Here is a 56,869-nt window from a genome sequence, read left to right as displayed (position 1 = left end):
GATAGTACAACAATCTTAGGTTGTGGTGAATCTATGATATGACGCACAGACACCATATTTTCTATAGATCCTACTGAGGTTCCTCCAAATTTTAATACTTGCATAGGTTACATTTTTATACAAATGTATTTCTGTAACTCATTCTAACCGCATAAATGAAGAAAATAGACTAATTTTGAACAAAATGTTAATTATATAACGATTTGAATACAATATCAGATTGCGTAGCGGCTATTATTGCAAAGCAGCCCTACCTAGAAGAAGCATTATCTCAAAAGATAATAAACTATGCCGCACTGGCCGAAAACTTAAATCCGCTAGTGTCTAAGATGCTTAAAAAGCCTGTAAAAGACGGCGCTATACTTATGGCATTGAGACGATATGCTTCTCCTACAGATACTCAAAAATCATTACGACTCAAGGAGGTCCTTAATGGACTAGGTGATATCACGGTGCGATCAAAACTAATCGTTTTTACATTTCAAAACTCTGGAACTCTTATCCAAAATCACGCTCAGATACTTAGTACCATCGCTACAAACCAGCAAGTTTTTTACACGTTTACACGTGGTATACACGAGAGCACACTCATAAGCTCTGCTAGTGAGGAGGCGCACATAAGAGATCACTTTAAAACAGAAAACATACTCAATTTTCAAGGCAACCTTTCGGCTATAAGTATACGATTACCTCAAGGTAACACAGCTGTTGCTGGCTTATATTATCAAATTTTTAAACGCCTTGCTTGGGAAGGTATATCGCTTCAAGAGGTAATTTCAACTACAAATGAATTTATAATTCTAGTAGAAGATGAGCTTGTAGACAGAGCATTTTCTGCCATTAAAAAATTACAATCTTAAGTAGTACGCTTTCGCGAAAGCGTAAAAACATTTACCGCAATAAGTGTTATCACAGCAGGCAATAACCAGCCTAAGCTTACCGTGCCTAGAGGTATAAATTCTTGTATACCCTTCATTTGCTCACTAAAACCTAATGACGCCCAGAAATCTGGCGCGCTAAATAAAATAGTCGCAATCACTACAGACCTAAATACAAGTACCGTTGTCCATTTATCTGGTAAGGAATTGAGTATAATCAACACAATGGTTATAGGATAAATAAACATAAGTGCAGGTACGGCTACGGCAATAATAGACATTACATCTAGCTGTCCCATTACCACGCCCAGCACACAACCTAGTACTGCAGTTATGTTATATGCAAGTTGCGAATTATTAAAAATCCCTTTTACAAAGTCTGAGGTACCTGTGACAATACCTACTGCCGTTGTAAAACAGGCAAGACTAACTAATACTGCAAGTACTCTACTACCCACGGCTCCTAGTGTGTCTACACTAAGCATAGATAATAAAGCCGTGCGATCTGTCACTTCTGCACCTCCGCTACGCAAAGCACCTAGATAGATAAGGCCACCATAAATAAATAACAATCCTAAGCCAGCAATGATTCCTCCTTGTGTGATGATTCTCTTATTTTCGGTCGGGGTGCTGTTTTTAAAACCTAATGATATGACAATTACACCTCCTACTACAACACCTCCTATAGCATCAAAAGTTTGATAACCCTCAAGTATACCGCTCGTAATAGTATTGTCAAAAATAGAAGCGCGCATAGGCTCATATTCTCCAAAAAGCCCTACACCTATTACAATAGCTAGAATAATTAATATCGCTGGAGTGAGGTACTTACCCACAATGTCCATCATTTTTGATCTATTGAGCACAAAAACTAAAACAAGAATAAAATAGAGGCTACTTAAGGTTAAACTAGAGATATCAAAATATGGTTGTATGGCCATCTCATAGGTCACAGATGCGGTGCGAGGCGCTGGCAGTGCAATAGAGATGGCATAAACAATTACACCATATAATAAAGCAAATAGTGGCGATACCTTTTTTGCAAAGTCTAGCATTGTACCTTGCAATCTAGCGTGCCCATAGATGGCGAGTATAGGTATCACAACTGCAGATACAATAAAACCTAAAAGTACTAACCACCACGAGCTGCCGGCGTTATAACCTAAAAATGGTGGTAAGATTAAATTACCCGCGCCAAAAAAAAGAGAGAACAGTGCAAAGGCTGTAATGAAGGTTTGTTTGGTCATTCTCATAGGTTGCTTGATATTTGCCCTCCAATATAGAACTAATGACCATTAACCACAAAGGTGCTTCCATTTTTTATACAGATACAGGATCTGGTACACCTATTATTTTGCTTCACGGTTTTCTTGAAAACCATACTATGTGGGAAGCTATACAAAGTAAACTTGCATCTCGACATAGAGTCATTTGCATTGACCTTTTGGGACACGGTGCTTCTGGTAATACTGGGTATGTACACACTATGGACGATATGGCGGCCGCTGTACAAACAGTGGTTGACTCTCTAGCAATCACAAAAATGCATCTAGTAGGCCACTCTATGGGCGGTTATGTGGGTCTCGCTTTCGCGAAAGCGCAACCAGAACGTATCGCATCACTTTGTTTACTTAACTCAACACCACTACCAGATGACGATGAGCGCGTAGCATTGCGCACAAGGGCAAATAAGATGGCAAAAACACAGTACGAGCAGCTAGTACGTATGTCTTTTACAAATCTCTTTGACCCCAAGACAAAAGCAAACCACCGCAATCAAATAAGTGAAGCTCTAGATCACGCATTAAAAACTCCTGTACAAGGATACATCGCAGCAAATAGTGGAATGCAAGTACGTGAGGACCTCAGCGCTTTTTGGAAAAAAGCTCCCTTTGCACAAGGGATGATACTAGGAACTAAAGACTGGATTATAAATGCAGAAACTCATAAAGACCACTTTGAGAAAGACATAGCATTTTTTAAAATCATAGATAGCGGCCATATGTCTCATATCTCACACACAGAGCTAGTGGCTAAGCTTCTGGAAGAATTTGTGACCAGCACAAGTCATTGAGACTGGTAAATATTATTTATTTAAGTTCTAATAGACATAAAAAGATGGTTTGATGTCTAATCTTTTATGTTTTTGGCCCTATAAATCGTTAAAACACTTTAACATATAAATTAATTTTAGTGCTTTTAGTCGATATATTTGTGTATTTCATAGATATTTATTTACTTTGATATCCCAAATCATAAGAAATGAAATCCCTAGAACTCAAACCCCAACAACCTAAAAGAAATCAAATAGCCGCTGTTGCGTGTAAAATATTTGGACACAAGTATCGTATTACGAAGCGTTACCAGTCACATTTAAAAGAATTTGAATGTACACAATGTAAAAAACAATACACACTAGATGGTTATGGTCACTACACCCCTCTTACCCCAAAAATGCGTCGCATTAATGAGGTATACGAAAATTTTTACATCACTAAAATGTCACGTACTTCCTAGTCTTCACTAGAAAGTGCGTTCCAACCACGAGCTATAAGAGGTATCTTAGTATTTGCTCTTGTAATAAGGTGAGCTCCTTCTTTTTCTTCGGTCATATGGCCTATGATTGAAAAATTAGGGTTTGCCTTAATTTTTGGAAAGTCTTCCTGTTTAATAGTAAACAGCAACTCATAATCTTCACCACCACTTAATGCGATGGTTGTGCTATCAAGTTCAAACTCTTCACAACTACTTATCACTTGAGGATCTAGCGGAATTTTATCCTCATACAGATTACATCCAACACCTGAATTTTTACAGACGTGTAATATCTCTGATGACAAGCCATCACTCACATCTATCATAGATGTAGGCTGTACTTCTAGGGATTGTAAGATAGATTTTACATCCTTACGTGCTTCAGGCTTAAGTTGTCTTTCTATAAGATAACTATATTGCTCAAGGTCTGGCTGGCTACTTGGGTTTACTTTAAAAACAGCTTTCTCTCTTTCTAAGATTTGTAGCCCCATATATGCTGCTCCTACATCTCCAGATACTACAAGTAAATCACCAGCCTTTGCTGTAGATCTTTTAGTTAATTCTTCTGGAGCTGCTTTACCTATTGCTGTAACGCTTATAACAAGACCAACATTAGACGAAGTTGTATCTCCTCCCACTAAGTCTACCTTATAATTATTACACGCAGTTTGTATACCCGCATATAACTCCTCTATTGCCTCTAGGGGAAACCTATTAGAAACTGCTATTGATACGGTTATCTGTGTAGCCTCTGCATTCATCGCATAAACATCAGATAGATTTACCATTACTGCTTTGTACCCAAGGTGTTTTAAAGGCATATAACTTAGATCAAAATGCACCCCTTCTACAAGCAAATCTGTAGTAACCACAACCTGCTCATCTGGAAAATTGAGAATTGCAGCATCATCACCCACACCTTTTACAGTAGATGTATGGTGTATTTTAAAGTGTTTTGTAAGGTGATCTATAAGTCCAAACTCACCTAATTCTGATAATGATGTGCGCTCTTGATTTTTATCTTCTAACATAGCCGCAAAGATAATCAAACCTAATTCTAAAGATCAATAAAAACTAATATGACAGCTAGGTAAGTGTTAAATAGAGTAATCCTTTGTAGGGAATTACTCATCTCACTTGTTGCATTAGTATATTTATCTATTCTAATCCTCTACCTATGAGATTACAAATTACTCTAAACATTCTACTTGCAATTCTTTTTACACTTTTTCAGGTAACGCTATTACCTAGTCAAACACCTTGTGAGAATGGTATGGCGGGTGAGTTTCCTTGTTTTGGTTTTGATCTTCAAGACAGACTTACTGAGGCAGACCTCAACACTACATTTGTAAATGACAGCTGGGGATGGACTAATCCTGATGATGGTAAAGAGTACGCCATAATAGGCTTACGCAATGGTACTGCTTTTGTAGACATATCAAATCCAAATGAAATTGTTCTTATAGGCACTTTACCTACTCATACAACAGAGAGTGTATGGAGAGACATTAAGGTTTATGAAAATCACGCTTATATAGTAAGTGAAGCAAATGGCCACGGTATGCAAGTTTTTGACCTCACAAGACTTACAGATATAACTGCTACTCCTGTAACTTTTACAGAAGACGCTCACTATGATGGCTTTGGTAATGCACATAATATTGTAATTAACCCTGAGAGCGGATATGCATATGCAGTGGGTACACAAACCTTTAACGGAGGTCCTCATTTTATAGATATTTCTGACCCCACGAACCCTACAGCAGCTGGAGGTTATGGGCTCAATAATTACAGTCACGATGCACAAGTAGTAACTTATAGCGGTCCAGACACAGATTATACTGGTAGAGAAATACTTATAGGAAGCAATGCAAACATTGTTGCACTTGTAGACATAACAGATAAAGCAAATCCTGTTGAGATTTCAACAATTACCTACCCTACCATAGGCTATACACATCAAGGCTGGTTTACAGAAGACCAGCGCTACTTCTTACTAGGTGATGAAACAGATGAGATAGACTTTGGTTTTAATACCAGAACCATCGTTTTTGACTTTAATGATCTTGACAACCCTGTATTGTCTTTTGAGTATGAAGGACCCACAGAAGCGATAGATCATAATGGCTACGTACTAGGTGATCTCTTTTATTTATCAAACTACCGCGCAGGGATGCGCCTCATCAATATTTCGGGTATAGAAAATGGTAGTATAGAAGAGATGGGATTCTTTGACACCTATCCTGCAGATGATTCGGCGGGATTTGGTGGCGGCCTTTGGAATGTCTATCCATATTTTGAAAGTGGCAACATCGTACTAAGTGGAGGCGGAGGTTTTTTTCTTGTAAAACAAAACAGCTCTCTAGGCGTTAATGATATAGATAACCAAGATATTTCGGTAGCCATATACCCAAATCCTGCGATAGATGAAGTACATCTTTCTAGTAAAGAACCTATAGGCGATGTAAAGATTTACAATGTTCTGGGACAAAAAGTTATTGAAAAGACACTCCTTGAGAATGGTACTATATCTGTTAGAGAATTAAATAAAGGTGTTTACTTTGTAAAAACAGACCACAGTACTACACGACTAATTATACAATGAAGATAACCTCTTACATACTCATTCTAGCACTTCTCATCCTCTCTTGTAAAGATGATGATGCTACTGGGTTACCAGAACCCGAAGAGCCTACAGCACCAGAACAAGTAGTTACAGATATACTTGTACGTACACCTTGTACTAATGGATTTGCGGACATCTATCCCTGTGCAAATTATGATCTTATGTCCCATCTATCACAAGAGACTATAGGAGAACCGGGCTTTAATGATATCTGGGGCTGGACAGATGCTACAACATCACGTGAATATGCTATTCTAGGAGGCCAGGCAAGCACCATCTTTATAGATATAACAAATGCCCAAAACCCATCTATTATAGGTAAACTCCCTACGGCATCTATAAACTCAAGATGGAGAGATATAAAGGTGTATAACAACCACGCGTTTATTGTGAGTGAAGCCGCAAACCACGGGATGCAAGTTTTTGACCTCACAAGATTACGTGATGCACAAAACACACCCATAACCTTTGATGCAGATGCATTATATACAGACATAGGCAACGCCCATAATATTGTAATAAATGAAGATTCTGGATTTGCTTATGTTGTAGGTACAGAAACATTTTTAGGAGGTCCTCATTTTATAGATATAAGTACACCCACGACTCCTACTTCAGCCGGCGGTTATGGAGGATCTGGTTATACCCACGACGCACAAGTAGTGACTTACAACGGTCCAGATATGGATTATGTAGGACGAGAGATTTTACTCGCAAGCAATGAAGATGTTGTAGTCATAGCAGATGTGACAGATAAAGAAAATCCGCAACTTATAGCTACCGTAAGTCAAGATAATGTAGGCTACATACATCAAGGCTGGTTTGATGAAAATCATACAATTTACTATGCAAATGATGAGTTTGATGAAACCGAATTTGGATTCAACTCAAGAACACTCGTCTTTGATCTTACAGACCTAGACAACCCTGTTTACACCGGTCCTTATTTTGGACCTACACAAGCTATAGACCACAATCTCTATGTAAAAGATTTTGATTTATACCTAACAAATTACACCGCAGGGTTACGCGTTGCAGATATAAGCGGCAATAGCCTTGATAACATAACAGACATAGGTTCTTTTGACACACACCCAGAAAATAATGATACAGAGTTTAATGGAGCCTGGAGCGTGTACCCGTATTTTGATAGCGGCAATATTATTATTTCAGACATCACACGTGGCTTATTTGTCATTCGTAAATCTGGTACTTAAAAATGAAAAAATATAACTTTATAAATATGATGTGGTTTACGCTTTCGCGAAAGCGTACCTACTCCCTTTATATACTTCTCATCATCGCCATTGCTTGTAAAGATGACGAAGAGCTTCTTACAGACGATGTCACGATAACAGATGATGTTGTAAACACAGACGACACTGTGATTCCAGAAGAAGGCTTTACTGTGCAATACACAAGCATTTATGGAGGAAGCCAAGTAGACACTTTTCAAGCCGTAGCGGCGACTCAAGATGGAGGATTTGCTGCTCTAGGACATACACAAAGTGTAGACGGTGACGTGACAGATAATGATAGCCAGATTAATAAACTATGGCTTGTTAAAGCAGATCAAGATGGTGCCATTCAATGGTCAAAAACTTATGGCGGAAGTGAGGATAGCCGAGGCACAAAAGTAATTACAACCACAGATGGAGGATATGCCATACTAGGCTACAGCGAGAGCAGCGATGGTGATATGACAGAAAATGCAGGCTTTTATGATCACTGGATTGCAAAACTTGATGCACAAGGCAATATACTCTGGCAGAAGAGCTATGGCTTTTCGGGTTCAGATCAGGCATATGGACTCATACAGACTACAGATGGTGGCTTCTTTACCTCAGGATTTCTAGACGTAACAGCATCTCAAGGAGAAGGTAATGACGGCATTCAAGACCCTAATAACACAAACGATAATACGCGTGCTACACTACACGGTGTAGGAGAGTTTTGGGGTCATAAACTGGATGCAAACGGTAACCTAGTGTGGAGAAGGTATTATGGAGGCACCAATAACGATAGATCATATGAGGCTTTACAAGCACCAGATGGCGGGATACTTATGGTAGGTAACTCAGAGAGTAACGACTTTGACATATCAGACTCGCAAGGAAGTTATGACTTCTGGGCAGTAAGACTTAGCGCTAGCGGAGATTTACTCTGGGAGCAATCGCTAGGAGGTAGCCAGATAGAAATTGCATATACAGCCACCACCACTCCAGATGGAGCCTACTTACTAGCCGGCGATACGAGAAGTAGTGATGGAGATGTAACAAACTTTCGCGGAAGCGCAGATATATGGCTCGTAAAACTAAGCGACCAGGGAGAACTACTCTGGCAGAAAACACTAGGTGGGTCCAATTTTGAAACCACTCGCAGCATCACACAAACGCCAGATGGGTATGCTATAACGGGTGCCTCGCGTAGCCTAGATGGACAGGTAACGACTAACAATGGCCAGAACGATATCTGGGTAGTCTCTATAGATCAAGACGGCGAGTTGCTCAAGCAACAATCCTTTGGCGGTAATGGTCAAGATTTTGGCTATGGCATCACCGCCACTACAGATGGAACTTTAATTATCGCTGGAGACACAGATAGTATAAGTGGCCCCCTAGTTGCCTCAAAAGGAGCAACAGATGCCGTAATTATAAAACTTAACTAAATAGTACTATGAAACAGATAATCGCTTTATGTACAATCGCACTCCTCTTGCTATCGTGCAATGAAGATAATGATGATATGGATACGGCTTATGGATCATTAAACCTAGTCTTTGAGAACACCGTTGCGTCATCTCCACTGACACTCAACACGCAAACCTATGCAAACCTAAGTGGTGAAGGGTACAGCGTTTCAGAACTAAAATATATTATCTCAAACATACAGCTTACAAGGTCAGATAACACCGTTCATACGATACCGGTAGATAAAAGTTACTTTGTCATAAACGAGGCAGGTATAAAAACGGCGCTACTAGATAGCATTCCCGTAGGTGATTATACGGGTATAAACTTTGGTTTTGGTGTAGACCCTACACGTTACCCTATTGAGTCTGGCTCTGTAAATTTTATTCCTACTGCAGAGGAGGCTGGTATGTTATGGACGTGGTCTGCAGGATATAAATTTTTGAAATTTGAAGGTACCTATTCAACCACAGTAGATACAGATGATGCAAACCCATTTACCTATCACGTAGGGAGTCACGGTGCAAATCTGGATAATTATAAAGAGATTAATCTCGCTTTCGCGAAAGCGGTAACCGCATCAACAACCACAACTCAAACTATTAATTTTGATGTGGCTAAGATTTTTGACAGCACAAATACAATGTCTCTTGTAACCAAAGATGATATACAAGTAGACCCAGAAAATGCTCCAAAAATTGCCGAAAACGTACGCACAGCATTTAGTATAGAATAAATGAAACAACTATTATACATACTGCTTTTCATCTCAATCTCCTGCTCTACAGAAGGCACAGATGACACTAGCGCAATGACAGATGATGGCTACACGCCGTTACCAAATCCTGCGCTTAATTTTGAGATCCCTTCTAATTTTCCGGAGAGCACATATGACGTTACCCAAAACCCACCTACAGAGCAAGGCTTTGAGCTAGGTAAGCGGCTTTTCTTTGATGGCAGGCTCGCTTCAGATGGAGTCGTTTCTTGTGGTTTTTGTCACATCCAAGAGTTTGCATTTACCCATCATACACATATCACCAGTCACGGTGTAGATGGGCAAATAGGTAGTCGCAATGCACAGCCGTTACATAACTTAGCCTTTATGGCAGACTTTACTTGGGATGGTGCCGCAACGTTTTTAGACTCGCAATTTATTATCCCTATTACGGCAGAAAAGGAAATGAACGAAACCATCTCTAATGTGCTTAATAAACTGCGTGATGATGACAACTATCCGCAGTTATATGCAAATGCTTTTGGTGACCAAGAGATTACTACAGAGCGCACATTTAAGGCATTATCACAATTTATAGTGATGATGATAAGTGCAAACTCAAAATATGACAAGTGGGAACGTGGTGAGGCCGTCACACTTACCCCAGATGAAGATGCGGGTCGCATTCTCTTTAATGCTAAGTGTGCTAGCTGTCACGCAGGCACCTTGCAAACAGACCAGACATATCGCAATAATGGACTAGCCATAGACCCAGCATTTAATGATATAGGCAGGGAGCGCGTTACTGGGTTGCCAGAAGATAATAGAAAGTTTAAAGTGCCCAGTCTACGTAATATAGAGATCACCTTTCCATATATGCACGATGGTAGATTACAGTCACTACAAGATGTACTAGACTTTTATACAGATGGTGTAACCGCTAGTGATAATCTAGACCCACTTCTTGTGCGCCCAGATGGCACACTAGGCCTAGATATTACTCAAGATGAAAAAGAAAAAATCATTGCTTTTCTTAAAACACTTACAGATAACGACTTCTTGCTAGACAACAGGTTTAAAGAATTTTAACAATGCTTTTGGTTTGACCTGGATATAAGGCTTTTAAATCATAAAATAATCATAAATGCCATTAATTTCTAGCTAAATAAACAATGTTTAATTAATTTAACCAAAAATTAAACAAATTAGTTATGGACCTCTTACAACAAGCTGAAGTTTATGAAAATAGAACAATGAGTCATATGTCTACAAGCGACAGAGTTGCCGCTTCTAGAGAAGGAAAGAAACTCATTCTTGCCATAAACGAGATTTACAAAAAAACAAAAGATAGCCACCTTATGGAGGTTATGAAACGTCTTACTGTAAAAAAGAAAAAAATAGAAAAACGTATTAAGGGTAGACTTGCTGCTTAATTACATTTTTATAAAGGATTATAAGAGCGCATTTTTGCGCTCTTTTTTGTTGGAAAATCTTTTGGAACCTCCTGGGCTACCTTCCCTGTAGCTGCCCACTCTGCTCCTCTTTGTAGTGTTGTAATAAACCCAACACCCTCCATAGAGTAATCCATATGTCCTAGCGCTGTATGAAACACGCGACCCTCCTCGTAGTTTATAGCCATAAGTAATGGCTCTGTACGCCCAGACCCCTTATTTTCTGGTGCCCAGGGTTGTGCATTACCTTCTACATCTGAGTATGCAGTGGCTAGTACTGTAACATTTTCGGCAGGACCACGCAGGCGGTCATATAATTCGTCTTTAGTATGTAACCACTCTGCAGGTAGATCTTTCATAATAGGATGCTCTGGCGCTCTGGTCGTAATTAAAAACTCAACCTCTGGGCCGTGAGAAGATTCCTCACCGTTTGCAGGAGCGATAACTTGCTCATCATTTTCATTGTAATAGATCTGATTTCCTTTGGTAAGGTCGCGATGACCCCAGCCACCTACACCTATCATCTTGTTATATGCCTCCCAGTTTCCAAAAGAATTATTTGCCGCGTGTACAACTACCAGTCCTCCACCGTTTTTCATATACTGCTCAAAATTAGATTTTACCTCATCTGTCCACTCGCTTGAGTCCATCCCAAAATTTGAAATAACCACATCGTACTTATTAAATTGTGGATTAAAACTAGGGTCTGGCGTAATGGTGTCTGTAGAGGTATGTACTCTATAATCTTCCCATCTATATAGATCTACCAGCTTTGTTATACTATCGTGATTAATACCATCTACAGTGCCGTGGTGTGGCCCTTGATATAGGTATTTTGCACGATGAAGGTCTACTATAAATAGGCCTGTTTCTTCAAGGTAAGATTTCATCATCACTGAAGTTTTAGGCCATACTCCGTGATTATTCTGACCATCTATTACGAGTGCACGCAACTTTTTGGGTTGCACCTCTTCTTGCTTTTCTGTTTGACCTTGCTCTCCACATCCTATGACCATAAGTGACATAAGAGTGAGTGTTGCTAGATAGAGATGTTTCATATAAAGAGTTTTTTTGATAATGTGAGTAGGTATCACGCTTTCGCGAAAGCGGACACTTAAAATAAAAATAATTTTGCAATAGCTGCTATGAGCACTACTATTAAAACATAGTAGGCCACCTTATCTGCTCCCTTATACTTTGTGGCAAAGCGAGCGGTGAGAAAACCTCCTATGGTTTGCCCCACAGCCATAATAAACCCTAGTTTCCAGTCAATAAGACCTTGATAATGAAAGAGTCCTATCACTAGTAACGTATAGAGACCTATGACAAACCCTTTAAGCGCATTACTTTCTATGATATTCATACGCATACCCAGCACCATAATAATAAGAAAGAATACTCCCATCCCCATCTGTATAAACCCGCCATAAAAGCCAAGTGCAAATAATAGAGGAATGTAGATATACCACTTAGGTCTAAACTCAAGATCTGTCTCTCTTAACCAGCGTTTAGGTCTTACGAGTACAGCAACAAGCATAAAGAGCATCATAAATTTAAACACAGCTCTAAACTGCTCATTACTTACATTTATAGCAAGCAGGCCTCCCGCAACCGCGCCTATAAAAATGGGAATGATATATTTTTTATGACGAGCGATGTTAAGCCTCCCGTTTTTATGAAACACCCACGAGGTTGCTGCACACTGTGTAAAGATGCCTATTCTGTTTGTGCCGTTTGCTACATTAGGAGGTAAGCCTAGCACCTCGGTTAGTATGGTGAGTGTTATGGCGCTACCGTTACCTGCAAGGGTGTTAATCCCTCCAGCTATTAAGGCTCCTATGATGGCGATAGCATATGTTTGTAATTCTGTCACTTTTTAAAAATTTAAGATCACCCCTCCATACATTGTAAATCCAGGTGCTGGCTCATAAAATCTATTGCCAAAAGCATTGATACGCACATTATCTGTGTACTGTTGATCGAGTGCATTATTGATCCCAAGATACGGCTTGATTTGTATTTTTCTAAAAAGTGTCTGGTAACTAAGCTGCACGTTTACCAGCTCGTAGCCGTCTACCTCTGTCTCATTACTATCTTGTGCAAACTGTGACCCTATAAAGTTTGCACTCACCCGTGCACTAAAACCTGCATCTGTATCATATAATAATCCCAAAGTAGACATATGCTTTGCAATACCAGGCAACGCATTACCCGCATAATCTGTATCTCCCACAGTAAACTCATCATAAGTAAAATCTGAGTAGGTATATGATGCTGTGGCTTGCAGTTTTTTTGAAAAGGCATATTGCCCCTCTACCTCAACACCTAGCCTGCTAGTTTTACCTGCATTTCTATAAAACTCGCGATCTGGAAAAGCTTCTAGTTCAAAAGGGACAAGGTCGTCACGTGTGTTGATTCTAAAAGTGGTTACTTGATAAAGCAGCTTGTTACTTAAGGCTCCCTTAACCCCCACCTCAACGCTTGTTGCTTTTTGAGGGGCTAAATTTTCATTAAAGCCTGAAAGACCATCTGGACTCGTAGACACCTCAGATAATGATGGAGTTTCAAAACTGGTTGACACATTTATAAAGGGTATAAACGCTTTCGCGAAAGCGTAACTAACACCCACACTTGGATTAAAAGAATTTAAAGTCACACTCCCAGAATCATCTCCATCACTAAGAAAATCATCATCTGCCGAAAGTTTATTGTAATCAAATCTAGCCCCGGCGGTAAAAAGCCATTTATCAATATTGAAGTGATCTGTGAGGTAAACTCCAAGGTTTGTAAACTTTTCCTTTTGACTAAGGGAAAGATCTCCTTGCTCGCCTTCAAGGTTTTGAAACCTGCGGCGCCTGTCATTTTGAAAAGCAAAATCATACCCTACTTGTAAGGTGTTATGACCCTTAGTATATCTATAAGCTGCTCCCTGACCCATATAATTACGATTGAGGTCTACTATACCACCATTTTCAAAAGGAAGTAGCCCATCAAAAAGCCTATTGCTATAAAATCCATAGGTGGTGAAGCTGCTCTTTTTATTTATTAACCACTCTAAACTCGCTCCCACTTGAAGCTGTGAGATAGCTTCTCCTGTTTTAAAAAGCTGGTTGCGATCGCGGGCTTGTCTTCTATTTGTATTTACCTCTTCTAGTGTTAACCCTCCTGGGTCATCTGCCTGCGGTGCATCTGTGTAATTAAGTATAGTAGTTAGGTAAAGGCTGTCTGCAAGTGCAAATCTTCCTTTAAAATTAGTATTAATTTGCTCAAAATCACTTTGATCTCTGTATCCATCAGACTGCATATAATTTGCGTGAAAGATATAACTCGCTAGTGAGTCTCCTATAGCTGCTGTGGCTTGATAATTTTGAAAACCGAAAGCACCAGCGCCCACCTTTATTTCAGTACCTAGATTTTCTGAATCATAAGACCTCGTTTTTATATCAATAACTCCTCCAGAGGCATTTCCGTAAAGACTCGAGCTAGGTCCTTTTATAACCTCTATACGATCTATAATTCCTAAAGTGAGGTTATCTAATTGCCCTTGACCATCTGGCGTAGTTTCTGGTATGCCGTCTACAATAAGTTTTATCCCTCGTATCCCAAAACTAGACCGCGCTCCAAAGCCACGTATTGAGACTCTTAAATCTTGGGCAAAGTTTGTCACATTCTGAGTAAAAACTCCAGGAACTCCCTGTACATATTCTTGTAGTGATAATTGTTGTCGCGTTGCATCTTGTGGTACTGTTTTAATTACAGTAACAGCGGCAGGAATTCTATCTAGGGTACTTTGTATTCTAGTAGATTGTATGATTACAGTATCTATAGTTTGTTCAGGTATTGCCCCGTCTGACTGTAACAAATTGATGCAAAAGCTAACAAATTGATAAGCGTTACGATGCGTGTCTTTTTCAATGGCTTAATTTTTACCGAAAAGTACTGCCTACCAGAAGAACATCAAAATAAAGCTACCTTTACTTATACCAATCATACAATTAAGATGAAAAAACTCAAGCAGTTAAAAAAGTGGTTTTATAAGATTCTCGCAAAAGTAACTCCAGGCAAAACAAGCACGCGAGGAGCAGCGATTGCCTTGCTCGTAGTAAGTGCCATTTTATTTACTATAGCAGCTATCACTTCTGTTACAAAATCAAAAGACCCTTGGTTTTTACTCTTCTTTGCGGTCTTTGTGATAATCATAGTGCTTAGCGCATATTTCTTTTTATGGATTCTAAAGAAATACAACCGTATGCCTAAAATATTGAAGCTAGCGCTGCTTATTGCAATCCCTCTATTATTTGTAGCACTCGCCTTTGAGGGTATTTATGTGTTTTTTGCTTTTTGTATTATCTCCTTAATAGGTGGAGTTATCGCACTATTTACCACAAATGTATTTTCATCCTTATCTAAGGTTAAAAAAGGAATTGCGCTTCTATGCCTGCTAGTTGGCATTATAGGTTTGATAAGTGTTATTAATGGATTACTCCCACGCGGTTTTGATATAAAACCAGTACTCAATGCTGCTGCACTCCATAAAAGTACAGTACAAAAAATAGAAGCTCCGTCACCTGCAGCACGAGGAGATTATACTGTAAAAAAGATAACATACGGTAGTGGTAAGGACAAACATAGACCAGAATTTGGTGAAGATGTAACCCTCACTACAAATGCAGTAAATGGTGTTTCTTTCTTAGATAATTGGGAGGGTCTCAGTGGCTGGTATAGGGAACACTTTTGGGGTTTTGATGATAAAGAGTTACCGCTTAATGGGTATGTATGGTATCCAGAAGGAGAAGGGCCATTCCCACTCGCGCTCATTGTACACGGTAATCACTTAATGTCAGACTTCTCAGATGTAGGTTATGAGTATCTTGGGGAGCTACTCGCTTCTAGAGGTATTATTACTGTATCTGTAGATCAAAACTTTCTTAATGGCTCTTGGGCAGATATTACGGGCGGACTTGATGAGGAAAACGATGCCAGGGGCTGGATGCTATTAGAACACCTGCGTGTATGGCACGAGTGGAACAAAACTGAGGATCATCCTTTTTATCATAAAATAGACACGACTAGTGTTGCTCTTATGGGACACTCTAGGGGTGGAGAAGCTGTGGGTCACGCCGCTTTTATGAATACCCTACCCTACTACGCTGATGATGCGTCTATACCCTTAGACTATAATTTTAATATCAAATCTATAGTTGCTATTGCACCGGTAGATGGGCAGTATCAACCTGGCAATGCGCCTAACAAATTAAAAGATGTGAGCTACCTTACCATACACGGTTCTCAAGATGGTGATGTGACTTCCTTTGCTGGATCAAAACAATATGAGCGAATCACCTTCTCAGACAGCACATCACATTTTAAATCTGCGGTGTATGTGCAAGGAGCAAATCACGGCCAGTTTAACACCAGCTGGGGAGAAAATGACACCTCAGATGCCAGCACTTATTTTCTTAATAACAAGCAGCTTCTATCTGGAGAGGAGCAACGCGAGATTGCCCGCGTTTACATAAGTGCTTTTTTAGAAACAACACTTACAGATAATATGAGCTATAAACCGCTATTTGTAGATGCTCGAACAGGCGCAGACTGGCTTCCAGAAACAATCTATTTAAGTCAATATGAAGATAGCTCTTTTACTCCGCTAGCAACATATGATGAAGATTTTAATGTAACCACAGGTACAAAAGACAGCACTACAATTAAGAGTGCAAATGTCACTGTATGGCGAGAGCAAGAAATTAGTCTCAAATGGGGAGAAAAAGGTTCTCGAGCGGGTTACGTGGGCTGGCATTATAAAGATATAGAGGAAGGTGACCCTATACCAGACTCACTAGTGGCAACCTATGAGTATACTTTTAAGCCAGAGCCGTTAGATAGCACAATGGCACTCACTTTTACCCTCTCTGAGTCTACAGAAAATACAAATCCTAAATCTAGCGGAAAATGGAAGGATAATGAAGATGAAGATGACCTTGAGTCTGAAAATGAAGATGCTACAGAAAACGAGCTCGAAAAAGAAATAGAAAATGAAGATGAAACAGATGATGAAAATCTTGAGGACGACATACCAGACGCACCTATAGATTTTAGTATCATCATTTCAAACAGCGATGGTCAAAAAGTCACCTTTTGTCTTAGTGATTTTTCTGCATTGCAACGCGAAATAGAAGTACGCATATGGAAGTCACAGTTTATCACAGATGATAGCGACTCAGAAAACATTTTTCAAACCTTTATGTTTCCATTTGCAGAGATTCAAGAAAGGAACCCTGACTTTGACATCTCCTCCATAAATCATCTAGTATTTCTGTTTGACAAAACTCCAGAAGGAGTAATCATTATAGATAACCTAGGCTTTATGAAAACCCTATAAATGACCTATGTACAACGCATAAAATAACATATACACCACAACTATAGAAAACACCTATCTCGCCATCTGTTAGTTATATGTTAGGATGTCTTGAAAAACGCGACTTAAGCCGTATATTTGCAAACTATTTGTACCCATTATGATTAAAGTAGATTCAGCAGCAAAAATTAAGATCGCCAGCCTTATGCAGGAGGACGGTTTTGATGTAACCACAGACTATGTGCGCGTAGGTGTAAAAAGTGGTGGTTGCAGTGGCTTGTCATATGACCTTCATTTTGACAAAGCTCATAAAGAAGATGATAAAGTTTTTGAAGACAACGATGTAAAACTAATCGTAGACAAAAAAAGTTTTCTCTACCTCATAGGTACTACGCTAGAGTATAGCGGAGGACTTAATGGTAAAGGTTTTGTGTTTAACAATCCCAACGCACAACGTACTTGTGGTTGCGGAGAAAGTTTCTCACTATAAATAAAAAATGTTAGTACGCTTTCGCGAAAGCGTACCCTAGCTAGAAAAAGATACAATGGCATATACTGAAGACGATTTAAGGGAAGAGTTAAAAACCAAAGAATATGAGTATGGTTTTTTTACAGACATCGAGACTGAGACATTTCCTGTAGGATTAAATGAAGACATCATTCGTGCAATTTCTAAGAAAAAGGAAGAACCACAATGGATGACAGACTGGAGGCTTGAAGCTTACAAAGTTTGGCAGTCTATGGAAGAACCAGACTGGGCAAATGTAAATTATGAAAAGCCAGATTTTCAATCTATCGCATATTACTCTGCACCAAAATCTGTAGATCCAAACAAAACTCTAGATGATGTAGATCCAGATTTACTGGCGATGTACAAAAAACTAGGTATCTCTATAGATGAGCAAAAGAGAATGAACAATGTCGCGATGGATATTGTAGTAGACTCTGTATCTGTAGCAACTACATTTAAGAAAACACTTGCCGAAAAAGGGATCATCTTTATGAGTATCTCTGAGGCAATAAAGGAACATCCAGAACTAGTGCGTAAGCACCTAGGCACCATTGTTCCTGTAAAAGACAACTACTATGCAGCTCTTAACAGCGCTGTGTTTTCTGACGGATCTTTCTGTTACATTCCTAAAGGAGTGCGTTGTCCTATGGAGCTCTCTACTTACTTCCGTATAAATCAAGGAGGTACTGGACAGTTTGAAAGAACATTACTCGTGGCAGATGAGGGTAGTTATGTAAGTTACCTAGAAGGTTGTACAGCGCCTAGTCGTGATGAAAACCAACTACACGCCGCAGTGGTAGAGCTTATCGCTCTAGATGATGCAGAGATTAAGTACAGCACCGTGCAAAACTGGTACCCTGGTAATGAAGAGGGTAAGGGAGGTGTTTACAACTTTGTAACAAAGCGTGGTCTTTGTGAGAAAAATGCAAAAATCTCTTGGACACAAGTAGAGACAGGATCTGCCGTAACGTGGAAGTATCCTTCTTGTATCTTAAAAGGTGACAACTCAATAGGAGAGTTTTACTCTATCGCTGTGACTAATAATCACCAGCAAGCAGATACGGGTACAAAAATGATACACTTAGGTAAGAATACTAAAAGTACGATTATCTCAAAAGGTATCTCTGCCGGTAAATCTCAAAACTCATATAGAGGTCTTGTAAAGATTAACTCTGGAGCCACAAATGCGCGTAACTTCTCGCAATGTGACTCACTACTTATGGGTAACGAGTGTGGAGCCCACACCTTCCCATATATTGAGACAAAAAATAAGACTGCTCAAGTAGAACACGAGGCAACAACCAGTAAGATAGGTGAGGACCAGATTTTTTATTGTAACCAGCGTGGTATTGATACCGAGAAGGCAATTGCCCTTATCGTAAACGGGTTCTCAAAAGAGGTGCTTAACAAACTCCCTATGGAGTTTGCTGTAGAAGCTCAGAAGTTACTTGAGATAAGTCTAGAAGGATCTGTAGGATAGATTATCATAATATTCAATAAAACTTAGAGATGAAAAAACTAGTTGTTATAGCAATCATTGCCGGCCTTTTTACTTCGTGTGAGGAGTTTAAAAAGGGGATTGAAGATGGTAAAAGAGATGCTCAAGAAAAAACGGAAGCTGTTACTAATGAAACACCAGAAATAACTCTTTACAAATTTTCTGGAGGTACTGTACAAGCAAATAACCTTAATCTGTTTGCTCAAGGAGACACGTATAAAGGAGAGTCAAAAGAACTTGCAGATGCTTTTTATGTAATCAAGCATCCAGATGGAGTGCTGCTTTGGGATACAGGTTTACCTGAGATGCTAGTAGGTCAAGAGCCATACACACCAGAAGGTGGTGCTTTTACCATCTCTCGTAAAGATTCTATAAAGACGCAACTTGCGAGTGTTGAGATGACAACAGAAGATGTAGATATGATTGCTTTTTCTCACATACATTTTGATCACACGGGAGCTGCAAATCATTTTCCTAAGGCCAAGTGGTTTGTACAATCTGCAGAGTATGACTTTGCAAACAGTGAGGAGATTAAAGGAAATAGTTTTTATGCACCAGCTAGCTTTAACCAGCTTACCAATGTAGAAAAGCTAGATGGAGACAAAGATGTTTTTGGTGACGGTACAGTTATCATAAAATCTATGCCTGGTCACACAGCAGGGCACCAAGTGTTGTTTTTACAACTTAAAAACAATGGTCCTACCCTATTATCTGGTGATGTATATCACTTTGAGAAAAATAGACAAGACGCTGTTGTACCGCAATTTAACTACGACATCCCAGAAACAGAGAAGAGTATAAAGGAATTTGAAGCTTTCGCGAAAGCGCAAAACGCAACGGTAATCATACAGCACGATGCCGAAGATTTTGCAAAAACACCAGCAATACTTAATTAAGAATGAAAAACTTTCTCCTCTTAGCGATAGCGATAACAGCATTTATTTCTTGCAAGGAAACCCCAGCAAGCGATCAAGTTGCTGCCGAATTTGAAACACTAGAGGGAGAATTTATTTATCTAGCAGATGCTGCTGTACTTAAAGGAGATACTTTTATTTATGGCGTAACACTAGATGAAAAAATGTACGAGCTGGCAACTATTATAAAACCGTTACAACGTGATGAGTTTGATATGGTGCCAGTAATTATAAAAGGAGAGTTACACTCAAAAGCAGCTGGAGAAGAAGGTTGGGATGAGATTGTAACGATAAAAGAAATACTTGAAGTCAAGGCACCAACAGGTGAGGCTCCATTAAAATTAGAAGCAGGAGACAAACTCAAAACAGAGGGCGGATCTTTAAAAGTAGAAAGCGGTAAATAATCGCACAATTAGAACGTAGAACTATGTTATCAGTAAAAAATCTGCACGCAGGCATTGAAGAGAAAGATATTCTTAAGGGAATCAACCTTGAGATGAAGGCCGGAGAAGTGCACGCAATTATGGGACCTAATGGTTCTGGTAAAAGTACACTCGCTTCTGTTATTGCAGGAAAAGAAGAGTATGAAGTAAGTAATGGAGACATAGACCTTAATGGTGAGTCTCTATTAGAAATGGATCCAGAAGAAAGAGCTCACGAGGGTGTTTTCTTATCTTTTCAATATCCTGTTGAGATACCTGGTGTATCTGTAACAAACTTCATCAAGACTGCTATAAACGAGACTCGCAAAGCAAAAGGACTAGAAGATATGCCAGCTAGCGAGATGCTTAAGAAGATCAAAGAAAAAGCAGAACTCCTTGAGATGGACCGTAAGTTCTTATCTAGATCTCTTAACGTAGGTTTCTCTGGAGGAGAAAAGAAACGTAACGAGATTTTCCAGATGGCAATGCTAGAGCCTAAGCTTGCTATTCTAGACGAAACAGATTCTGGACTTGACATTGACGCACTTCGCATTGTTGCAAATGGAGTTAACAAGCTTAAGAGTGAAGATAATGCAGTACTTGTAATCACTCACTACCAGAGACTTCTTGACTACATCGTGCCAGATTTTGTACACGTACTTATGAACGGTAAGATTGTGCGTTCTGGAGGAAAAGAACTTGCTCTAGAACTAGAAGAAAAGGGGTACGACTGGCTCAAAGAAGAAGTAGGTGCATAACTAGACCTGTTACAGTAGTGATTTAAAGTCACACAAACAGATCTTACAACAGAACAATATGAGTTTAAAAGATAAATTAGTAAGTAACCATATCGTCTTACAAGAAAGTATAGATGCAGACTCGCCTATCTACGGGATACGCAATGAAGCTATCAAAACTTTTGAGGCAGAAGGGTTTCCTACCAAGAAGTTAGAAAACTGGAAATACACCTCACTTAACAGTATTCTTAAAGAAGATTACAACATCTTCCCTAGCAAAGAAGCTGCTCTTGATTTTAAAGATGTAAAGCAGTATTTCTTAAATGACGTAGATACCTATAAAATTGTTTTTGTAGATGGTGTGTACAGTTCATACCTCTCTGAAACTACACACGATGGTATTGATGTGTGTACAATGGGTGCTGCACTTACAAAACCCAAGTACAAGCAAGTAATAGATGTGTACTTTAATAAAATTGCAAAAGGAGAGTCAATGGATGCATTGAACACGGCTTATGCAAAAGATGGTGCATATATCTACATCCCTAAAGGAAAAGTAGCTCAAAAGCCTATACAGATAGTACACTTCTCTACTGGAGCAAATGATGCTATGATGTTACAGCCACGTAACCTCATTGTAGCCGAAGAAAACTCTGAAGTACAAATTATAGAGCGTCACCAGAGTCTCTCTGACAAGAAGGTCTTAACAAACGTCGTTACAGAAATTTTTGCAGATAAAAGAGCCCTTGTAGACTACTATAAGATTCAAAATGATAAGCTTGATGCTTCTCTTATAGACACCACAGAAATTGAACAACATAAAGAAAGTATCGTATCTGTGCATACATTCTCTCTAGGTGGTAACATCACTCGTAACAATCTTAACTTTTACCAGAAGGGCGAGTATATGGACTCTATCCTTAAAGGTGTTACGATTATAGAAGGAAAACAACACGTAGATCACAACACGCTTGTGCACCACATCACACCTAACTGTGAGAGTCACCAAGATTACAAAGGCATCTTTGCCGAAAAATCTACAGGTGTCTTTAACGGGAAGGTTGTTGTAGAGAAAGAAGCTCAAAAGACTAATGCATATCAGTCTAATAACAACATCTTACTAGATGACACAGCGACCATAAACTCAAAGCCTCAGCTTGAGATCTTTGCAGATGATGTACGTTGTTCTCACGGTTGTACTATTGGACAACTAGATGAAAGTGCATTGTTTTATTTACAATCACGTGGTATAGGTGAAAAAGAAGGACGCGCATTACTTATGTATGCCTTTGCAAATACCGTATTATCTAGTGTTAAGATTCCACAGCTTAAAGCAAGAATTACAAAACTTATTGCAAAGAAAATAGGTGTAAACATCGGTTTTGATCAATAGGATTGATTTTAAATAATTACAAAAGCCGTTACCTAACCGTAACGGCTTTTTTTATACCCAGAGATAAGCAGCTGTAAGTAATTAAAACACCTCCAGTTTGTATCTTTGTAACAAAGAAAAATGCTATGCTAGACATAAAAAAAATACGTGAAGACTTTCCTATTCTCAAAAGAGAAGTAAATGGAAAACCGCTTATTTATTTTGATAATGCAGCAACCTCACAAACACCACAGGTTGTTATAGACGCCATTGTAGATTACTATGTTAACTATAATGCAAACATACACCGCGGGGTTCACTCGCTCTCGCAAGAAGCCACAGATGCTTATGAGGAAGCACGCATAAAAATCCAGAAGCATTTTAACGCAGCACAGCCTTATGAGATTATACTCACCGCAGGCACAACGCACGCCATAAACCTAGTAGCAAATGGCTTTGCAAGTATTTTAAAAAAGGGCGAAGAGGTACTCGTTTCGGCGCTAGAGCATCATAGTAATATTGTACCGTGGCAAATGCTTTGTGAGAAGACGGGCGCAATACTTAAAGTTATACCACAAACAGAAAGTGGAGAACTGGATATGGACGCTTTCGCGAAAGCGTTATCACCACAGCTCAAACTGGTCTTTGTAAATCACGTATCAAACGCATTAGGAACCATAAACCCTATAGAAGAAATTATTACCGAAGCTCACAAAGTAGGTGCAGCGGTACTAATAGATGGTGCACAAGCAACACCACACATAAAACCAGATGTACAAGCCCTAGATGCCGACTTTTACGTATGCTCTGCTCACAAAATATGTGGCCCGACGGGTGTAGGCGTGTTATATGGTAAAGAAGAATGGCTTACCAAACTCCCTCCTTATCAAGGCGGTGGTGAGATGATAGACCAGGTGAGTTTTGAAAAAACAACCTACGCGGGTCTACCACATAAATTTGAAGCAGGAACGCCTAATATTTGTGGCGGTATTGCTACAGGTGTGGGCCTAGATTATATGAATGGGCTAGGTTTTGATAATATTGCAGCTTATGAAGATGAGCTTTTACAGTATGCCACAAAGCAGCTCCTCGAGATTGATGGGCTTAAAATTTATGGCACATCTGCACATAAAACTGCGGTAGTTTCTTTTAATGTAGGTGAGATTCACCCTTATGACATTGGCACCATACTTGATAAATTAGGTATAGCAGTGCGCACAGGGCACCATTGTGCTCAACCCATTATGGATTTTTATAAAATACCAGGTACAGTACGTGCCTCATTTTCTTTTTACAACACAAAAGAAGAGATTGATACATTTATAGATGGAGTAAAACGCGCAGTTGCGATGTTATCTTAAAAAAATAGAATTATGAAAATAGTATGTACTCTAGTACTTTTTATAGCGGGCTTTATGATGGGTCACGCCCAGTTATCACAAGCTCCAATGATCTTCACAGGTGATTTTATGATTACATCTGTTGCTGGAGAAGACGTCTCAGAGACAGCATTATCTCTTACAATTGATAATAAAAAGCGTTCTATAAGTGGCACAACTGGCTGTAATAACTATATGACAGATTACGCACTCAGAGGTACTGCGCTTCAGTTTTCATATGTGGCTAATACAAAAAGGGCTTGTCCTCACGATGATATAGAACAATTATATTATGACAACTTATCTGAAGTTACATCATTTCTAAAAAAGGGTGACACGATTACACTTTATAGAGATAGTGATGCAATCATAACAGGTATTTCCAAAAAAGCACTTATTGATAACAATAAATAGTCATCTAAGCTTACAGCCTATAAAAATTGAGGACCAACCCAAGTTACTTGAGTTAATGCAAGAAGTTTATCCAGATGCATACGGGCATTTCTGGAAAGATGACTGCTCTTGGTACTTAAACCATATTTACAGCTTAGAAAGCCTTAAAAAAGATCTTGCTACACCACAAAGTCACTACCACTTCATACTTTATAATAATGAAACTGTAGGTATTTTTAAATATGTGTATAATCAAGTATACACACCACTATCACCGCTAGCAGGCTTAAAGCTACATAGACTCTATTTACATCCTTCTGTACAAGGTAAAGGAGTAGGAAGAGATATAATGCAATATGGAGAGAAGCTCGCTAGAAAGTTAGACTATAAAATAATATGGCTTGATGCAATGCACACACATACCCAGGCTCAACTGTTTTATAAGAAAGCAGGGTATATAAAAACCGAGTTTCAGCTTCTTCCTTTTGACTTACTTAAAGATGAACATCGTAAAATGTGGTATATGCATAAAATGCTGCACTAGCCAGAATGACAGTTAATCTTCTGGGCATTATCTTTGTAAAGTAATAATAGAATACAACACATACAGATATCATAATTATGGCTAGCATACAAGAAATACAAGACGAGATAGTAGATGAGTTTTCTATGTTTGAAGACTGGATGCAGCGTTATGAATATATGATTGATCTAGGTAAATCACTGCCACTTATAGATGAAGCATTTAAAACAGATGACTACATTATAAAAGGGTGCCAGAGCAAGGTATGGGTACACGCCACTATGGAAGACGGTAAAGTGACCTTTACGGCAGATAGTGACGCCATCATTACAAAAGGTATTATTGCGATACTCATACGCGCTTTTTCAAACCAGTCACCACAAGCAATTATAGACGCAGATACTGCGTTTATAGATGAGATAGGTCTTAAAGAACACCTCTCGCCTACTAGAGCAAACGGGCTCGTGAGTATGATAAAGCAGATAAAACTGTATGCCGTAGCATACCAGACGCAACTTAATTAAGAGTTATATCACGCTTTCGCGAAAGCGTAATAAAATAATTTAAAAACAACCCTGCGCAAGCAGATTATATAAAACATATGGAAATCAACACCGAAGAGCTAGGCGACAAAATTGTACGCGTTCTTAAAACAATATATGATCCAGAAATCCCAGTAGATATTTATGAACTAGGACTTATTTACGATGTTTTTGTGAATGAAGATATGGATACTAAAATCCTTATGACACTCACAACGCCTAACTGTCCCGTAGCAGAAACTTTACCACTAGAGGTAGAAGAAAAGGTAAAGTCACTTAAAGATGTAAAAGACTGTGAGGTTGAGATCACTTTTGACCCACCTTGGACACAAGACCTTATGAGTGAAGAGGCAAAACTAGAGTTAGGAATGCTATAATTACCCAAATATGGCCGAAGAAATTATAAATAGGGTTGCAAATAGCAAGTTAATAACATTTGACCTTGAGGATCTATATCGTCCAGGAAACAGACAGCTTGTAGATATTTCTCAATGGCTAGATCAAGGTTTTATACTGCGCGAGAGTGAGTTTAGAAAAAGCATAAAGGAACACGACTGGAGTCAATATACAAATGCATTTGTAGCGTTACATTGTAGCACAGACGCCATTGTTCCAGCTTGGGCATATATGCTTGTAACGACTCATATGCAAGGTATTGCAAAAAAAGTAATTACAGGTGACCTAGCATTACTAGAGACCATATTATACACAGAAGTTATACAAAGTATAGATGTGACTCCTTATGAGAATGTACCTGTTATTGTAAAAGGGTGTTCTAACAAACCCGTTCCAGAAAACGCCTATTTACTACTCATAGAGAAATTACAGCCCGTTGCTCGTAGTTTAATGTTTGGCGAGGCCTGCTCCTCTGTACCTCTATATAAGAAGGCCAAATAGCCATTGTTGAAAAATACGGATAGGCTCCGTATATTAGACTGCTTAATCCCTAAGAAGTTTTACTAATGCAACGCACACTCCTACTCTTTTTATTTTTATGCAGTACCATAGCACTTGGTCAGAAAAGTGACAAAAAGAAAGACTCACTTCCAGATGGCTGGAAAAGCAAAGGTCTTATGGAGTTGCTATTTAGTCAGAGTGCATTTAACAATGACTGGCAAGGCGGAGGAACTTCAAATGTAGCTGGAAACTTTAATGTTAATTGGGACCTCAATTACAAGCGAAATAAACTAACGTGGGATTCAAAGCTTACCGCAATACTAGGGCTTGCCGCTACAAAAGATCAAGTATATGTTAGAAAAACTACAGACAGGCTAGAACTTAATAGCTTAGTAGGTAGCCGTATTGAAAACTCTAAATGGTACTACTCGGGACTATTTAATTTTAGAACACAAATGGCACCTGGTTATGAGTTTTTTGACAGACAAGTGCTTAATGAAGCCGGTGAGGTCACAGAGACCGTGCAAGACCGTAAACTTATTACGACTACTTTCTCTCCTGCCTACTTACAACTAGGACCTGGTTTTTTATGGAAAGAGAGTAATGATTTTAAAGTAAACCTAGCTCCCGCAACGGCTCGATTTATATTTGTTAACTCTAGATTTACTAATGTAGACGAGACAGATCCTGCTGCGATAGCAGCCTACGAGCCATTTTTTGGAGTAGAAGCAAATGAAAATGTTCGTTTCGAGCTGGGGGCATCTGTGAGTGCTTATCATAAAGAAGAATTTTTTGAAAATGTTGTTTTCGAAAACACGCTTAATTTATATGCAGACTACCTAGAAAACACAAAAAATGTAGATATAGACTACACACTAAATGTAGCTATGCAGGTAAATAAATATATAACCACAAATCTTGCTGTGCAGCTCATTTATGACGAAAATGCAATAAGTGGTTTACAAGTAAGGGAAGTGCTAGGTGTAGGCCTTAAATATGCCTTTATTGAATGGAAGTCTTAAATAGCTTCAAGGTTTTTATAAAATCACGATAACTACTACGATAAAAACCACATTTACTCGACAAAAGGAGCTGTATTCATAAAAATATCTGAATAATCTGCTAGTTTTTTATTAGTTATATATTTGTAACACAAAACTTAACTATAAATAATTATGAAAAGACTTATTGTATTAGGAGCCGCTATGTTCCTCGCAATCAGCTTACAAGCACAAACTGAAGAAGAGCTTAAAGCACAACAATCACCTAAAAAAGCAGAAATTGCAAAATTACAAGGAGAAGTTGACGCTCTACAAGCTCAAATAGACGCGCTACCAGGATGGAAGTACGGTGCTTTTGGAACTATAGGAGGAAATATCTCTAAATTTAACGACTGGTTTTCACAAGGAACGCCTAACGTATCTTCTGGTAATATCACTGTTACAGGTAACGCATTTGCAAATAAACTAGAAGATAAATACTTCTGGAGAAACAGTCTTAACGTAAACTTAGGATGGGTAAAGTTTGATAATGAAGATGATTCTACAGATGACGATAGCTTTAGAGAAGCTACAGATGTTTTTAATGTATCATCACTTTACGGTTACAAACTAACTGAAAAACTAGCTGTATCTGCTTTAGGAGAGTACAGAACAACTATTTTAAACAACTTTAATGATCCTGGATACCTTGATCTAGGTGTAGGTGCTACTTGGACTCCTATTACAAATCTCGTAGTAGTTGTACACCCACTTAACTACAACTTTGTGTTTTCTGATAATGACGCAGTCTTTGAATCTTCTTTAGGTGCAAAAATCGTTGCAGATTACACACGTCAGATTGGAAAAATAGCTTTTAAGTCTAACTTATCTGCCTTTGCAAGCTACAAATCTTCAGACCTATCTAACTGGACTTGGACTAACGGATTTGCTTACACATTATGGAAAAAGATAGGTGTAGGATTTGATTTTGGTCTTAGAGGTAACAAGCAAGAAGCACTTAACTTTGCTCAAGCTACCCTAGGAGATACTACACTCAGCTTTGATGATATAGACAATCAAGTACAGAGCTACTGGGTTTTAGGACTTAGCTACTCTTTCTAATTATATAGAAAACGTTGTTTTAAACAACTATAATAACTCAAAAGCGAGTCCATTAGGACTCGCTTTTTTTATGTCTAAACTCCAAGATAAAATTTACACAGTATCTTAAAATAAAAAAACCAGCCTAAAAAGGCTGGTTTTTGTCGGGGTAGCAAGATTCGAACTTGCGACCTCCTCGTCCCAAACGAGGCGCGATAACCGGGCTACGCTATACCCCGAGCGTTTATCGGGGTGCAAATATACTAAACTCTAATAGATAACCACAAACTTTATCACATATAATTACAGTTATTCTATTCTTTTATAACTCTCACCCTCTGTAGGGTTGCCATCTTCATCCATCTGTCGTTGCTGGTAGCTATTTGCACCTAATAAAAGTTCAAATCTAAATACCCGTGTTGTGTCTACAATCTTCATCATAGGCCCAGAGGCATACTCTAGCCGTTCTTCCAGTATACCATCTTTGACTACATAAGTACCATAACCAAACCACTCATTTGTATCTGCAGGATCATTACGTGTCCACATCACGCGACCCTTACTATACATCTTGACTTGCCTATAGCCATTTTGGTTAGGTAGTGTCTCAGAAATCATACCGTTCTCATACATCTGCTGGTTTTCTAGCTCCCAGACACCCTCTAGTGTAAAGGTATCTTCATTATTTAATAATCCATCACCTGTAAAAAGTGTAGCACCCATCACATAAAAGCAAACTAAAAATAAGGTCTTCATAATTGTAGGGTTTAAGTTAAAAATTTGACTTACAATACTTTAAGATACAAATTTTTTCAATCAATTGAGGTAACACATTTCTAAAATCACTATATCGCTATGCCAGTGGTTTTAGTATATTTACCCCTCACAAACGGGTAGTAGCTTAGTCCGGTTAAAGTGCTGGTCTGGGGGACCAGAGATCGGAGGTTCGAATCCTCTCTACCCGACTAAAACCACTAGCACTCTAGTGGTTTTTTATTTTTTTCTTAATGATTATATATACGCTTTCGCGAAAGCGTTATGAACACCACACCCATTATCTCAGTCTTTTTTAAGATATTTAAAGAGTGAAAACAAAACAGCGCCTAGATAGAGCTTACAAGCAAGCAAAAGAAATAGCATTTTCTAACGAGGACAAGCTCATTTTCTTTTCTGATTGTCACAGGGGAGACAAGAGTTTTGCAGATGACTTTGCTCGTAATGAAAATATCTATTACCACGCACTTAAACACTACTATAATGAGGGATTTACCTATTGTGAGCTAGGTGATGGAGATGAGCTCTGGGAGAATAGTTCTTTTGAGAGCATACTACGCGCTCATAAAAATGTGTACCGTCTTTTACAAAAATTCCATTTTGAAAATAGGCTTCATTTAATATGGGGAAATCACGATATGGTATATAGGGATAAAAATTACGTAAAAAAGCATTTAAGCACGTATTTTGACCCTAAAGACGGTCGTGAAGAGGTGTTGTTTAAAGATCTTGAATATCACGAGGCCATTGTATTAAAACATAAAGAAAGTCACCAAGAGTTGTTTTTATGTCACGGGCATCAAGCAGACTGGATGAATTATCACGGCTGGCGCTTTAATAGATTTCTAGTACGTGTACTCTGGAAGCCATTACAGATTTTTGGTATTTCTGACCCCACAAGTCCGGCAAAAAATTATAAGGAACTTATTAAAGTAGAGCGCCGTATAAAAAAATGGATCATAGAAAATAATAACCTTCTCACCATTGTAGGTCATACGCATAGACCACGTTTTCCTGAGCCTGGCGACATTGCATTTTTTAACGACGGGAGCTGTGTACACCCTAGAAGTATTACCGGTTTAGAAATTGAGAATGGTGCAATATCACTTATTAAGTGGCACATAGCGACCTCAGAGAGTGGTACTTTACAAGTAGTAAGGGAGCTACTAGAAGGTCCTACCGCACTACACGCCTATCAGGCATAAAAGCAAATGTAAAGGGCTACTATTTTAAGATTCTGGGGCAAGACGTACCTGTAAACCTTCCATCTCTGGTGAGATATGAAGCTGGCACCCTAGTCTACTATTATCTTCTACGTAAAAAGCTTCGGCGAGCATTGCATCTTCATCATCACTCATTTCTGGGAGCTCGTGATCACTCTCTACATAACACTGGCAAGAAGCACACATAGCCATACCACCACATACCCCTATTGTGCCTTCTGGAGCAAGCTCATATGAACGTACAATCTCCATAAGATTCATATTCATATCTGTGGGAGCGTCTATCGCGTGAGAAACTCCCTCGCGGTCTATTATAGTTATCTTAATATCTGCTGACATTGCTAGTATTTACTTCTTATTTAAAAGCTTACTCAATTGCTTTTACAACCGCTTTTGGCGCTTCCTTTTTAGTACCATCAAAACCAGTTACGCCACCTACAGTGGTGTACTTCATCACATAACGCTTATCTGGAAATATGCGCTGGTATGCACTCTGGCACATAAGCGTAGCTTCGTGAAAACCACAGAGTATGAGTTTAAGCTTACCTGGGTATGTGTTTACATCTCCTATGGCATAAATCCCTGGTATGTTAGTTTGGTAATCGAGCGTGTTATCTACCTTGATGGCGTTTTTCTCTATCTCAAGACCCCAGTCTGCAATAGGTCCCAGTTTAGGCGCTAGCCCAAATAGTGGTATAAAGTGATCACAATCCTTAGTAAACACTTCTGCACCTTGTTTTATAGAGACACCACTTACAGCGCTCTCACCAATCACCTCAACAACCTCTGCTGGAGTGATAAGTTTTATTTTACCTTGGTTTTTGAGGTCTTGTACTTTTTCTACGCTATCTAGCGCACCTCTAAACTCGTTGCGACGGTGTACAAGTGTCACTTCACTCGCGACATCTGCAAGGAAGATACTCCAGTCAAGAGCACTATCACCTCCACCAGCAATAACCACATTCTTATCACGGTATAACTCTGGATCGCGTATGATGTACTCTACTCCTTTGTCCTCGTAGCTAGCTATATTTGAAATAGGTGGTTTACGAGGCTCAAAACTCCCTAAACCTCCTGCAATTGCAACCACAGGTGCGTGATGTTTTGTTCCTTTATTAGTCGTTACTATAAAGCTACCGTCTTCTTGTTTATCTATAGTTTGCGCACGCTCTCCAAGTGTAAATCCAGGTTGAAAAGGCTCGATTTGTTTCATCAAGTTATCTACAAGATCACCAGCAAGTACTTCTGGGAAAGCTGGAATGTCATAGATAGGTTTTTTTGGATATATCTCTGCACACTGTCCTCCCGGTTGTGGTAGGGCATCTATAAGATGGCACTTTAACTTTAATAATCCTGCTTCAAAAACGGTAAAAAGACCAGTAGGTCCCGCACCTATTATAAGAATATCTGTTTTAATCATTTGCTTATCTATTTACGCTTTCGCGAAAGCGTACTACGCAACAACGTTTATCACTTGCTCAATTTGCGGAGCGTGTTTTTTTATAGTCATCTCAACACCGCTCTTTAATGTCATTTGATTAACAGAGCAACCTACGCAAGCGCCTTGCAGCTGCACTCGCACCACCTTATCATCATCTATCCCGAGAAGTCTTATATCACCTCCATCACTCTGTAAAAAAGGACGAATCTCCTCAAGAGCATCCTCTACTTTTTGTGTTAACTCTGCTGTGCTCATACTTAATTCTTTACGGCAGAACATCCTGCCATTGTGGTAATCTTAATTGCTTCGGTAGCTGGTAGGTCTGTGTTACGACGCACAGTCTCCTCAACAACGTTTTTTGTTAAGTTATCAAACGCTTCCATAGTAGCGGTATTAGCCTGTAATGCCGCTGGACGTCCTACGTCTCCTGCCTCACGAATACTTTGTACTAATGGAATCTCACCTAGTAAACGTACATCTAAATCTTCGGCGAGGTTTTTTGCACCTTCTTTACCAAAGATGTAATATTTATTATCTGGCAACTCATCTGGTGTGAAGTAGGCCATATTTTCTACAATTCCTAAAACAGGAACATTAATACTCTCTTGCTTAAACATTGCCACACCCTTCTTTGCATCTGCAAGTGCTACGTTTTGTGGTGTACTTACTACTACAGCTCCCGTGATAGGTAATGACTGCATTATACTTAAATGTATATCACCCGTACCAGGAGGTAAGTCTAAAAGCAAGAAATCTAGCTCTCCCCAGGCTGCGTCAAAAATCATCTGGTTAAGTGCCTTTGCTGCCATAGGTCCTCTCCATATAACTGCTTGATCTGGCTTTGTGAAAAATCCTATCGAGAGTACTTTTACTCCGTAGCTTTCTATAGGTTTCATTTTAGACTTTCCGTCTACATTTACAGAGAGTGGTCTCTCATTTGCCACATCAAACATAATAGGCACAGATGGCCCATAAATATCTGCATCAAGAATACCTACTTTAAAGCCCATTTTTGCTAGTGTCACTGCAATGTTAGACGTTACGGTAGATTTACCTACTCCTCCTTTACCAGAGGCTACAGCTACGATGTTTTTTATACCAGGTATGGCTTTACCTTTAATCTCAACTGTTTCTTCCTTAGGCGGAGCAGTAACTTTTACATTAACCTTTACCTGTGCTTTTTCAAAAACCTTATCGTGTATGGTTTTCATAATATCAACCTCTGCTTTTTTACGAGCTTGTAGTGTAGGGTTGTTTATAGTGATATCTACAATTACCTCATCGCCAAATGTTAGCACATTAGTAACTGCGCCACTATCTACCATATTTTCTCCAGCACCTGGAGCAGTTATAGTTTTTAAAGCCTCGAGAATATCTTTCTTTTGTAATTTCATCTTTTAATAAGCAATTCAAAATCAGCCTTTAATTAGACTAATTCTAAATGCAAAGATACAACTGCAAAGGGGTAAATACCAATACTTCAATTTTCAAAATATTTGACAATTTCAAAAAGAAAACGACACGCACATTTCTTAGAATATTCTGAGCTTTATAGAGCGCCAGCAATCGCTATTTTAGAGTTCAATTACGGGATCCCAAAAGTGTTTTTTAAAATCGACTACCTTATCATCCTTGATTATTACACCTTCATTTTCAAGCAATTGCTGCATTAAGTTAGTTTGCGGGAAATGGTGTTTACCAGTAAGCAGCCCTACTCTATTTACGACTCTATGTGCTGGCACTTCTGGATGGTTACTAGCACCATTCATAGCCCAGCCCACCATACGACTACTCCGTGCAGCTCCAAGATACTTTGCAATCGCACCATAACTCGTCACTCTACCGTAAGGAATTAAAGCAGCTACGGCATACACCTTTTGAAAAAAGTTTTCTGTCTCTGGTGCGTAATTCATTCAAAGTAGATAGTGCGCACCAGCGTGATTAACATTAATAAGACCATAAGGCCAGCCATAAAATAATTTGAGAATCGTGTAAAAGAAGTTTCCCTGTTTTGAATACGAGCAAAGAAGAGCACGTATAGATATAATGCACTAAACGTACCTACGGCAGCTGCTACTACAAAAATCACAATAGCCACAATATCATACTCTACTTTACCGCTCACATTAAGAGCCGCTCCCAGCGCACAGAAATAAGGAATAGGTAACACATTAAGTGCAGAGATAGCCATCCCTTTACCTAAGCTTTTTAAACCTCTGTTTTTTGAAATTTTAACCTTAGGGACTTTACTTTGCTTTGCTTTCACAAAGAAAAATATGGCCATTATCAAGAAAATAACAAGACCTGTGCGCAATAGCATACTCTGTACGTATGGATTTCCAAAAATATAGCGTGCAAGTAATACGGCTATAAGTGCTTGAAAAACTACAACAAAAGAAGCCCCAAGAGCCACTATGAGCCCGTTATTACGGCCTCGCTCAACGCAGGTTTTTGCCACAGACATATTTATTAGTCCGGGAGGTATTACTCCGGCTAGCGCTGCAAAATAGGTTATTAAAAAAAGTTTGGTTGTCTCCAAGGGTGCCCGTTACTTGACTCTAAATTTAATATAAGTAATTGGTTTTCCCTGTTCTAGATATTGTTTTTCATAAAAAGTTTGAATCCCCACAACCTCTTCTGGCGAGTATTCATTTTTATACACATTATGATTTGCTTCTAAAATCTCGTGACCCTCACCGTGTAGTAATCCCAGCGTGTAACCGTGCATAAACTCTGAGTCTGTCTTAAGATTTACACAACCTCCCTCCTTCAAAACATTCTTATATTTTTGAAGGAACTCTGTATTTGTCATTCGGTGTTTTGTGCGCTTGTACTTGATTTGAGGGTCTGGAAAGGTGATCCATATCTCATCTATTTCCGCTTTCGCGAAAGCGTACTCTATAAGTTCTATTTGCGTGCGCATAAAACCTACATTGCCAAGATTATCTTCTAGAGCAGTTTTTGCTCCTCGCCAAAATCGAGCCCCCTTGATGTCTATACCTATAAAATTCTTGTCTGGATACTTCTCTGCAAGACCTACAGAATACTCACCTTTACCACAACCTAGCTCTACGACGATAGGGTTATCATTTTTGAAAAAATCCGAATTCCACTTACCTTTAAGAGGAAAAGTTCCATCTACCAGTTCTTCTCTAGACGGTTGTACAACATTTGAGAATGTCTCATTCTCACGGAATCTCTTAAGCTTATTTTTACTTCCCACAGGTATATTTAATGTTTTGGTAAAATTAAGGAAACTTTTACTACGGCTAAGAGATAGATATTTGCAATGTGAAAAGAAATAAGCACATACTAGTTGCTCCTCTTAACTGGGGATTAGGACACGCTACGCGGTGTATCCCGATTATTAATGCGCTTTTATCGCAAAATTACAAGGTCACCATAGCAAGTGATGGTGATGCCCTTAGATTACTTAAAAAAGAGTTTCCTAAACTTTCTTTTGTATCACTACCCTCTTATAAAATTGAGTATGCGGAAAAGGGTAAAAACTTTAAACGCAAGCTTATATCAAATTTACCGTCAATACGTAAAAGTATACGTAGTGAACATAAAGAGCTCGAAAAACTCATTCCAGCATTAAATATAGATGGAGTTATCTCAGATAACCGTCTTGGACTATATACAAATCAAGTGCCTTGTGTGATCATAAGTCACCAGTTACAGGTGCTAAGTGGCAGCACTACAAAGATCTCTACAGCAATACATAAAAAGTATATAGAGCGTTTTAATGAATGCTGGGTGCCAGACTTTGATGGCACTTTTAACCTAAGTGGCATATTAGGTCATCCTGATAAAAATCTATCAATCCCTACCCGTTATATAGGACCATTGAGTAGAATGAAGTCAAAACCTGAAGAAATAAAATACACAGCAACAGCTGTACTTTCTGGTCCAGAGCCACAGCGCTCTATGCTAGAAGAAATTATCACAAAGAACTTTAAAAAACTTAATGGACAGTTTTTAATTGTACGTGGTAAACCTGAAGAAGAAAAAACCATCACTCAAACTAAACCTAATATCAAAGTAATTAATTTTCTTACTACAAGGGAACTTGAAAAGGTGATTAATCAAAGTGGGTATATCATAGCAAGATCTGGTTACACGACTATTATGGACCTAGCCGTGATGAAGAAAAAAGCTTTTTTTATTCCTACACCAGGTCAGTCTGAACAAGAGTATCTTGCAGCCTTATTAAAAGAGAATAAAATTGCTCCTTTTGCCGTGCAGGATGAATTTAAAACCAAAGATTTATCAAAAATGTCTGTTTATCCCGGATTTGAACAGGCTATTGAGTCTAGTTGCTTACCCGATAACTTCGGCCTTTTCGAGCGTGAAAGAGAATTCAGACCCCACACCAAATTCGCTTTCAACATAAACTTTCTCCTCGTGCGCCTCAATGATATGTTTAACAATAGAGAGCCCCAGACCTGATCCTCCTACTCTGCGATTACGAGACTTATCTACTCTATAAAATCGCTCAAAGAGTCGTGGTAAATGATCTGGCTCAATACCTTCTCCATTATCTGTAATTCGTATAAGTAATTTGTTTTGAATCAAATCTTGTATACTTACCTCTGTTGTTCCATTTTCATTACCATACTTAATAGAATTACCTATTAAGTTTGTGAGTAACTGCTGTATGCGCTCTTGATCTGCATTTACCATAACCTCCTTTGCATAAGAATCATCAAAAGCAAGGGTTATATTGCGCTTTGCAGCTTCCATTTCTAGCATCTCAAAGGTGGCATATATGAGTTTTACTAGATCAAAATACTCATAGTTTATATTAAGATCACCCACCTCAAGCTTAGTAATCATATCAAGGTCATTTACGAGATAGATCAAGCGATCTACGCCTTTTTCTGCCCTTGAGAGGTATTTTTTTCTAACAGATTTATCTTTTATAGCGCCGTCTAGTAACGTGAGTATATATCCTTGTACGGTAAACAAAGGTGTTTTTAGCTCGTGAGCCACATTACCTAAAAAGTTACGACGATATTCCTCTTGGACTCTTAAAGATTCTATTTCTATTTTTTTACTCTTTGCATAACGCTCTACTTCTTCAGAAAGAGAGGCCATATCTGTAGTAATATTATCTGCTGTGAGGCTTACATCTTCTAAGAGTTTTACGTTATCATAAATCTCTCTTACCTTTTTAAAAATAAATAGTTGGGTTCTAAAGTGTATGAGTAAAAATGAAAGTATATAACACCCCAGCACTCCGAGACCCACAAGCCACCATACAGGCTCACTGTCTTGAATAAACTCAAGTAGTATAATAAGGAGTGCAAATAGCACCGTAATATAAGCTGCCGTGATGAGTGCAAATGAGTACGGCTGTTTTACATCTGAGGCCATTAGATCACAAATTTATAACCTACACCTTTTACAGTTTTAAACGATTCATCACCTATTTTTTCTCTAAGCTTACGTATATGTACGTCTATGGTACGCCCTCCTACCACAACTTCAAGACCCCATACTTTATCAAGTATGTCTTCTCTTGTAAAAACCTTCCCAGGCTTTGAAGTAAGTAATGATAGTAGCTCAAACTCTTTACGAGGCAAAGAAAGTTCTTCTTTACCTTTAAAAACTTTGTACTCTTCTCTATTGATAATAAGTTTACCCACCTTAGTTATCTGAGAAGGCGCCTCTTCATTTTTAAATCTGCGCAGCAAAGCCTTTACCTTGCTTAAAAGCACCTTAGGCTTAATAGGCTTAGTAATATAATCATCTGCACCTGCGTCAAAGCCCGCAACCTGTGAGTAATCTTCTCCTCGAGCCGTAAAAAATGTGATGATTATTTGCTCCAGGTCTTTATTAGAACGTATAATCTCACAAGCCTCTATACCATCCATCTCTGGCATCATCACATCTAATATGATGAGGTGCGGCTGATGCTTTTTTGCAAGTTTTACAGCCTCAAGACCGTTAGACCCTGTAATTACTTGATATCCTTCGTTTGATAAATTATACCCGACGATTTCTAAAATATCCGGTTCATCGTCTACTAGTAAAATTTTAAGGTCCTTTTTTTTCATTGTAATTACGGTTATATCGTATTGTAAATATACGTTGTTTTGAAGTTTTTGTTGTCACTAGAATTAGCTTGCAAAATATATTGTAATTATTTGAACCATATTAACATTGCGTTAAATCTTACGCTTTTGCGAAAGCGTAATCAATTATCACCTTCAATTTTATTTAAATTTATGGTCTAATCTAATCATTAAAGTATGAAACAAATTACTCTTTTAATCACCTTATTTCTAGCATCGTGCACAGTTTTTGCACAAGACCTAGTAATCACAGGTATTTTCGACGGAAACCTTACGGGAGGTACTCCAAAAGCAATAGAAATTTATGCACTAAATGATATTGCAGACTTAAGCACATACGGTTTTAGCAACTCAAGTAACGGAAATGGAATTTCTGAAGTTGAGTTTGCCTTTTCTGGATCTGCTACCGCTGGAGACTATTTTTACATCTCTACAAATGAAGAAGATTTTATGACCTTTTTTGGGTTTACTCCAGACTTCATCTCAAATAGCGCAAATAACAATGGAGATGATTCTATAGCAATTTATGATAGTGTGGCAGATGACGGTTCTGGAACACTTCAAGGAACACAAATAGATGTTTATGGAGATCTAGATACAGATGGTACAGGTGAAGCTTGGGAATATCAAGACGGATGGGCTTATCGTGTAAGCGGTACTGGACCTGACGGCACTACATTTATGGTAGGTAACTTTACGTACAGTGGGACTAATGCAAATGATGATGACACTACTCAAGCAGACGCTACAAACCCTTGGCCAATAGGTACGTACTCTACTACACCTCCAGCTTGCTCATTAGTACTTGGCACTGCTACAGCTACTTGTGATACTGAGACCACAGCTGTAGATGGCACAACAGTTATGATACCTTATACAGGTGGCGGAGACGCTACTTATACTGTAGCAATTACAAGTGGTGGAGGCGTTGTAGGAGGTGATGACCCTACGACTACGGCAAACGGAACAATCACACTTACAGAAGTTTCTGAAGACGTAACAATAACACTTGAAGTAACAAGTACAGATTGTATGCTCTCTATAGATGTTACAACACCAGCTTGTGAGCCAGCTACAGAAGTTGCAGATATTGCAGCACTTAGAGCGGGAACAGTAGGTGAAGAGTACACCCTTACCGGAGAAGCTGTACTTACATTTCAACAAGATTTTAGAAATCAAAAATTTATTGAAGATGCCACAGGTGCTATTCTTATAGATGATAGCGCAGCAACTATTACTACTGCATTTAATGTTGCAGATGGTATTACTGGTATAACAGGAGTACTAGGAGACTTTAACGGAATGACACAATTTATACCAAGTGTAGATCCAGGTGCTGCAACTTCTACAGGAAACACTATTACACCACAAGAAGTAACAGTAACTGAACTAGCTGCAAACCCTAATGACTATGAGTCTGAGTATGTAAGAATAACAGGTCTTACTATAGACAACTCTACAAATTCATCTTGGGTAAATGGTCAAGAGTACCCAATGACTAATACAGACGGATCTTATATTTTTAGAACTACATTTTTTGATGTAGACTATATAGGTGAAGTAGTACCAGCTGATGAGGCAAATATCTCTGGTATTATTAATGAACGTAATAATGGTGAGTACTTCATTACGGCTAGAGATGCAGCAGATATTGAGGCAGATGCAGTAGAGGCAACAGAAGTTGCAACACTAGCAGATCTAAGAGCAGGTACAGAAGGAACACTCTACACGCTTACAGGAGAAGCAATACTTACTTTCCAACAAGATTTTAGAAATCAAAAATTTATTGAAGATGATACAGCTGCAATCTTAATAGATGACAGCGCAGCAACTATAACCACGGCATATAACGTAGGTGATGGTATAGTAGGTCTTACAGGTACGTTAAGCTCTTTTCAAGGAATGCTACAATTTGTTCCTAGTGAGGATCCTGGAGATGCATTTTCTACCGGAAACACAATTACTGCACAAATGGTAACTGTGACAGAACTAGCTGCAAATCCTAATGATTATGAAGCAGAGTATGTAACTCTTACAGAAGCTACAATAGACACTGCAACAAATACAGACTGGGTAACTGGCACAGAGTACGGACTTACTACTCCAGAAGGTGCATACACTTTTAGAACGACATTCTTTGATGCAGATTATATAGGTACCGCAGTACCTACAGAGGCTCAAAATATATCTGGTATCATCACAGAGCGCAATGATGGAGATTACTTTATCACTGCTCGTGATGTAACAGATTTTGAAGAGTTTTTAAGCCTAGGAGAAACTACTGCTGTAACTATCGCTATGTTTCCTAACCCTGCGAGTGATCAAATCACGATAAGTACTGGGGTTAATACAGCAATGAATGTGTCTATTTTTGAGATTACAGGTAAGAAAGTAATTGAGACAACTACTGGAAACCCTATAGACGTAAGTGCGCTTGCCTCTGGAGTATATGTAGTACAAGTAGCAGATGCTACAAGCTCAACTACTGCAAAGCTTGTAATTAAATAAAGAATACATTTATACATCCTTTATAAAGCGCTCTCCGTATGGAGGGCGTTTTTTCTTTTATATCTTTGCTTAAATTCTAATAAATGCCTCAGCAAACCTTTTTAAATATCACAAATAATGAGCAATTTGAGAAGGAGGCGCTCGCTACATTCAGGTATCAGTTTGAGCATAATAGCGTGTATAGGTCTTTTTGTGATTTACTCTACAAACACCCCAGTGAGATAACATCAAGTAGAGACATTCCTTTTTTACCTATACAGTTTTTCAAGTCCCGCTCTATCATTTCTGGTAATGCAGAGCCGGCTATCACCTTTAGCAGTAGCGGCACTACTGGCAGCATCACCAGCAAACATCACGTGACAGATCTAAGCCTGTATGAAAATAGTTTTAGAACCGCTTTCGCGAAAGCGTACGGAAACCCATCAGACTTTGTAATACTAGCCTTGCTACCGTCGTATTTAGAACGATCTGGATCATCGCTTATTTATATGGTAGATGATTTAATTAAAAGTAGCAATCATCCAGACAGTGGCTTTTACCTTAACAATCTTGACGAGCTGGCAAAAAAATTAGTATCACTTGATACCTCTGAGAAGAAAGTCCTTCTTATAGGTGTTTCATTTGCACTTTTAGACCTTGTAGAAAAGCATACTTTTAACCTCAACAACACTATTATTATGGAAACTGGTGGTATGAAAGGAAGACGTAAAGAAATTATTCGGCCAGAACTTCATAAAATACTCAGCACAGGTTTTGGGATAGAAAAAATACATAGCGAGTATGGTATGACAGAGCTACTAAGCCAAGGATATTCTTCTGGCGATGGGATTTTTACCACTCCACCGTGGATGAAAGTCTACACACGGGATACAGAAGATGCACTCACCCTGCTCACAGACTCAAAAAGCGGCGGACTCAACATAATAGATCTCGCAAATAAAAATTCGTGTTCATTTATAGCAACTCAAGATCTGGGTAAAGTTTATGAGGATGGCAGTTTTAGCGTGATAGGCAGGTTCGATAATTCAGACATACGCGGGTGCAATCTTATGGCGCTTTAAAGATTATCTATATATACCGTGTAATTATTCCAAAATTTTTGCGACCTAACCTACGTAGATATAACCAGATAAACACTTTATATGAGAACAATTGCATTTTTTATTATCGCATTAATAAGTCTCACAGCAAGCGCACAACAGACGGATTACAATCTTAAAAAAGGCTATGCTGCCGAAGGTTATGACGTAACCGAATATTTTAACAATAAAGCCACAGAGGGCGATAAAAAGTTTACAACTACCTATGATGGGGTTAAGTTTAAGTTTGCTAGTCAAGCTAACCTAGATCGTTTTAAAGCAGCTCCAGAAGACTTTATACCACAGTATGGTGGCTATTGTGCCTATGCGATAGCAGATAAAGGCAAAAAAGTAAGTGTAGATCCAGAAACCTTTGAAATAAGAGATGGCAAGTTATACCTGTTTTACAACTCTTGGGGAGTTAACACCCTTGATAAGTGGAATGAAGAGGGTGCAGAAAGCCTAAAGAAAAAAGCAGATATAGAGTGGCAATCTGTAAGGACTAAGAATTAAATACGACTTAATGATAGATTGGTTAGTTAGTTAGAAAACCCCAGATGCTCTTTTAAGAACACTGGGGTTTTCATTTGTATGACTAGTCTATTAGGTACTATACAGCGCGTATTAAGAAGTAGTTTTTCTTACCTCTTTGTAATAGAATAAATGTATCATTTATAAGATCTGAAGATTGTATAGTACGATCTTCTCCTACCTTCTCCTTATTAAGAGATATAGAGTTTTCTTTGAGCGCACGTCTAGCTTCTCCATTAGATTTTAAAAACCCTGTTTTTTCGGCTAGAGCAGCAATCATATCAAGACCGGCTTCAATCTCTGTTTTTGCAATCTCTGCTTGAGGCACTCCTTCAAAAACATCTAGAAACGTAGCTTCGTCTAGTGATTTTAAATCCTCACTCGTACTTTTTCCAAAAAGCATATTTGAAGCTGCAATCGCTTTTTTAAGAGCCTCTTCATCGTGTACCGTAGTTGTCACCTCTTCTGCAAGTCTCTTTTGTAAAGCTCTCTGGTGTGGTGCTTCTTTGTGAGTCTCAATAAGAGCCTCTATCTCCTCACGATCTAAGAAGGTAAATATCTTAATGTACTTAGCCGCATCTTCATCACTCGTATTAAGCCAGTACTGGTAAAATTTATAAGGTGATGTTCTATTTGCATCTAGCCACACATTACCACCCTCAGACTTACCAAATTTGCTTCCGTCAGACTTAGTAATAAGTGGGCAGGTAAGCGCGTAGCCCTTACCTCCAGCTATACGACGTATAAGCTCTGTACCTGTGGTGATATTACCCCACTGGTCACTACCACCCATCTGTAACGTACAATCATTATTTTTATAGAGATGTAAGAAGTCATACCCCTGTACCATCTGGTAAGTAAACTCTGTAAATGACATACCGTCTGCACTCTCACCTGTAAGGCGATTTTTTACAGAGTCTTTTGCCATCATATAGTTTACTGTAATATGCTTCCCTACATCACGTATAAAGTCTAGAAAAGAAAACTCCTTCATCCAGTCATAGTTATTTACCATAAGAGCTTGGTTCTCTGCCCCAGATGTAAAGTCTAAAAACTGTGATAACTGTTTGCGCACACATTCTTGATTGTGTCTTAGAGTCTCCTCATCGAGAAGATTACGCTCAGAAGATTTTCCAGATGGGTCTCCTATCATACCCGTAGCACCACCAACTAAAGCAACAGGTCTATGCCCAGCTCTCTGAAAATGTGCTAGTAGCATAATAGGCACAAGGTTACCTATGTGCAAAGAATCTGCAGTAGGGTCAAAACCTACATAAGCAGAGCGCATTACCTCCATTAAGTGTTCTTCTGTTTGTGGCATTGCATCGTGTACCATACCACGCCACTTTAATTCTTCTACAAAATTCTTGATCATCTTATCGTTTTAACTGCAAAGGCAAATATAAAAATAAGCCATCACCTGTGATCATCCTTTTTCTGGAAAAAGACATTATATAAGAGACGCCCTCATTACCCTCGTGTCGCGTATCTTTACAATATGATTTTAATCACCGGAAGCACAGGTCTGGTAGGTAGACACCTACTCCTCTCACTTATAGAAAGTGGCAAACCCGTGCGTGCATTATATCGCAGCGAGGATAAAAAGGAAGAAGTGCTTGCGTATTACGCTTTCGCGAAAGCGGAATCTCACACACACCTTATAGAATGGACACTGGGAGATATTACAGACATACCTGCCCTAAGTGCTGCCTTTACAGGCGTAACTCACGTTTATCACTGTGCCGCATTGATATCTTTTGATCCTTATCGATTTGATGAACTCACAAAAGTAAACGTAGAGGGAACCGCAAATGTTGTAAACTTAAGCCTAAGCAATAGTGTAGAAAAACTCATTCACCTTAGCTCTATTGCTACACTAGCCAGCACACCAAATAACCCGATTACCGAAGAAAACTACTGGGACCCAGATGCCGAAAACTCTGTTTATGCACTCACAAAAAATGGCGCCGAGATGGAAGTGTGGCGAGGCACAGAAGAGGGACTCAATGCTGTCATCTTTAACCCTGGCATCATACTGGGAGAGGGAGACTACACCTCTGGTAGCGGCTCCTTATTTACTTATATCCTTAAAAAGAAGCTATACTACCCTACTGGATCTACCGGTATTATAGATGTTAAAGACCTTAGTGCTTTAATGATAAAAGGAATGGCCAGCTCCATACAACAAGAGCGTTATATTGCTGTAGGTCATACTATATCTTACCAACAACTACTAACCACAATTGCAAAAACTCTTAAGACCAAAGCGCCTCAAAGAGCAATCTCTACAGGTTTTCTTAAAATCTTGAATATGCTTGATGCGATGAGAGGGCTTTTTACTCGTAAAAGACAAATAACAAGTTTAAGTTATAAGTCTTTACAAAGCAATAGTGTTTACAGTAACCAAAAGCTTTGCGAAGGTTTTGCATACACCCCTACTCCTCTTGTCGAAACTTTAGGACGCGTAGCAAAACATATAAACTCCTAATTCTGTTTACGATATCTCCTGGCAAATGAGTCTGTAACTGTACGAGTAGGTAATCCCGAATTACCCTCTATAGTACGCTCACTTTGTTTTTCTTTCTGAAGTTCCTTTGCTCTAGCTGTTCTTAAAGAGTCTTTAAGCTTGCGCTCTGCAGTTTCTATAGAGTCGTCTACAGCTAGCTGGGCTTTTATCCTATCGAGTACTTTTGCATTCATTTCTCTATAAGCATCTATATCTGTGGTATAGTATGCTACGTTTTGAGCATAGGTAGCACTATCTATATCAAACTTATCATACACATAAGTGTCTGGTTTGAGACCTATAAGTTTAAGCTTTGCAATGTTATATCCTTGAGCTGCATTAATTAATATAGACTCATAAAGAATCTCTTCCATCACGGGCTGCTCTATAAAACTTTCTGGCTTTTGAACCTCTGGAATTTCTTGACAACTAGCGCCAATAATCACTATGGATATTATTAGAAAAAGTTTTTTCATTACCTATCAAACGTAAGACGTTCTCCAAAAAGTTCATCATACACCTTAAAGTTTTTGTAAGCTAGACGCCCATTTACAAAAGTGTGTGTGATACGTGACTTAAAAGTAGTCCCCTCAAAAGGTGACCAGCCACATTTATAAAGAATATTATCTTTTTTAACCGTCCAAGGAGCATTAAGATCTACGAGCACTAGATCTGCCTTATAACCTTTTCTAATATAGCCTCGCTTTTCTACTTGAAAAAGTATCGCTGGATTGTGACACATCTTTTCTACAATTTTTTCTAAAGATATTTTACCCTGGTGATAAAACTCTAACATAGCGGGCAAGGCGTGTTGAACTAAAGGACCACCACTCGGGGCCTTTGTGTAAACGTTATCTTTTTCTTCAATGGTATGAGGTGCGTGATCTGTAGCAATTACATCGATCTTATCATCTAGCAATGCTTGAAAAAGCATATCACGATCTTGCGCGGTTTTTACAGCTGGATTCCATTTGATTCTAGATCCTTTTTCGTCATAGTCTGCATCAGAAAACCATAGGTGATGTATACAAACCTCTGCTGTGATTTTCTTTTCGGCCAGTGGGATGCTGTTATCAAACAACTCTGTTTCCTTACCTGTAGATAAATGAAAGACGTGAAGTCTGGCTCCAGTTTTTTTCGCTAGCGCTATCGCTCTGGAAGATGAGATATAACAAGCTTCTTCACTTCTAATAATAGGGTGAAGGTTCATAGGTATATCATCACCATAACGCTCTTTATATATTGCTAGATTCTCTCTAATGGTCTCTTCGTCTTCACAGTGGGTTGAGATAACCATATCTGTAGACTTAAAAATCTTTTCAAGTACAGCCTCGTTATCAACCAGCATATTACCAGTAGAGCTTCCTAAAAATAATTTAAGACCCGCAACACTTTTCTTATCAACCTTTAAGATTTCGTCAAGATTATCGTTAGTCCCTCCAAACATAAACGAATAGTTTGCAGCAGATGTCTTGCTTGCAATCTCAAACTTCTCCTCCAGTTTCTCAGCAGTAGTAGTTTGTGGGTTTGTATTAGGCATTTCTATAAAAGAAGTAATCCCTCCAGCAACAGCTGCTCTAGACTCTGTAGCTATGTTTGCTTTGTGGGTTAAGCCAGGCTCTCTAAAGTGCACTTGGTCATCTATAACTCCCGGTAATAAGTATTGACCCTCTGCATCAAAAATATGCACATCTCCAGATTTTGCACTTATACTCTCTGCAATTTCCTCTATCACCCCATTGTGAATAAGTATATCTCCTCTTAAGATAGATCCCTCATTAACAATATGTGCATCTTTAATTAATATTTTTTCCATACTTATTTTTTAAATAAATGCTGTAAACGCATTTTAATAACTCCAAAAATCGCCTCTGAAATAATACCAGAGCTCATCTTACTTTCTCCTTTTGTTCTATCTGTAAATACTACAGGCACTTCTACTATTTTAAATTTCTTCAAGTAAGCTTTATACTTCATTTCTATTTGAAATGCATATCCTACAAATTTAATATTATCTAAATCAATAGTTTTAAGCACTTTACTCCTATAGCATATAAATCCAGCAGTTGTATCATAAATATCCATACGCGTTACAAAACGTACATACCTAGAAGCTCCCCAGCTTAGTAGCACTCTACCCATAGGCCAGTTTACAACATTTACACCTGTCACATACCTAGAGCCTATAGCAACATCTGCACCATCTTTTGCACAAGCGTTATAAAGCCTTATAAGATCGTTAGGGTTATGAGAAAAATCTGCGTCCATCTCAAATATATAATCGTACTCTTGGTGCAGCGCCCACTTAAAACCAGCTATGTATGCTGTGCCCAGACCATTCTTCTTTTCTCTATTAAGAAGAAATAGCTTTTCTTTATAAAAACCTTGAAGTTCTTGTACCTTTTGGGCGGTACCGTCTGGAGAATTATCATCAACCACAAGAATATGAAAGGCCCTCTGTAAGGCAAAAATATTGCGTAACAGCCTTTCAATATTGTCAATCTCGTTGTAGGTGGGTATAATAACTACAGCGTTTGCCATATAATCTTGTTTACGCAAATGTACTTATTTTAGAGTGTTCATTACTTGTACAAACGGCCTTTTGAAAGAATTTGTAGTATTTTTAACGGTCTATAAAGACTGTATATTTTGGAAACCATACTTCGCGAAATTACCTACCAAAACTGGATCACCATTTTACTGGTGACCTCCTTGGTCTTTTTAGCCGTTGCAAAGTTTTTATATGCACAACGTTTTGAAGACTTTATAACCATAACAGGAGCAGATCGATTTATTGTAACAAGATCAAGAGGTGTATATATATTCCACCCATTACAACTTATTCTTGCGATCATACAATGTATAGGTATATCTTTATTACTCTATGTTGCCTTTTGTATTACTACAGAGAAGCTCATACGTGATAATTATGACGTTTTTCTCGTCATCCTTGCGGGGTACTCAACTTTTGAAATTGCGAAATTCTTAACAGAACGGCTTTCAACTTATGCATTTGACATTCATAAAAAGATGCAACCTTTCATTTATAAGCGTCTTAATGTTAAAAATATGTTAGGGTTATTTGCATTAATCAGTAGTGCATTTATAGTCTATCAACTAGAACCTCCTCATATACTTATCTATAGCATCATTATACTCATTATTGTGATTTATACGATATCACAATTTTTACTTTTAAGACAGTATAGAGAACAAATTTTTAAACATCCTTTTTATTTTATTTTGTATTTTTGCACTCTCGAAATTGGACCCTACTTCATTTTGTATGAATTCATTACAATGTAAAAGGGCTAATTAAAAAAATGGAGTCAATATGAAAGTGAAAACTATACTTGTTTCGCAGCCTAAGCCTAAGGTTGATAACTCACCATATTTTGAGCTCGAAGAAAGGCAGCGTGTAAAAATAGATTTCATACCCTTTATACACGTAGAGGGCGTTTCTGGAAAAGAAGTAAGATTACAAAAAGTAGATCTTAAAGATTATACGGCTATTATATTAACTAGTCGTAATGCCGTAGACCACTTTTTTAGAATAGCTGAAGAAATGCGTTTTAAAGTGCCAGATACTTTAAAATATTTTTGCCAGAGTGAGGCTGTAGCATATTACCTACAGAAGTATGTAGTATATCGTAAGCGCAAGATTTATGTAGGTAAACGTACCTTCCCAGAGCTTATACCGCTTATCAAAAAGCATAAAAACGAAACCTTTTTACTTCCATCTTCAGATAAGTTTAAGCCTATAGTACCAGAATTGCTTGACGAGCTAGGTGTAAAGTGGATGCAATCTACATTTTACAAAACGGTAGTAAGCGACTTATCACAATATGAAAATGTTTTCTATGACATCTTAGTATTCTTTAGTCCAAGTGGGATTGACTCTTTATTTAAGAACTTCCCTAACTTTGAGCAAAAGAATACCCGTATAGCGGTTTTTGGAAACACGACAGTAAAAGCAGCCGAAGAAGCAGGGCTAGAGATTAATATTATGGCACCTACTCCAGAAACTCCATCTATGACGATGGCTCTAGAGAAGTATATAAAATCTGTAAACAAGAAGTAAACGCTTCTACTTACTATATAAAAAAAGCCCGCATCTAGCAGGCTTTTTTTATACGTCTCATTTACACTTTCCCATCTCACTATGAAACCAGTGATGGTGCCTCAATCGCTTCTAAGATACCATCCCACAAAACAAGTCGCACCTCTAGTGCTCGCTTTGAAACTGTAATCACTTCTTGCCACTTTATTTGATCATCTCCACAGAGTTGTCTCACCATCTCAAGAGCCATAGGCCCGTGCTCATCTGCATCTAGCTCTATGTGTCTGTCAAAATAGTATTTAAAATCTGCAAGGTCCTTTTCTGGAAAGTGCGTTTCTATTTCACCTATGATAGCTGTAAACATAGATGGTATTAAATCTTCTCGCCCAAAGGTAAAAGCTGCGGCAATCTCGTGTAGATTACCACCCATTAAAACCTCAAAGGTAAATTGTAAAAATTGCTGTACACTTTCTGGCAAGTGACCTGTAATATCTGCCAGTGTCTCCGCCCTATAATCTGCATTAACAACTCCTGTGATTGCTGTTGTATCTGCACCCGCCTTTCTCATTGCGTCTAGATACATCTCATAATGACTTACTCTTTTCCCTTGTGCATTAATATCTGTCTCCTCTGCAAGCACAATCTCGTTTATAAGGTAGCGGGTTTCTGGATTGCCCACCGGTTTCCAAGGTAAGGTTGTACAGGTTAATCCACGTTGCAGGGCTTTGAGTAGTGACATAAAATCCCACACCGCATAGACGTGATGCTCCATAAAAACAACAAGATCCTCAGGAGTATGTATGCGTTTATAAAGTGGGTGGTTGAGTAATTGTTTCTGGAGTGATTCTATCTCTTTTTCGACTGTTGTAATCATAGCGTGATTTATTTTACAAAAATAAATACGCAGCAATTATAAATAGGGTTTTTGACTCTAAAGAAAATGTGAAAATTCTTCAGCAAATCTTCTTTGAGGGTTCTTATTACGCTTTCGCGAAAGCGTACTCATCACCCCACCACTTTATGAAATAACATTTATAGCTACTTATCCTTAAAATGACCTGTTATATTTCTATTTTTGCACATCTCAAACTGAGTAAGAATTATGTACAGAACGCACAATAACGGAAGCCTACGCGCCGCCGATGTAAATAAAGAAGTAACCCTAGCAGGATGGGTACAAAAATCTAGAGATAAAGGTTTTATAATCTGGGTAGATCTACGAGATCGTTACGGGATGACACAACTTGTTTTTGACCAAGAACGTACAGATGCTGCTCTTATGGAAGAAGCACGTAAACTGGGACGCGAGTTTGTAATACAAGTTACTGGTACCGTAGTTGAGCGTGATTCAAAAAACCCTAACATTGCTACTGGAGATATAGAGTTATTGGTATCAAAACTGGAGATACTTAACGCTTCTCTTACTCCTCCTTTTACGATAGAAGATGAGACAGATGGTGGAGAAGACCTACGTATGAAGTATCGTTACCTAGACATACGCCGCAAGCCGGTACGTGAGAGTCTTATCTTTAGACACCGTGTGGCTCTTGAGGTACGTAAATACTTATCTGAGCAAGATTTTATTGAAGTTGAGACTCCTTACCTTATAAAATCTACACCAGAGGGAGCGCGGGATTTTGTAGTGCCTTCTCGTATGAATGAAGGACAATTTTATGCACTACCACAATCACCACAGACCTTTAAGCAATTGCTTATGGTGGGTGGTATGGATAAATACTTCCAGATTGTAAAATGTTTTAGAGATGAAGATTTACGTGCAGACAGACAGCCAGAGTTCACACAGATAGACTGTGAGATGGCCTTTGTAGAGCAAGAAGACATTTTAAACATCTTTGAAGGACTTACTCGTCACTTACTTAAGGAAGTAAATGGGGTAGAGATTGAGAAGTTCCCACGTATGCTATATGATGATGCAATGCGTCTGTATGGTAATGATAAGCCAGACATTCGTTTTGGGATGAAATTTGGCGAACTCAATGAGGTTGCTCAACATAAAGACTTTGGCGTTTTTAATAATGCAGAGCTTGTAGTAGGTATAGCTGTACCAGGAGGTAACTCTTATACTCGTAAAGAAATTGATAAAATTATAGAGTGGGTAAAACGCCCGCAAGTAGGAGCATTAGGAATGGTGTACTCTCGTTGTAATGACGATGGAAGCTTTAAATCTTCGGTAGATAAATTTTATGATCAAGAAGACCTTGCAAAGTGGGCAGAAGTAGCAGGAGCTCAAAAAGGTGATCTAGTTTGTATACTCTCTGGTGAGACTAATAAAGTACGTGCACAGATGAGCGCACTACGTATGGAGTTTGCAGAGCGCTTAGGACTACGCAAGCCAGATGAGTTTGCACCACTGTGGGTCATAGACTTCCCGCTACTTGAGCTAGATGAAGAGACAGGACATTACCACGCAATGCACCACCCATTTACCTCTCCAAAACCTGGTCAAATAGGTCTACTTGACACAAAACCTGGTGAAGTAAAAGCAAATGCCTACGACCTTGTACTTAACGGTAACGAGATAGGTGGAGGTTCTATACGTATACACGATAAAGAAACACAGGCTATAATGCTACGTCACCTAGGCTTTTCTGAAGAGGAGGCTAAAGCACAGTTTGGCTTCCTAATGGACGCTTTTGAGTATGGAGCACCTCCACACGGTGGTCTTGCTTTTGGACTAGACAGACTTGTAGCTATACTAGGTGGTCAAGAGACCATACGTGACTTTATTGCGTTCCCAAAAAACAATAGCGGTCGTGATGTAATGATAGATGCTCCTGCTCCACTTGACAATGAGCAACTGCAAGAATTGAATTTGAAGCTTAACAACTAAGCCTATATAATTTTGGAAACCGAAGAATCACAAAGCAATAGCAAAGTCTTTAAGACTGTTCTTAAAACGATAGCTATCACTATGGTAAGTATATTAATACTAGCTATTATTGCTTTCTTTATAACCATTACATTTTTTGACTAGATGGATAAAGTGAGGCGTATTTTTATCATCGTATTATTCTTTATTCTTGCGGGTATGCTTGCTTATGGGTTTTACTGCAAAGCAAACATAGATGAAGCTCTAGGTCATAAGTTTATAGGACTATCTATCGCTGGAGGCTTCTTTATCTTGATGCCTACATTTATCTACCATAGATGGAAGGATCGCAAAGTTGCCGACTATATGCTTACAGATGACGCCTTTAAGAGAATGAAAGAATTTAACAACTCCAAGGATAAAAAGCACTGAATTTAAAGAGTTTACATTAATATAATCTTGGCACGAGTATTGGTTAACAAATAAAAGTGTAAGTTTGCACTTTATTAATTACATATTTTATAATGGAAGGAACAGTAAAATTTTTCAATGAGTCAAAAGGTTATGGTTTTATAACTAATGACGAGACTGGTAAAGACATCTTTGTACACGTTACAGGTCTTAACGGGGAAACTATCAACGAAGGAGACAAAGTTGAGTACGTAGAAGAAGAAGGAAGAAAAGGATTGACTGCTGCACAAGTAAGTGTACTGTCATAATTAAGATAGATACTTTTTTACGATTACAAAAAAGCTCGCCTATGGCGGGCTTTTTTATTGCCTTTACTTTTACAATAAGTAGTTCTAAAAAATTCGATTAAGAACAACGCTAGCATCCAGCAGTATGATGCAGAATACACCAGCGACTATAATAAACTTCAAAATATTATGGAGTAGCACATAATGAGGTCTTGCTTTAGACTGCCATAAAATAGCAAGAAAAAGGAGCAACAACACCACACTACCATAAAAATAATAGCTCATATAACCCAGCTTAAAATGGTTTATAAGAAAGAATACAGGTATAACTGTAAGACCAGCTAGCAACGACAGTAGCCACTTTGAAGTAGTAGCGCCATACATTACAGGTATAGTACGATATCTCTGTGCAAAATCTCCCTTAAGATTCTCTAAATCTTTTACCATCTCTCGCATAGCTATCACTAAAAACAAAAAGGACCCGTGTACAAATATCACTGGAGCCAGATTTCCATAATAGATAAACACAGCAAAGAAGGGTGTTATAGCAAGTGTTGCCGCCACGAGATTTCCTAAAAAAGGAATCTTTTTAAGCTTATGTGAGTAAATCCAAATACCAAAAATATAAAGCGCATAAAAAACAACAGCCTTAAAAGAGACATAACTAGCTGCTATAACTGCAAGAAGATTAAGGGTGAAGTAAATAGACAGCTTTGTGTTTTGACTCACTAAGCGGTCTAGCATTGTTTTTTTAGGCCTGTTTATGAGGTCTTTTTCTGAGTCGTAAAAGCTGTTTATTATATACCCAGAGGCTATAGTAAAAACACCTGCAAGCACTAAAAAGAAAAGGTTAGAGTCAAATAATATCTCACTAAGCCTCTTATCTGGTGCAAGTATAAATATAGATGTAAGGTACTGGGCAAGTACAATAATAAGAATATTGTAACCTCTTACTACAGAGAATAGACTTACTAACTTAAGGATAAAACGTTTGTTTTTTCGCGAAAGCATAAGCTATCTCGTTTAATAAAAAATGTATGAAAATTAATTAGAACGTGTAAACCACTTCTAGCTTGTGATCTTTAAGAGCTGCTTGTGCCTTTTCAAGGTCTTCTGTAAAGCCTAGCATATAACCTCCACCTCCAGAACCGCAAAGTTTGAGATAGTAATCATTAGACTCAATACCTTGCTTCCATAAGTCGTGAAACTTTGTAGGAATCATTGGTTTGAAGTTACTTAAAACTACTTTAGAAAGCTGCTTTACATTCCCAAAAAGTGATTTTACATCTCCTTTTAAGAAATCATCTATACAGGCATCTGTATGCTTTACAAACTGATCTTTAAGCATAGACCTAAAACCGTCTTGCTTCATATTTTCCATAAATATGTTTACCATAGGTGCAGTTTCACCTACAATACCACTATCTAGAAGGAATACGGCTCCCGTACCCTTTTCTGCTTGAGAAGGAATACCTGCAGCCTCAATGCTATCTTTACTATTAATAAGTATAGGAAGACTTAAATAACTATTAAGAGGGTCTAATCCAGAAGATTTACCGTGAAAAAATGATTCCATCCCACCAAAAATTGTTTTTAGTGTGAGCAACTTCTCTCTTGTAAGGTTTTCTAAAACGGTAATTTTATCTACGGCATATTTATCATAAATAGCTGCAACTAGCGCACCGCTACTTCCTACACCATATCCTTGTGGAATGCTTGAATCAAAGTACATACCCGCAGCCACATCTTGATTCATTTTATCGATATCAAAAGAAACTAACTCCGGCTGCTCTGTTTGTAAATCATTAAGATAAGTAACAAACTTTGCAAGCTTCTCATTTGAGTCCTTTGCTTCTTGTGAAGGATTTTCCTCTATCTTTAACGCTCCGTTATAGAAGTTATAAGGAATAGCAAGTCCTTTTGAATCTTTTATAATTCCGTACTCGCCAAAAAGTAAAATCTTAGAATAAAATAACGGGCCTTTCATATGGGGTGCTCTTAATACTAGTTACAAATTTACATTTTTTTTGCGCCATTACCCACAAAGTCATTGATATAGTGGCCGTTTTGGCAAAATTTTGAAAGTTTAGTGGCTATAAAGTCTTGTACACTATGCTTCTCATTTTCGGGATAAAGCACGTGTACGTTTGCGCCAGCATCTAGTGTAAAGCACACCTTTGAGCCCGTTTGTTGTCTATAATCCCATATTTCATTTATAATCTCGAGCGTTTTAGGCTTCATCAATATAAAATAAGGGTGGCTGGTCATCATCATTGCGTGTAGTGTGAGTGCTTCACTTTCAACTAGTTTTATAAACGCATCTACATCTCCTGCCTCAAAAAAACGCATAAGCTCAGATAAGTTATCGTGAGCCTGGGAGAATCTCGCTTTCGCGAAAGCGTGACCGTGCATAAGGCCGTGACCTACTGTACTACTTACTTGTTTCTCTCCTTTATCTACAAGTAAGATGGTGTCTTGATAATTTTTAAAATTATCGTGTACATTGCCATTATAACTTGTGCCAAAAATATCACTACTATTAGATATCTCTTTATGATTACCCCATACCACTAGAGGTCCATCTAGACTTCTACACGCACTACCAGAACCAAGTCTTGCAAGAAAGCTAGCCTTTTGTAAAAAATAGGCGGGCGTCATATCTGGATTGCTCTGTCGTTCTATCTCAATAAGGCATAAAGCAAGCGCACTCATACCAGAAGCAGAACTTGCAATACCTGAGCTATGTGGAAAAGAGTTTGTAGTATCTATCACATACGAGTACTCCTTAACAAAAGGTATATACTTCTCTATGCGCTCAAAAAACTTTGCAATTTTAGGTTTAAAATCTGGCTCAGACTTGCCGTCTAGCAGTACATCAAACTCAATCTCACCAGTAGTACTAGCAGTCTTTTTATAAGAAAGCTTGGTCGTAGTGTGACAGTTAGAAAGCGTAAAACTTATACTAGGATTTTGTGGTAATTGCTCACCGTGTTTACCCCAATATTTTACAAGGGCTATATTACTAGGAGACTGGTAAGTGACAGATCCTTGTGTAAGTACTTTATAATTTTCTGAGGGTATAAAATCGCTTTCGATCATAGGGTGGTTATAGATATATAAGCAAAGATAGCAATATCAACGCTTAGACACGTCTAAGAATATTTACTACCTTTAAGACCAATCCTTTCCTTATGAACAAAGATTTACTAGTGCGTATTGTGCTAAGCATTATTATTTGCCTACTTGTAGGCACCATAGGTTCTCTAGCTACTCAATCTAGCATAGACAACTGGTATGTTAGTCTTATGAAGCCTAGCTGGAGTCCTCCTAACTGGGTGTTTGCTCCCGTGTGGATTACCTTATACATTCTTATGGGGATTGCCGCCGGTATAGTTTGGAATCGAGGATTTTATCACAAATGGGTAAAAACGGCCCTTTATCATTTTGGGTTTCAGCTCATCCTTAATGGAATGTGGAGTATTATATTTTTTGGGTGGCAAGAGCCGTTTCTTGCCTTACTAGCAATTTGCGGACTATTTATCTTAGTGATATTTACTATAAAATGGTTTAAAGTAGTAAATCGATGGAGCGCTGCATTACTTATTCCTTACCTACTATGGCTTGCCTTTGCAACTGCTCTTAATTTTGAAATCTGGCGTCTTAATTAGAAAGTGCTAGCAATTTTACGATGGTCTTATAATTGCGGGTTGTAGCAAGCACGTTCAATCTTTTTTCAAAAAAAGTGTTTGTCGCCTTTGCTTTTCCGTATCCTTTCTCTGGATATATGTAAACACAATTTTCTGTAGCTATAAAGTGCTCGTTAGGTAACTCTAGATTATTTACAAGGGCTATATCTTCTGGGCTGGGCACGGTATGTAACAATGCAAAATAACTTGACGCTATATATTCTGGTGAGAGCACATAATTCTCATAAACCTGAGTGAGCATTTTACGAGTGAACACAAACACTGGGACCTCAAAACCGAATGCATCTACAATAGCTTTCTTTATAACAGCTGTTATCTCATCTATACTTTTCTCGTGAGATTTAAATATTATATTTCCACTCTGTATGTAAGTCACCACATCATTATATCCAAGCGAAGTGAAGAGAGTTTTGAGGTCTGCCATCTTGACTTTTTTATGACCTCCCACATTAATCCCGCGCAGTAAACATATAAACGTATTCATAAATCTACTTTTAAGAATCTATAGCCTGAGCAATGAGATAGCCTCCCGTCCAGGCATTTTGAAAGTTAAACCCGCCTGTGATTGCATCTATATTGAGCACCTCTCCAGCGAGATAAAGATGATTTACTTTTTTACTCTCAAAGGTTTTAAAGTGTACTTCTTTAAGATTTATCCCTCCAGCAGTCACAAACTCCTCCTTAAAGGTGCTCTTACCATCTACCTTGTATCTGGATTGAGTAAGTTCTCTACTAAGAGATTGAAGTTGGCTTTTTGTAAGCTCTGCCCACTTTATGACGGGCTGAACACCAGCTGCAATAAGTAAACTTTGCCATAGGCGTTTAGGTAAGTCTAACTGTGCATAGGTGTGAGGCGACTGCTTTGCGTGAGCCATTTTGAGCTCCATAAGCATCTCTAGTGCCTCTT

The 56,869-nt window shown here is 38.5% G+C and carries 61 protein-coding genes, 2 tRNA genes and 1 pseudogene (2 of these 64 only partly in view); 37 read left to right on the top strand and 27 right to left on the bottom strand.

Annotated features, from left to right (window positions below; all coding sequences use genetic code 11):
• Positions 1-104, bottom strand: partial view of an aspartate kinase gene (locus ACFO5T_RS08955; RefSeq protein ID WP_380033717.1) — the 5' end (the start) only. 1,222 nt of this gene lie to the left of the window's left edge; the window shows 104 of its 1,326 coding nt (coding positions 1-104); its start codon is at positions 102-104; its stop codon lies beyond the left edge, outside the window.
• Positions 105-203: 99 nt separating this feature from the next.
• On the opposite strand from ACFO5T_RS08955, the gene ACFO5T_RS08950 reads away from it, so the two are divergent.
• Entirely contained in the window at positions 204-860 is a 657-nt protein-coding gene (locus ACFO5T_RS08950) for a hypothetical protein (RefSeq protein ID WP_035327077.1), read from the top strand.
• On the opposite strand, the gene brnQ is transcribed toward ACFO5T_RS08950, so the two are convergent.
• Positions 857-2,131 (bottom strand): branched-chain amino acid transport system II carrier protein, encoded by a 1,275-nt coding sequence (brnQ, locus tag ACFO5T_RS08945; RefSeq protein ID WP_380033714.1) that lies wholly within the window; start codon positions 2,129-2,131, stop codon positions 857-859. The genes ACFO5T_RS08950 and brnQ overlap by 4 nt on opposite strands.
• Positions 2,132-2,166: 35 nt before the next feature.
• Here brnQ and ACFO5T_RS08940 point away from each other — a divergent pair, with 35 nt between their 5' ends.
• Entirely contained in the window at positions 2,167-2,952 is a 786-nt protein-coding gene (locus tag ACFO5T_RS08940) for an alpha/beta fold hydrolase (RefSeq protein ID WP_380033712.1), read from the top strand.
• Between the two features lie 188 nt (positions 2,953-3,140).
• Positions 3,141-3,395: a hypothetical protein gene (locus ACFO5T_RS08935; RefSeq protein ID WP_375252042.1), complete on the top strand. Its 255-nt coding sequence runs from the start codon at positions 3,141-3,143 to the stop codon at positions 3,393-3,395.
• On the opposite strand, the gene thiL is transcribed toward ACFO5T_RS08935, so the two are convergent.
• On the bottom strand, positions 3,392-4,444 hold the full coding sequence (gene thiL / locus ACFO5T_RS08930; protein ID WP_380033710.1) for a thiamine-phosphate kinase: 1,053 nt from the start codon (positions 4,442-4,444) through the stop codon (positions 3,392-3,394). The two genes, ACFO5T_RS08935 and thiL, sit on opposite strands and share 4 nt — an antisense overlap.
• Before the next feature lie 146 nt (positions 4,445-4,590).
• Between thiL and ACFO5T_RS08925 the strand changes: the two genes are divergently transcribed.
• From ACFO5T_RS08925 to ACFO5T_RS08900, 6 genes are all read left to right on the top strand, one after another.
• The gene (locus tag ACFO5T_RS08925; protein WP_380033708.1) at positions 4,591-6,018 is read left to right on the top strand and encodes a choice-of-anchor B family protein; all 1,428 of its coding nucleotides are present in this window, start codon (positions 4,591-4,593) and stop codon (positions 6,016-6,018) included.
• Entirely contained in the window at positions 6,015-7,256 is a 1,242-nt protein-coding gene (locus ACFO5T_RS08920; protein ID WP_380033706.1) for a choice-of-anchor B family protein, read from the top strand. The genes ACFO5T_RS08925 and ACFO5T_RS08920 overlap by 4 nt, the downstream gene beginning before the upstream one ends.
• Positions 7,257-7,258: 2 nt before the next feature.
• Positions 7,259-8,707 (top strand): hypothetical protein, encoded by a 1,449-nt coding sequence (locus tag ACFO5T_RS08915; RefSeq protein ID WP_380033704.1) that lies wholly within the window; start codon positions 7,259-7,261, stop codon positions 8,705-8,707.
• An 8-nt stretch (positions 8,708-8,715) separates the two neighbouring features.
• The gene (locus ACFO5T_RS08910; RefSeq protein ID WP_380033701.1) at positions 8,716-9,465 is read left to right on the top strand and encodes an MbnP family protein; all 750 of its coding nucleotides are present in this window, start codon (positions 8,716-8,718) and stop codon (positions 9,463-9,465) included.
• Positions 9,466-10,533, top strand: a complete 1,068-nt coding sequence (locus tag ACFO5T_RS08905; RefSeq protein ID WP_380033699.1) for a cytochrome-c peroxidase — start codon at positions 9,466-9,468, stop codon at positions 10,531-10,533.
• 122 nt (positions 10,534-10,655) lie between these two features.
• Complete coding sequence (locus ACFO5T_RS08900) at positions 10,656-10,877, top strand: hypothetical protein (protein ID WP_035327058.1); 222 nt, start codon at positions 10,656-10,658, stop codon at positions 10,875-10,877.
• 8 nt (positions 10,878-10,885) lie between these two features.
• Here ACFO5T_RS08900 and ACFO5T_RS08895 read toward each other — a convergent pair whose 3' ends face one another.
• Genes ACFO5T_RS08895 through ACFO5T_RS08885 form a run of 3 tightly spaced genes read right to left on the bottom strand, consistent with a single transcriptional unit; the run spans position 10,886 to position 14,757 of the window.
• Positions 10,886-11,953 (bottom strand): ThuA domain-containing protein, encoded by a 1,068-nt coding sequence (locus ACFO5T_RS08895; RefSeq protein WP_380033696.1) that lies wholly within the window; start codon positions 11,951-11,953, stop codon positions 10,886-10,888.
• Between the two features lie 56 nt (positions 11,954-12,009).
• Positions 12,010-12,768: a sulfite exporter TauE/SafE family protein gene (locus ACFO5T_RS08890; RefSeq protein ID WP_038598944.1), complete on the bottom strand. Its 759-nt coding sequence runs from the start codon at positions 12,766-12,768 to the stop codon at positions 12,010-12,012.
• Positions 12,769-12,771: 3 nt separating this feature from the next.
• Entirely contained in the window at positions 12,772-14,757 is a 1,986-nt protein-coding gene (locus ACFO5T_RS08885; RefSeq protein ID WP_380033693.1) for a TonB-dependent receptor family protein, read from the bottom strand.
• 138 nt (positions 14,758-14,895) lie between these two features.
• On the opposite strand from ACFO5T_RS08885, the gene ACFO5T_RS08880 reads away from it, so the two are divergent.
• From ACFO5T_RS08880 to ACFO5T_RS08810, 15 genes are all read left to right on the top strand, one after another.
• Entirely contained in the window at positions 14,896-17,277 is a 2,382-nt protein-coding gene (locus ACFO5T_RS08880) for a poly(ethylene terephthalate) hydrolase family protein (RefSeq protein WP_380033691.1), read from the top strand.
• A 139-nt stretch (positions 17,278-17,416) separates the two neighbouring features.
• Positions 17,417-17,746 (top strand): HesB/IscA family protein, encoded by a 330-nt coding sequence (locus ACFO5T_RS08875; RefSeq protein ID WP_035327050.1) that lies wholly within the window; start codon positions 17,417-17,419, stop codon positions 17,744-17,746.
• A 55-nt stretch (positions 17,747-17,801) separates the two neighbouring features.
• On the top strand, positions 17,802-19,247 hold the full coding sequence (sufB, locus tag ACFO5T_RS08870; protein WP_380033689.1) for a Fe-S cluster assembly protein SufB: 1,446 nt from the start codon (positions 17,802-17,804) through the stop codon (positions 19,245-19,247).
• A 29-nt stretch (positions 19,248-19,276) separates the two neighbouring features.
• On the top strand, positions 19,277-20,161 hold the full coding sequence (locus tag ACFO5T_RS08865; protein WP_380033687.1) for an N-acyl homoserine lactonase family protein: 885 nt from the start codon (positions 19,277-19,279) through the stop codon (positions 20,159-20,161).
• 2 nt (positions 20,162-20,163) lie between these two features.
• Entirely contained in the window at positions 20,164-20,583 is a 420-nt protein-coding gene (locus ACFO5T_RS08860; RefSeq protein WP_380033685.1) for a hypothetical protein, read from the top strand.
• A gap of 23 nt (positions 20,584-20,606) precedes the next feature.
• Entirely contained in the window at positions 20,607-21,359 is a 753-nt protein-coding gene (sufC, locus tag ACFO5T_RS08855; RefSeq protein WP_035327044.1) for a Fe-S cluster assembly ATPase SufC, read from the top strand.
• Between the two features lie 58 nt (positions 21,360-21,417).
• Complete coding sequence (gene sufD, locus ACFO5T_RS08850; protein ID WP_380033683.1) at positions 21,418-22,731, top strand: Fe-S cluster assembly protein SufD; 1,314 nt, start codon at positions 21,418-21,420, stop codon at positions 22,729-22,731.
• 125 nt (positions 22,732-22,856) lie between these two features.
• Entirely contained in the window at positions 22,857-24,071 is a 1,215-nt protein-coding gene (locus ACFO5T_RS08845) for an aminotransferase class V-fold PLP-dependent enzyme (protein WP_380033681.1), read from the top strand.
• A 12-nt stretch (positions 24,072-24,083) separates the two neighbouring features.
• A complete protein-coding gene (locus tag ACFO5T_RS08840; RefSeq protein ID WP_380033679.1) occupies positions 24,084-24,503 on the top strand; it encodes an META domain-containing protein in 420 nt (139 codons plus the stop codon).
• Positions 24,487-25,026 (top strand): GNAT family N-acetyltransferase, encoded by a 540-nt coding sequence (locus ACFO5T_RS08835; protein WP_380033677.1) that lies wholly within the window; start codon positions 24,487-24,489, stop codon positions 25,024-25,026. The genes ACFO5T_RS08840 and ACFO5T_RS08835 overlap by 17 nt, the downstream gene beginning before the upstream one ends.
• 77 nt (positions 25,027-25,103) lie before the next feature.
• Positions 25,104-25,529 (top strand): SufE family protein, encoded by a 426-nt coding sequence (locus ACFO5T_RS08830; protein WP_380033675.1) that lies wholly within the window; start codon positions 25,104-25,106, stop codon positions 25,527-25,529.
• 77 nt (positions 25,530-25,606) lie between these two features.
• Positions 25,607-25,924 carry a DUF59 domain-containing protein gene (locus ACFO5T_RS08825; protein WP_035327034.1) on the top strand — a complete coding sequence of 106 codons (318 nt, stop codon included), beginning with the start codon at positions 25,607-25,609 and terminating at the stop codon, positions 25,922-25,924.
• Positions 25,925-25,934: 10 nt separating this feature from the next.
• Entirely contained in the window at positions 25,935-26,444 is a 510-nt protein-coding gene (locus ACFO5T_RS08820; RefSeq protein WP_380033673.1) for a DUF2480 family protein, read from the top strand.
• Positions 26,445-26,509: 65 nt separating this feature from the next.
• Positions 26,510-27,466, top strand: coding sequence for a DUF3078 domain-containing protein (locus ACFO5T_RS08815; protein ID WP_038598912.1), 957 nt, complete (start codon positions 26,510-26,512; stop codon positions 27,464-27,466).
• Positions 27,467-27,619: 153 nt separating this feature from the next.
• Entirely contained in the window at positions 27,620-28,546 is a 927-nt protein-coding gene (locus tag ACFO5T_RS08810; RefSeq protein ID WP_380033671.1) for a DUF3078 domain-containing protein, read from the top strand.
• Positions 28,547-28,689: 143 nt separating this feature from the next.
• Here the strand turns inward: ACFO5T_RS08810 and ACFO5T_RS08805 are convergent.
• A tRNA-Pro gene (locus ACFO5T_RS08805) sits at positions 28,690-28,764 on the bottom strand.
• 70 nt (positions 28,765-28,834) lie between these two features.
• Positions 28,835-29,281, bottom strand: a complete 447-nt coding sequence (locus ACFO5T_RS08800; protein ID WP_375252318.1) for a hypothetical protein — start codon at positions 29,279-29,281, stop codon at positions 28,835-28,837.
• A 134-nt stretch (positions 29,282-29,415) separates the two neighbouring features.
• Here ACFO5T_RS08800 and ACFO5T_RS08795 point away from each other — a divergent pair.
• Both ACFO5T_RS08795 and ACFO5T_RS08790 read left to right on the top strand, forming a co-directional pair.
• Positions 29,416-29,490 (top strand) — tRNA-Pro (locus ACFO5T_RS08795).
• Positions 29,491-29,610: 120 nt separating this feature from the next.
• The gene (locus ACFO5T_RS08790) at positions 29,611-30,504 is read left to right on the top strand and encodes a metallophosphoesterase family protein (protein WP_038598904.1); all 894 of its coding nucleotides are present in this window, start codon (positions 29,611-29,613) and stop codon (positions 30,502-30,504) included.
• A 24-nt stretch (positions 30,505-30,528) separates the two neighbouring features.
• On the opposite strand, the gene ACFO5T_RS08785 is transcribed toward ACFO5T_RS08790, so the two are convergent.
• The 7 genes from ACFO5T_RS08785 to trmB form a co-directional block, all read right to left on the bottom strand.
• Entirely contained in the window at positions 30,529-30,861 is a 333-nt protein-coding gene (locus ACFO5T_RS08785; RefSeq protein ID WP_038598901.1) for a 2Fe-2S iron-sulfur cluster-binding family protein, read from the bottom strand.
• Positions 30,862-30,889: 28 nt separating this feature from the next.
• On the bottom strand, positions 30,890-31,942 hold the full coding sequence (locus ACFO5T_RS08780; protein WP_380033668.1) for an NAD(P)/FAD-dependent oxidoreductase: 1,053 nt from the start codon (positions 31,940-31,942) through the stop codon (positions 30,890-30,892).
• A gap of 33 nt (positions 31,943-31,975) precedes the next feature.
• Positions 31,976-32,218 carry a NifU family protein gene (locus ACFO5T_RS08775; protein ID WP_375252316.1) on the bottom strand — a complete coding sequence of 81 codons (243 nt, stop codon included), beginning with the start codon at positions 32,216-32,218 and terminating at the stop codon, positions 31,976-31,978.
• A 2-nt stretch (positions 32,219-32,220) separates the two neighbouring features.
• Positions 32,221-33,357, bottom strand: coding sequence for an Mrp/NBP35 family ATP-binding protein (locus tag ACFO5T_RS08770; RefSeq protein WP_380033666.1), 1,137 nt, complete (start codon positions 33,355-33,357; stop codon positions 32,221-32,223).
• A 180-nt stretch (positions 33,358-33,537) separates the two neighbouring features.
• Positions 33,538-33,876 carry an MGMT family protein gene (locus tag ACFO5T_RS08765; protein ID WP_375252314.1) on the bottom strand — a complete coding sequence of 113 codons (339 nt, stop codon included), beginning with the start codon at positions 33,874-33,876 and terminating at the stop codon, positions 33,538-33,540.
• On the bottom strand, positions 33,873-34,502 hold the full coding sequence (locus tag ACFO5T_RS08760) for a LysE family translocator (RefSeq protein ID WP_380033663.1): 630 nt from the start codon (positions 34,500-34,502) through the stop codon (positions 33,873-33,875). The genes ACFO5T_RS08765 and ACFO5T_RS08760 overlap by 4 nt, the downstream gene beginning before the upstream one ends.
• Before the next feature lie 9 nt (positions 34,503-34,511).
• Positions 34,512-35,186, bottom strand: a complete 675-nt coding sequence (trmB, locus tag ACFO5T_RS08755) for a tRNA (guanosine(46)-N7)-methyltransferase TrmB (RefSeq protein WP_380033661.1) — start codon at positions 35,184-35,186, stop codon at positions 34,512-34,514.
• Positions 35,187-35,821: 635 nt separating this feature from the next.
• On the opposite strand from trmB, the pseudogene ACFO5T_RS08750 reads away from it, so the two are divergent.
• Positions 35,822-36,181, top strand: a pseudogene (locus ACFO5T_RS08750) (glycosyltransferase); the annotation flags it as partial.
• A 105-nt stretch (positions 36,182-36,286) separates the two neighbouring features.
• Here the strand turns inward: ACFO5T_RS08750 and ACFO5T_RS08745 are convergent.
• Both ACFO5T_RS08745 and ACFO5T_RS08740 read right to left on the bottom strand, forming a co-directional pair.
• The gene (locus ACFO5T_RS08745) at positions 36,287-37,342 is read right to left on the bottom strand and encodes a sensor histidine kinase (RefSeq protein WP_380033659.1); all 1,056 of its coding nucleotides are present in this window, start codon (positions 37,340-37,342) and stop codon (positions 36,287-36,289) included.
• Positions 37,342-38,025 carry a response regulator transcription factor gene (locus tag ACFO5T_RS08740; protein ID WP_380033657.1) on the bottom strand — a complete coding sequence of 228 codons (684 nt, stop codon included), beginning with the start codon at positions 38,023-38,025 and terminating at the stop codon, positions 37,342-37,344. The genes ACFO5T_RS08745 and ACFO5T_RS08740 overlap by 1 nt, the downstream gene beginning before the upstream one ends.
• Before the next feature lie 195 nt (positions 38,026-38,220).
• On the opposite strand from ACFO5T_RS08740, the gene ACFO5T_RS08735 reads away from it, so the two are divergent.
• The 3 genes from ACFO5T_RS08735 (at position 38,221) to ACFO5T_RS08725 (ending at position 42,143) form a co-directional block, all read left to right on the top strand.
• The gene (locus ACFO5T_RS08735) at positions 38,221-40,551 is read left to right on the top strand and encodes a T9SS type A sorting domain-containing protein (RefSeq protein ID WP_380033655.1); all 2,331 of its coding nucleotides are present in this window, start codon (positions 38,221-38,223) and stop codon (positions 40,549-40,551) included.
• Positions 40,552-40,634: 83 nt separating this feature from the next.
• A complete protein-coding gene (locus ACFO5T_RS08730) occupies positions 40,635-41,612 on the top strand; it encodes a LuxE/PaaK family acyltransferase (RefSeq protein WP_380033652.1) in 978 nt (325 codons plus the stop codon).
• A gap of 81 nt (positions 41,613-41,693) precedes the next feature.
• On the top strand, positions 41,694-42,143 hold the full coding sequence (locus ACFO5T_RS08725; protein WP_380033650.1) for a YHS domain-containing (seleno)protein: 450 nt from the start codon (positions 41,694-41,696) through the stop codon (positions 42,141-42,143).
• A 97-nt stretch (positions 42,144-42,240) separates the two neighbouring features.
• Here ACFO5T_RS08725 and tyrS read toward each other — a convergent pair whose 3' ends face one another.
• Complete coding sequence (gene tyrS, locus ACFO5T_RS08720; RefSeq protein WP_380033648.1) at positions 42,241-43,536, bottom strand: tyrosine--tRNA ligase; 1,296 nt, start codon at positions 43,534-43,536, stop codon at positions 42,241-42,243.
• Between the two features lie 123 nt (positions 43,537-43,659).
• Between tyrS and ACFO5T_RS08715 the strand changes: the two genes are divergently transcribed.
• Positions 43,660-44,649, top strand: a complete 990-nt coding sequence (locus ACFO5T_RS08715) for an NAD-dependent epimerase/dehydratase family protein (RefSeq protein ID WP_380033646.1) — start codon at positions 43,660-43,662, stop codon at positions 44,647-44,649.
• Here the strand turns inward: ACFO5T_RS08715 and ACFO5T_RS08710 are convergent.
• The 3 genes from ACFO5T_RS08710 to ACFO5T_RS08700 are packed head-to-tail and all read right to left on the bottom strand — an operon-like array spanning position 44,646 to position 47,208.
• On the bottom strand, positions 44,646-45,143 hold the full coding sequence (locus ACFO5T_RS08710; protein ID WP_084811663.1) for a DUF4296 domain-containing protein: 498 nt from the start codon (positions 45,141-45,143) through the stop codon (positions 44,646-44,648). The two genes, ACFO5T_RS08715 and ACFO5T_RS08710, sit on opposite strands and share 4 nt — an antisense overlap.
• The gene (locus ACFO5T_RS08705; RefSeq protein ID WP_380033644.1) at positions 45,143-46,483 is read right to left on the bottom strand and encodes a dihydroorotase; all 1,341 of its coding nucleotides are present in this window, start codon (positions 46,481-46,483) and stop codon (positions 45,143-45,145) included. The genes ACFO5T_RS08710 and ACFO5T_RS08705 overlap by 1 nt, the downstream gene beginning before the upstream one ends.
• A 2-nt stretch (positions 46,484-46,485) precedes the next feature.
• Positions 46,486-47,208 carry a polyprenol monophosphomannose synthase gene (locus ACFO5T_RS08700; protein WP_380033642.1) on the bottom strand — a complete coding sequence of 241 codons (723 nt, stop codon included), beginning with the start codon at positions 47,206-47,208 and terminating at the stop codon, positions 46,486-46,488.
• A 108-nt stretch (positions 47,209-47,316) separates the two neighbouring features.
• Between ACFO5T_RS08700 and ACFO5T_RS08695 the strand changes: the two genes are divergently transcribed.
• The gene (locus ACFO5T_RS08695) at positions 47,317-47,973 is read left to right on the top strand and encodes a DUF4271 domain-containing protein (protein WP_380033640.1); all 657 of its coding nucleotides are present in this window, start codon (positions 47,317-47,319) and stop codon (positions 47,971-47,973) included.
• 28 nt (positions 47,974-48,001) lie between these two features.
• On the top strand, positions 48,002-48,748 hold the full coding sequence (locus ACFO5T_RS08690) for a uroporphyrinogen-III synthase (protein WP_038598855.1): 747 nt from the start codon (positions 48,002-48,004) through the stop codon (positions 48,746-48,748).
• Positions 48,749-48,827: 79 nt separating this feature from the next.
• On the opposite strand, the gene ACFO5T_RS08685 is transcribed toward ACFO5T_RS08690, so the two are convergent.
• Complete coding sequence (locus tag ACFO5T_RS08685) at positions 48,828-49,601, bottom strand: DUF3050 domain-containing protein (protein WP_380033638.1); 774 nt, start codon at positions 49,599-49,601, stop codon at positions 48,828-48,830.
• A gap of 228 nt (positions 49,602-49,829) precedes the next feature.
• Between ACFO5T_RS08685 and aspS the strand changes: the two genes are divergently transcribed.
• From aspS to ACFO5T_RS08670, 3 genes are all read left to right on the top strand, one after another.
• Positions 49,830-51,578 (top strand): aspartate--tRNA ligase, encoded by a 1,749-nt coding sequence (gene aspS, locus ACFO5T_RS08680; RefSeq protein ID WP_380033636.1) that lies wholly within the window; start codon positions 49,830-49,832, stop codon positions 51,576-51,578.
• A gap of 144 nt (positions 51,579-51,722) precedes the next feature.
• Positions 51,723-51,989, top strand: a complete 267-nt coding sequence (locus ACFO5T_RS08675; RefSeq protein ID WP_035326970.1) for a hypothetical protein — start codon at positions 51,723-51,725, stop codon at positions 51,987-51,989.
• Positions 51,990-52,081: 92 nt separating this feature from the next.
• Positions 52,082-52,276 carry a cold-shock protein gene (locus ACFO5T_RS08670; RefSeq protein ID WP_035326968.1) on the top strand — a complete coding sequence of 65 codons (195 nt, stop codon included), beginning with the start codon at positions 52,082-52,084 and terminating at the stop codon, positions 52,274-52,276.
• An 84-nt stretch (positions 52,277-52,360) separates the two neighbouring features.
• On the opposite strand, the gene ACFO5T_RS08665 is transcribed toward ACFO5T_RS08670, so the two are convergent.
• From ACFO5T_RS08665 to ACFO5T_RS08655, 3 genes are read right to left on the bottom strand one after another with little or no spacing between them, the layout of a single operon-like run.
• Positions 52,361-53,266 carry a geranylgeranylglycerol-phosphate geranylgeranyltransferase gene (locus ACFO5T_RS08665; RefSeq protein WP_380033633.1) on the bottom strand — a complete coding sequence of 302 codons (906 nt, stop codon included), beginning with the start codon at positions 53,264-53,266 and terminating at the stop codon, positions 52,361-52,363.
• Between the two features lie 37 nt (positions 53,267-53,303).
• On the bottom strand, positions 53,304-54,242 hold the full coding sequence (locus tag ACFO5T_RS08660) for a mevalonate kinase family protein (RefSeq protein WP_299147758.1): 939 nt from the start codon (positions 54,240-54,242) through the stop codon (positions 53,304-53,306).
• A 29-nt stretch (positions 54,243-54,271) separates the two neighbouring features.
• A complete protein-coding gene (locus ACFO5T_RS08655; RefSeq protein WP_380033631.1) occupies positions 54,272-55,354 on the bottom strand; it encodes a diphosphomevalonate decarboxylase in 1,083 nt (360 codons plus the stop codon).
• Positions 55,355-55,446: 92 nt separating this feature from the next.
• Between ACFO5T_RS08655 and ACFO5T_RS08650 the strand changes: the two genes are divergently transcribed.
• Positions 55,447-55,923, top strand: a complete 477-nt coding sequence (locus tag ACFO5T_RS08650; RefSeq protein ID WP_038598834.1) for a TspO/MBR family protein — start codon at positions 55,447-55,449, stop codon at positions 55,921-55,923.
• On the opposite strand, the gene ACFO5T_RS08645 is transcribed toward ACFO5T_RS08650, so the two are convergent.
• Positions 55,916-56,446, bottom strand: a complete 531-nt coding sequence (locus ACFO5T_RS08645) for a DUF1697 domain-containing protein (protein WP_380033628.1) — start codon at positions 56,444-56,446, stop codon at positions 55,916-55,918. The genes ACFO5T_RS08650 and ACFO5T_RS08645 overlap by 8 nt on opposite strands.
• Positions 56,447-56,456: 10 nt before the next feature.
• Positions 56,457-56,869: the final stretch of a BaiN/RdsA family NAD(P)/FAD-dependent oxidoreductase gene (locus ACFO5T_RS08640; RefSeq protein WP_380033626.1), read on the bottom strand. Its footprint extends 823 nt past the window's final position; only the last 413 of its 1,236 coding nucleotides appear in the window; its start codon lies beyond the right edge, outside the window; the stop codon is at positions 56,457-56,459.

This window comes from Dokdonia genika (genome assembly GCF_042652845.1).
GTDB classification, from domain to species: domain Bacteria; phylum Bacteroidota; class Bacteroidia; order Flavobacteriales; family Flavobacteriaceae; genus Dokdonia; species Dokdonia donghaensis.
Note: the sequence above shows the minus strand (reverse complement) of the source record. Positions and strands in the feature narration are given on the sequence as shown.

Excerpts from the sequence above, each read along its gene's own strand:
- ACFO5T_RS08860 (WP_380033685.1), top strand. The coding sequence starts at position 20,164 with ATGAAAAACTTTCTCCTCTTAGCGATAGCGATAACAGCATTTATTTCT.
- ACFO5T_RS08800 (WP_375252318.1), bottom strand. The coding sequence starts at position 29,281 with ATGAAGACCTTATTTTTAGTTTGCTTTTATGTGATGGGTGCTACACTT.
- ACFO5T_RS08780 (WP_380033668.1), bottom strand. The coding sequence starts at position 31,942 with ATGATTAAAACAGATATTCTTATAATAGGTGCGGGACCTACTGGTCTT.
- ACFO5T_RS08690 (WP_038598855.1), top strand. The coding sequence starts at position 48,002 with ATGAAAGTGAAAACTATACTTGTTTCGCAGCCTAAGCCTAAGGTTGAT.
- ACFO5T_RS08765 (WP_375252314.1), bottom strand. The coding sequence starts at position 33,876 with ATGAATTACGCACCAGAGACAGAAAACTTTTTTCAAAAGGTGTATGCC.
- ACFO5T_RS08845 (WP_380033681.1), top strand. The coding sequence starts at position 22,857 with ATGCTAGACATAAAAAAAATACGTGAAGACTTTCCTATTCTCAAAAGA.
- ACFO5T_RS08715 (WP_380033646.1), top strand. The coding sequence starts at position 43,660 with ATGATTTTAATCACCGGAAGCACAGGTCTGGTAGGTAGACACCTACTC.
- ACFO5T_RS08670 (WP_035326968.1), top strand. The coding sequence starts at position 52,082 with ATGGAAGGAACAGTAAAATTTTTCAATGAGTCAAAAGGTTATGGTTTT.
- ACFO5T_RS08725 (WP_380033650.1), top strand. The coding sequence starts at position 41,694 with ATGAGAACAATTGCATTTTTTATTATCGCATTAATAAGTCTCACAGCA.
- ACFO5T_RS08675 (WP_035326970.1), top strand. The coding sequence starts at position 51,723 with ATGGATAAAGTGAGGCGTATTTTTATCATCGTATTATTCTTTATTCTT.
- sufD (WP_380033683.1), top strand. The coding sequence starts at position 21,418 with ATGAGTTTAAAAGATAAATTAGTAAGTAACCATATCGTCTTACAAGAA.
- ACFO5T_RS08880 (WP_380033691.1), top strand. The coding sequence starts at position 14,896 with ATGAAAAAACTCAAGCAGTTAAAAAAGTGGTTTTATAAGATTCTCGCA.
- ACFO5T_RS08710 (WP_084811663.1), bottom strand. The coding sequence starts at position 45,143 with ATGAAAAAACTTTTTCTAATAATATCCATAGTGATTATTGGCGCTAGT.
- ACFO5T_RS08925 (WP_380033708.1), top strand. The coding sequence starts at position 4,591 with ATGAGATTACAAATTACTCTAAACATTCTACTTGCAATTCTTTTTACA.
- thiL (WP_380033710.1), bottom strand. The coding sequence starts at position 4,444 with ATGTTAGAAGATAAAAATCAAGAGCGCACATCATTATCAGAATTAGGT.
- ACFO5T_RS08905 (WP_380033699.1), top strand. The coding sequence starts at position 9,466 with ATGAAACAACTATTATACATACTGCTTTTCATCTCAATCTCCTGCTCT.
- ACFO5T_RS08735 (WP_380033655.1), top strand. The coding sequence starts at position 38,221 with ATGAAACAAATTACTCTTTTAATCACCTTATTTCTAGCATCGTGCACA.
- ACFO5T_RS08775 (WP_375252316.1), bottom strand. The coding sequence starts at position 32,218 with ATGAGCACAGCAGAGTTAACACAAAAAGTAGAGGATGCTCTTGAGGAG.
- ACFO5T_RS08655 (WP_380033631.1), bottom strand. The coding sequence starts at position 55,354 with ATGATCGAAAGCGATTTTATACCCTCAGAAAATTATAAAGTACTTACA.
- ACFO5T_RS08915 (WP_380033704.1), top strand. The coding sequence starts at position 7,259 with ATGAAAAAATATAACTTTATAAATATGATGTGGTTTACGCTTTCGCGA.
- ACFO5T_RS08665 (WP_380033633.1), bottom strand. The coding sequence starts at position 53,266 with ATGCTTTCGCGAAAAAACAAACGTTTTATCCTTAAGTTAGTAAGTCTA.
- ACFO5T_RS08875 (WP_035327050.1), top strand. The coding sequence starts at position 17,417 with ATGATTAAAGTAGATTCAGCAGCAAAAATTAAGATCGCCAGCCTTATG.
- ACFO5T_RS08810 (WP_380033671.1), top strand. The coding sequence starts at position 27,620 with ATGAAAAGACTTATTGTATTAGGAGCCGCTATGTTCCTCGCAATCAGC.
- ACFO5T_RS08910 (WP_380033701.1), top strand. The coding sequence starts at position 8,716 with ATGAAACAGATAATCGCTTTATGTACAATCGCACTCCTCTTGCTATCG.
- ACFO5T_RS08770 (WP_380033666.1), bottom strand. The coding sequence starts at position 33,357 with ATGAAATTACAAAAGAAAGATATTCTCGAGGCTTTAAAAACTATAACT.
- ACFO5T_RS08920 (WP_380033706.1), top strand. The coding sequence starts at position 6,015 with ATGAAGATAACCTCTTACATACTCATTCTAGCACTTCTCATCCTCTCT.
- ACFO5T_RS08900 (WP_035327058.1), top strand. The coding sequence starts at position 10,656 with ATGGACCTCTTACAACAAGCTGAAGTTTATGAAAATAGAACAATGAGT.
- ACFO5T_RS08840 (WP_380033679.1), top strand. The coding sequence starts at position 24,084 with ATGAAAATAGTATGTACTCTAGTACTTTTTATAGCGGGCTTTATGATG.
- aspS (WP_380033636.1), top strand. The coding sequence starts at position 49,830 with ATGTACAGAACGCACAATAACGGAAGCCTACGCGCCGCCGATGTAAAT.
- ACFO5T_RS08700 (WP_380033642.1), bottom strand. The coding sequence starts at position 47,208 with ATGGCAAACGCTGTAGTTATTATACCCACCTACAACGAGATTGACAAT.
- ACFO5T_RS08645 (WP_380033628.1), bottom strand. The coding sequence starts at position 56,446 with ATGAATACGTTTATATGTTTACTGCGCGGGATTAATGTGGGAGGTCAT.
- ACFO5T_RS08745 (WP_380033659.1), bottom strand. The coding sequence starts at position 37,342 with ATGGCCTCAGATGTAAAACAGCCGTACTCATTTGCACTCATCACGGCA.
- ACFO5T_RS08705 (WP_380033644.1), bottom strand. The coding sequence starts at position 46,483 with ATGGAAAAAATATTAATTAAAGATGCACATATTGTTAATGAGGGATCT.
- ACFO5T_RS08660 (WP_299147758.1), bottom strand. The coding sequence starts at position 54,242 with ATGAAAGGCCCGTTATTTTATTCTAAGATTTTACTTTTTGGCGAGTAC.
- ACFO5T_RS08830 (WP_380033675.1), top strand. The coding sequence starts at position 25,104 with ATGGCTAGCATACAAGAAATACAAGACGAGATAGTAGATGAGTTTTCT.
- ACFO5T_RS08940 (WP_380033712.1), top strand. The coding sequence starts at position 2,167 with ATGACCATTAACCACAAAGGTGCTTCCATTTTTTATACAGATACAGGA.
- ACFO5T_RS08935 (WP_375252042.1), top strand. The coding sequence starts at position 3,141 with ATGAAATCCCTAGAACTCAAACCCCAACAACCTAAAAGAAATCAAATA.
- ACFO5T_RS08895 (WP_380033696.1), bottom strand. The coding sequence starts at position 11,953 with ATGAAACATCTCTATCTAGCAACACTCACTCTTATGTCACTTATGGTC.
- ACFO5T_RS08815 (WP_038598912.1), top strand. The coding sequence starts at position 26,510 with ATGCAACGCACACTCCTACTCTTTTTATTTTTATGCAGTACCATAGCA.
- brnQ (WP_380033714.1), bottom strand. The coding sequence starts at position 2,131 with ATGAGAATGACCAAACAAACCTTCATTACAGCCTTTGCACTGTTCTCT.
- ACFO5T_RS08740 (WP_380033657.1), bottom strand. The coding sequence starts at position 38,025 with ATGAAAAAAAAGGACCTTAAAATTTTACTAGTAGACGATGAACCGGAT.
- ACFO5T_RS08650 (WP_038598834.1), top strand. The coding sequence starts at position 55,447 with ATGAACAAAGATTTACTAGTGCGTATTGTGCTAAGCATTATTATTTGC.
- sufB (WP_380033689.1), top strand. The coding sequence starts at position 17,802 with ATGGCATATACTGAAGACGATTTAAGGGAAGAGTTAAAAACCAAAGAA.
- ACFO5T_RS08820 (WP_380033673.1), top strand. The coding sequence starts at position 25,935 with ATGGCCGAAGAAATTATAAATAGGGTTGCAAATAGCAAGTTAATAACA.
- ACFO5T_RS08730 (WP_380033652.1), top strand. The coding sequence starts at position 40,635 with ATGCCTCAGCAAACCTTTTTAAATATCACAAATAATGAGCAATTTGAG.
- sufC (WP_035327044.1), top strand. The coding sequence starts at position 20,607 with ATGTTATCAGTAAAAAATCTGCACGCAGGCATTGAAGAGAAAGATATT.
- ACFO5T_RS08785 (WP_038598901.1), bottom strand. The coding sequence starts at position 30,861 with ATGTCAGCAGATATTAAGATAACTATAATAGACCGCGAGGGAGTTTCT.
- ACFO5T_RS08685 (WP_380033638.1), bottom strand. The coding sequence starts at position 49,601 with ATGATTACAACAGTCGAAAAAGAGATAGAATCACTCCAGAAACAATTA.
- tyrS (WP_380033648.1), bottom strand. The coding sequence starts at position 43,536 with ATGATCAAGAATTTTGTAGAAGAATTAAAGTGGCGTGGTATGGTACAC.
- ACFO5T_RS08865 (WP_380033687.1), top strand. The coding sequence starts at position 19,277 with ATGAAAAAACTAGTTGTTATAGCAATCATTGCCGGCCTTTTTACTTCG.
- ACFO5T_RS08825 (WP_035327034.1), top strand. The coding sequence starts at position 25,607 with ATGGAAATCAACACCGAAGAGCTAGGCGACAAAATTGTACGCGTTCTT.